This window comes from Sphingomonas silueang (assembly GCF_040049155.1).
Classification (GTDB): Bacteria; Pseudomonadota; Alphaproteobacteria; order Sphingomonadales; family Sphingomonadaceae; genus Sphingomonas; species Sphingomonas silueang.
In genome coordinates this window covers 282,351-339,097 of record NZ_JBDZDK010000003.1, presented here as the reverse complement: position 1 = coordinate 339,097, position 56,747 = coordinate 282,351, and the positions used below count along the sequence as shown (strand labels likewise).

The 56,747-nt window shown below is 68.7% G+C and carries 50 protein-coding genes and 3 tRNA genes (2 of these 53 cut by a window edge); 20 read left to right on the top strand and 33 right to left on the bottom strand.

Annotation, left to right across the window (positions count from 1 at the left end; translation table 11 throughout):
• Positions 1-333: the 3' end of an ABC1 kinase family protein gene (locus ABLE43_RS05375; protein ID WP_348977447.1), read on the top strand. 1,002 nt of this gene lie to the left of the window's left edge; the window shows 333 of its 1,335 coding nt (coding positions 1,003-1,335); its start codon lies off the left edge, out of view; the stop codon is at positions 331-333.
• Positions 333-1,178 (top strand): type 1 glutamine amidotransferase, encoded by an 846-nt coding sequence (locus tag ABLE43_RS05370; protein ID WP_348977446.1) that lies wholly within the window; start codon positions 333-335, stop codon positions 1,176-1,178. The genes ABLE43_RS05375 and ABLE43_RS05370 overlap by 1 nt, the downstream gene beginning before the upstream one ends.
• A 10-nt stretch (positions 1,179-1,188) precedes the next feature.
• Here ABLE43_RS05370 and ABLE43_RS05365 read toward each other — a convergent pair whose 3' ends face one another.
• The 5 genes from ABLE43_RS05365 to ABLE43_RS05345 form a co-directional block, all read right to left on the bottom strand.
• Entirely contained in the window at positions 1,189-1,560 is a 372-nt protein-coding gene (locus tag ABLE43_RS05365; protein ID WP_348977445.1) for a hypothetical protein, read from the bottom strand.
• Positions 1,560-4,991, bottom strand: coding sequence for a S8 family serine peptidase (locus ABLE43_RS05360; protein ID WP_348977444.1), 3,432 nt, complete (start codon positions 4,989-4,991; stop codon positions 1,560-1,562). The genes ABLE43_RS05365 and ABLE43_RS05360 overlap by 1 nt, the downstream gene beginning before the upstream one ends.
• 193 nt (positions 4,992-5,184) lie before the next feature.
• Positions 5,185-5,952: an SDR family NAD(P)-dependent oxidoreductase gene (locus ABLE43_RS05355; protein WP_348977443.1), complete on the bottom strand. Its 768-nt coding sequence runs from the start codon at positions 5,950-5,952 to the stop codon at positions 5,185-5,187.
• Positions 5,949-7,148, bottom strand: coding sequence for a zinc-dependent alcohol dehydrogenase (locus ABLE43_RS05350; RefSeq protein WP_348977442.1), 1,200 nt, complete (start codon positions 7,146-7,148; stop codon positions 5,949-5,951). The genes ABLE43_RS05355 and ABLE43_RS05350 overlap by 4 nt, the downstream gene beginning before the upstream one ends.
• A 12-nt stretch (positions 7,149-7,160) precedes the next feature.
• Entirely contained in the window at positions 7,161-7,733 is a 573-nt protein-coding gene (locus ABLE43_RS05345) for an SRPBCC family protein (protein WP_348977441.1), read from the bottom strand.
• Positions 7,734-7,924: 191 nt separating this feature from the next.
• Here ABLE43_RS05345 and cysS point away from each other — a divergent pair, with 191 nt between their 5' ends.
• The 3 genes from cysS (at position 7,925) to ABLE43_RS05330 (ending at position 11,333) form a co-directional block, all read left to right on the top strand.
• The gene (cysS, locus tag ABLE43_RS05340) at positions 7,925-9,364 is read left to right on the top strand and encodes a cysteine--tRNA ligase (RefSeq protein ID WP_348977440.1); all 1,440 of its coding nucleotides are present in this window, start codon (positions 7,925-7,927) and stop codon (positions 9,362-9,364) included.
• A 70-nt stretch (positions 9,365-9,434) separates the two neighbouring features.
• Positions 9,435-9,875, top strand: a complete 441-nt coding sequence (locus ABLE43_RS05335) for a TM2 domain-containing protein (RefSeq protein ID WP_348977439.1) — start codon at positions 9,435-9,437, stop codon at positions 9,873-9,875.
• Between the two features lie 75 nt (positions 9,876-9,950).
• Complete coding sequence (locus ABLE43_RS05330) at positions 9,951-11,333, top strand: class II 3-deoxy-7-phosphoheptulonate synthase (protein ID WP_348977438.1); 1,383 nt, start codon at positions 9,951-9,953, stop codon at positions 11,331-11,333.
• A 274-nt stretch (positions 11,334-11,607) separates the two neighbouring features.
• Here ABLE43_RS05330 and paoC read toward each other — a convergent pair whose 3' ends face one another.
• The gene (paoC, locus tag ABLE43_RS05325) at positions 11,608-13,785 is read right to left on the bottom strand and encodes an aldehyde oxidoreductase molybdenum-binding subunit PaoC (protein WP_348977437.1); all 2,178 of its coding nucleotides are present in this window, start codon (positions 13,783-13,785) and stop codon (positions 11,608-11,610) included.
• 12 nt (positions 13,786-13,797) lie between these two features.
• Complete coding sequence (gene mutL / locus ABLE43_RS05320) at positions 13,798-15,558, bottom strand: DNA mismatch repair endonuclease MutL (protein ID WP_348977436.1); 1,761 nt, start codon at positions 15,556-15,558, stop codon at positions 13,798-13,800.
• 140 nt (positions 15,559-15,698) lie between these two features.
• Here mutL and ABLE43_RS05315 point away from each other — a divergent pair, with 140 nt between their 5' ends.
• From ABLE43_RS05315 to ABLE43_RS05285, 7 genes are all read left to right on the top strand, one after another.
• Positions 15,699-16,739, top strand: a complete 1,041-nt coding sequence (locus ABLE43_RS05315) for a rod shape-determining protein (RefSeq protein ID WP_348977435.1) — start codon at positions 15,699-15,701, stop codon at positions 16,737-16,739.
• A gap of 16 nt (positions 16,740-16,755) precedes the next feature.
• Positions 16,756-17,655, top strand: a complete 900-nt coding sequence (gene mreC, locus ABLE43_RS05310; protein ID WP_348977434.1) for a rod shape-determining protein MreC — start codon at positions 16,756-16,758, stop codon at positions 17,653-17,655.
• Positions 17,652-18,152: a rod shape-determining protein MreD gene (mreD, locus tag ABLE43_RS05305; RefSeq protein WP_348977433.1), complete on the top strand. Its 501-nt coding sequence runs from the start codon at positions 17,652-17,654 to the stop codon at positions 18,150-18,152. The genes mreC and mreD overlap by 4 nt, the downstream gene beginning before the upstream one ends.
• Positions 18,149-20,182 carry a penicillin-binding protein 2 gene (mrdA, locus tag ABLE43_RS05300; protein WP_348977432.1) on the top strand — a complete coding sequence of 678 codons (2,034 nt, stop codon included), beginning with the start codon at positions 18,149-18,151 and terminating at the stop codon, positions 20,180-20,182. The genes mreD and mrdA overlap by 4 nt, the downstream gene beginning before the upstream one ends.
• Positions 20,179-21,315 carry a rod shape-determining protein RodA gene (gene rodA / locus ABLE43_RS05295; protein ID WP_348977431.1) on the top strand — a complete coding sequence of 379 codons (1,137 nt, stop codon included), beginning with the start codon at positions 20,179-20,181 and terminating at the stop codon, positions 21,313-21,315. Before mrdA ends, rodA begins: the two co-directional genes overlap by 4 nt.
• A gap of 112 nt (positions 21,316-21,427) precedes the next feature.
• Positions 21,428-21,503, top strand: a tRNA-Lys gene (locus ABLE43_RS05290).
• A gap of 13 nt (positions 21,504-21,516) precedes the next feature.
• A tRNA-Lys gene (locus tag ABLE43_RS05285) sits at positions 21,517-21,592 on the top strand.
• A 446-nt stretch (positions 21,593-22,038) separates the two neighbouring features.
• On the opposite strand, the gene ABLE43_RS05280 is transcribed toward ABLE43_RS05285, so the two are convergent.
• The 13 genes from ABLE43_RS05280 to rpsB form a co-directional block, all read right to left on the bottom strand.
• Positions 22,039-22,368 (bottom strand): PilZ domain-containing protein, encoded by a 330-nt coding sequence (locus ABLE43_RS05280; protein ID WP_348977430.1) that lies wholly within the window; start codon positions 22,366-22,368, stop codon positions 22,039-22,041.
• An 86-nt stretch (positions 22,369-22,454) separates the two neighbouring features.
• On the bottom strand, positions 22,455-22,685 hold the full coding sequence (rpmE, locus tag ABLE43_RS05275) for a 50S ribosomal protein L31 (protein WP_348977429.1): 231 nt from the start codon (positions 22,683-22,685) through the stop codon (positions 22,455-22,457).
• A 95-nt stretch (positions 22,686-22,780) separates the two neighbouring features.
• Positions 22,781-23,230: a 3-hydroxyacyl-ACP dehydratase FabZ gene (gene fabZ, locus ABLE43_RS05270; RefSeq protein WP_348977428.1), complete on the bottom strand. Its 450-nt coding sequence runs from the start codon at positions 23,228-23,230 to the stop codon at positions 22,781-22,783.
• 23 nt (positions 23,231-23,253) lie between these two features.
• The gene (locus tag ABLE43_RS05265) at positions 23,254-23,874 is read right to left on the bottom strand and encodes an OmpH/Skp family outer membrane protein (protein WP_348977427.1); all 621 of its coding nucleotides are present in this window, start codon (positions 23,872-23,874) and stop codon (positions 23,254-23,256) included.
• Positions 23,874-26,645 (bottom strand): outer membrane protein assembly factor BamA, encoded by a 2,772-nt coding sequence (gene bamA / locus ABLE43_RS05260; RefSeq protein ID WP_348977426.1) that lies wholly within the window; start codon positions 26,643-26,645, stop codon positions 23,874-23,876. The genes ABLE43_RS05265 and bamA overlap by 1 nt, the downstream gene beginning before the upstream one ends.
• A gap of 52 nt (positions 26,646-26,697) precedes the next feature.
• The gene (locus ABLE43_RS05255; RefSeq protein WP_348977425.1) at positions 26,698-27,831 is read right to left on the bottom strand and encodes a M50 family metallopeptidase; all 1,134 of its coding nucleotides are present in this window, start codon (positions 27,829-27,831) and stop codon (positions 26,698-26,700) included.
• Entirely contained in the window at positions 27,828-28,985 is a 1,158-nt protein-coding gene (locus ABLE43_RS05250; RefSeq protein WP_348977424.1) for a 1-deoxy-D-xylulose-5-phosphate reductoisomerase, read from the bottom strand. The genes ABLE43_RS05255 and ABLE43_RS05250 overlap by 4 nt, the downstream gene beginning before the upstream one ends.
• The gene (locus ABLE43_RS05245; protein WP_348977423.1) at positions 28,982-29,782 is read right to left on the bottom strand and encodes a phosphatidate cytidylyltransferase; all 801 of its coding nucleotides are present in this window, start codon (positions 29,780-29,782) and stop codon (positions 28,982-28,984) included. The genes ABLE43_RS05250 and ABLE43_RS05245 overlap by 4 nt, the downstream gene beginning before the upstream one ends.
• Positions 29,779-30,528 (bottom strand): isoprenyl transferase, encoded by a 750-nt coding sequence (locus ABLE43_RS05240; protein ID WP_348977422.1) that lies wholly within the window; start codon positions 30,526-30,528, stop codon positions 29,779-29,781. The genes ABLE43_RS05245 and ABLE43_RS05240 overlap by 4 nt, the downstream gene beginning before the upstream one ends.
• Positions 30,525-31,082: a ribosome recycling factor gene (gene frr / locus ABLE43_RS05235; protein WP_348977421.1), complete on the bottom strand. Its 558-nt coding sequence runs from the start codon at positions 31,080-31,082 to the stop codon at positions 30,525-30,527. The genes ABLE43_RS05240 and frr overlap by 4 nt, the downstream gene beginning before the upstream one ends.
• 18 nt (positions 31,083-31,100) lie before the next feature.
• A complete protein-coding gene (pyrH, locus tag ABLE43_RS05230) occupies positions 31,101-31,823 on the bottom strand; it encodes a UMP kinase (protein ID WP_348977420.1) in 723 nt (240 codons plus the stop codon).
• Positions 31,824-31,966: 143 nt separating this feature from the next.
• Positions 31,967-32,902, bottom strand: a complete 936-nt coding sequence (tsf, locus tag ABLE43_RS05225) for a translation elongation factor Ts (protein ID WP_348977419.1) — start codon at positions 32,900-32,902, stop codon at positions 31,967-31,969.
• 90 nt (positions 32,903-32,992) lie between these two features.
• Positions 32,993-33,817 carry a 30S ribosomal protein S2 gene (gene rpsB / locus ABLE43_RS05220; RefSeq protein ID WP_348977418.1) on the bottom strand — a complete coding sequence of 275 codons (825 nt, stop codon included), beginning with the start codon at positions 33,815-33,817 and terminating at the stop codon, positions 32,993-32,995.
• Positions 33,818-34,076: 259 nt separating this feature from the next.
• On the opposite strand from rpsB, the gene ABLE43_RS05215 reads away from it, so the two are divergent.
• Positions 34,077-34,301 (top strand): hypothetical protein, encoded by a 225-nt coding sequence (locus ABLE43_RS05215; protein WP_348977417.1) that lies wholly within the window; start codon positions 34,077-34,079, stop codon positions 34,299-34,301.
• Here the strand turns inward: ABLE43_RS05215 and ABLE43_RS05210 are convergent.
• A complete protein-coding gene (locus ABLE43_RS05210; RefSeq protein ID WP_348977416.1) occupies positions 34,264-35,031 on the bottom strand; it encodes a CDP-alcohol phosphatidyltransferase family protein in 768 nt (255 codons plus the stop codon). The two genes, ABLE43_RS05215 and ABLE43_RS05210, sit on opposite strands and share 38 nt — an antisense overlap.
• Entirely contained in the window at positions 35,032-35,763 is a 732-nt protein-coding gene (locus tag ABLE43_RS05205) for a phosphatidylserine decarboxylase (RefSeq protein ID WP_348977415.1), read from the bottom strand.
• A 119-nt stretch (positions 35,764-35,882) separates the two neighbouring features.
• Here ABLE43_RS05205 and ABLE43_RS05200 point away from each other — a divergent pair, with 119 nt between their 5' ends.
• A complete protein-coding gene (locus ABLE43_RS05200; RefSeq protein ID WP_348977414.1) occupies positions 35,883-37,103 on the top strand; it encodes an NADP-dependent isocitrate dehydrogenase in 1,221 nt (406 codons plus the stop codon).
• Between the two features lie 107 nt (positions 37,104-37,210).
• The gene (locus ABLE43_RS05195; RefSeq protein WP_348977413.1) at positions 37,211-38,986 is read left to right on the top strand and encodes a cation:proton antiporter domain-containing protein; all 1,776 of its coding nucleotides are present in this window, start codon (positions 37,211-37,213) and stop codon (positions 38,984-38,986) included.
• 476 nt (positions 38,987-39,462) lie between these two features.
• On the opposite strand, the gene alaS is transcribed toward ABLE43_RS05195, so the two are convergent.
• Complete coding sequence (alaS, locus tag ABLE43_RS05190) at positions 39,463-42,111, bottom strand: alanine--tRNA ligase (RefSeq protein ID WP_348977412.1); 2,649 nt, start codon at positions 42,109-42,111, stop codon at positions 39,463-39,465.
• Positions 42,112-42,214: 103 nt separating this feature from the next.
• Here alaS and ABLE43_RS05185 point away from each other — a divergent pair, with 103 nt between their 5' ends.
• Genes ABLE43_RS05185 through ABLE43_RS05170 form a run of 4 tightly spaced genes read left to right on the top strand, consistent with a single transcriptional unit; the run spans position 42,215 to position 45,866 of the window.
• Positions 42,215-43,546, top strand: coding sequence for a dicarboxylate/amino acid:cation symporter (locus tag ABLE43_RS05185; protein WP_348977411.1), 1,332 nt, complete (start codon positions 42,215-42,217; stop codon positions 43,544-43,546).
• On the top strand, positions 43,546-44,370 hold the full coding sequence (locus ABLE43_RS05180; RefSeq protein ID WP_348977410.1) for a tryptophan 2,3-dioxygenase: 825 nt from the start codon (positions 43,546-43,548) through the stop codon (positions 44,368-44,370). Before ABLE43_RS05185 ends, ABLE43_RS05180 begins: the two co-directional genes overlap by 1 nt.
• On the top strand, positions 44,370-45,593 hold the full coding sequence (gene kynU, locus ABLE43_RS05175) for a kynureninase (protein WP_348977466.1): 1,224 nt from the start codon (positions 44,370-44,372) through the stop codon (positions 45,591-45,593). The genes ABLE43_RS05180 and kynU overlap by 1 nt, the downstream gene beginning before the upstream one ends.
• 51 nt (positions 45,594-45,644) lie before the next feature.
• Complete coding sequence (locus tag ABLE43_RS05170; protein ID WP_348977409.1) at positions 45,645-45,866, top strand: DUF3072 domain-containing protein; 222 nt, start codon at positions 45,645-45,647, stop codon at positions 45,864-45,866.
• Positions 45,867-45,932: 66 nt separating this feature from the next.
• Here ABLE43_RS05170 and ABLE43_RS05165 read toward each other — a convergent pair whose 3' ends face one another.
• From ABLE43_RS05165 to ABLE43_RS05130, 8 genes are all read right to left on the bottom strand, one after another.
• Positions 45,933-46,628: a tetratricopeptide repeat protein gene (locus ABLE43_RS05165; protein ID WP_348977408.1), complete on the bottom strand. Its 696-nt coding sequence runs from the start codon at positions 46,626-46,628 to the stop codon at positions 45,933-45,935.
• The gene (locus ABLE43_RS05160) at positions 46,592-46,993 is read right to left on the bottom strand and encodes a cytochrome c-type biogenesis protein (RefSeq protein WP_348977407.1); all 402 of its coding nucleotides are present in this window, start codon (positions 46,991-46,993) and stop codon (positions 46,592-46,594) included. Before ABLE43_RS05160 ends, ABLE43_RS05165 begins: the two co-directional genes overlap by 37 nt.
• Positions 46,990-47,514: a redoxin family protein gene (locus ABLE43_RS05155; protein ID WP_348977406.1), complete on the bottom strand. Its 525-nt coding sequence runs from the start codon at positions 47,512-47,514 to the stop codon at positions 46,990-46,992. Before ABLE43_RS05155 ends, ABLE43_RS05160 begins: the two co-directional genes overlap by 4 nt.
• Positions 47,511-49,427, bottom strand: a complete 1,917-nt coding sequence (locus ABLE43_RS05150) for a heme lyase CcmF/NrfE family subunit (protein ID WP_348977405.1) — start codon at positions 49,425-49,427, stop codon at positions 47,511-47,513. The genes ABLE43_RS05155 and ABLE43_RS05150 overlap by 4 nt, the downstream gene beginning before the upstream one ends.
• The gene (ccmE, locus tag ABLE43_RS05145) at positions 49,424-49,849 is read right to left on the bottom strand and encodes a cytochrome c maturation protein CcmE (RefSeq protein ID WP_348977404.1); all 426 of its coding nucleotides are present in this window, start codon (positions 49,847-49,849) and stop codon (positions 49,424-49,426) included. Before ccmE ends, ABLE43_RS05150 begins: the two co-directional genes overlap by 4 nt.
• 100 nt (positions 49,850-49,949) lie before the next feature.
• On the bottom strand, positions 49,950-50,678 hold the full coding sequence (gene ccmC / locus ABLE43_RS05140; protein WP_348977403.1) for a heme ABC transporter permease CcmC: 729 nt from the start codon (positions 50,676-50,678) through the stop codon (positions 49,950-49,952).
• Positions 50,679-50,932: 254 nt separating this feature from the next.
• Positions 50,933-51,982 carry a Glu/Leu/Phe/Val family dehydrogenase gene (locus ABLE43_RS05135; RefSeq protein ID WP_348977402.1) on the bottom strand — a complete coding sequence of 350 codons (1,050 nt, stop codon included), beginning with the start codon at positions 51,980-51,982 and terminating at the stop codon, positions 50,933-50,935.
• 24 nt (positions 51,983-52,006) lie between these two features.
• Positions 52,007-52,083, bottom strand: a tRNA-His gene (locus ABLE43_RS05130).
• Positions 52,084-52,164: 81 nt separating this feature from the next.
• Here ABLE43_RS05130 and ABLE43_RS05125 point away from each other — a divergent pair.
• Positions 52,165-52,830: a prolyl hydroxylase family protein gene (locus ABLE43_RS05125; protein WP_348977401.1), complete on the top strand. Its 666-nt coding sequence runs from the start codon at positions 52,165-52,167 to the stop codon at positions 52,828-52,830.
• Positions 52,831-53,165: 335 nt separating this feature from the next.
• On the opposite strand, the gene ABLE43_RS05120 is transcribed toward ABLE43_RS05125, so the two are convergent.
• Together ABLE43_RS05120 and ABLE43_RS05115 are read right to left on the bottom strand one after the other, a co-directional pair.
• Positions 53,166-56,000 (bottom strand): TonB-dependent receptor domain-containing protein, encoded by a 2,835-nt coding sequence (locus ABLE43_RS05120; RefSeq protein WP_348977400.1) that lies wholly within the window; start codon positions 55,998-56,000, stop codon positions 53,166-53,168.
• A 105-nt stretch (positions 56,001-56,105) separates the two neighbouring features.
• Positions 56,106-56,747, bottom strand: partial view of a hypothetical protein gene (locus ABLE43_RS05115; protein WP_348977399.1) — the end only. The gene runs 972 nt beyond the window's last position; the window shows 642 of its 1,614 coding nt (coding positions 973-1,614); its start codon lies beyond the right edge, outside the window; the stop codon is at positions 56,106-56,108.

The window sequence follows — 56,747 nt, the reverse complement described above, 5'->3', positions numbered from 1 at the left end:
GACCGCGACCGCATCCGCGAGACGGCGATCGCCACCGGCTTCCTCGGTGCCGCCGCCGTCGCGGCGCATCGCCCGGCGGTCGACCGGATCATCGCCGCGATCGACGATACGATGCGTCGGCCCGGCCCGTTCGACTTCGGCGACCGTGCCTTCGCGCCGGTGGTGCGCGACGAAGCCCGCGCACTGGTCGCCGATCGCGCGACGTGGCACGTGCCCGATGTCGAAACGCTGTTCGTGCAACGCAAGGTCAGCGGTACCGCGCTGCTCGGCGCACGGCTGAAGGCGCGGGTCGATATCCGCGCGCTGGCCGCCGCCGCGATCGGCCCTCGCTGATGGCGCATTTCCTCGTGGCGGAGAGCGAGACCGCCGACGAACGCGCCACCCGCCGCGACCGCGCGGGCAAGAGCTCGGGCGAAAGCTATGCCGCGACGCTCGAACAGATGGTGCCAGGCTGCGCGGTCAGCCGCGTCGCCCCCGCCGATGCCGATGCGACGCTTTTCAGCCCCGACGACCTTGCCGGGTTCGACGCGGTGTTCGTCACCGGATCGCCGCTGCACGTCTATGACGACACGCCCGAGGTCGCGCGGCAGCTTGGCTTCATGCGCGCGGTGTTCCGCTCCGGCACGCCGTCGTTCGGATCGTGCGCCGGGCTGCAACTGGCGGTCGCGGCGGCGGGGGGCACGGTGCGCAAGATGCCGCGCCGGATCGAGGCGGGGATTGCCCGACGCATCATCGCCACGCCCGAGGGGCGCGACCATCCGCTGCTGGCCGGGCGACCCTGTTGCTGGGATGCCCCCGCGATCCATGGCGACGAGGTGGAGGCATTGCCCGAAGGCGCGTTGCTGCTGGCGGGCAACGGGGTCACGCGGGTGCAGGCCGCCGAGATCCGGCACGACGGCGGCGTCTTCTGGGGCGTGCAATATCACCCGGAGCTGGCCCCCGGCGAGATCGCCGTCGCGCTGGAGCGGCAGGCGGACGACCTGGTGGAATCCGGGCTGGCCGACGACCGCGCGCAGGTGCTCGAGCGTGCCGCGCTGCTGACGCAGATCCACCGGACGCCCGACCGGCTCGCCCCGCGCTGGCTGCTCGGCGTCGACGACCAGTTCACCGACGAGAATTGCCGCCGCACCGAATTGCGCAACTTCATCGCGCACGTCGCGGCGCTGCGCGGCGGATAGGGAACCGACTTCAGCGGCGGAGCAGGTCCGCCGCCCCCGCCGTCACGCGCATGCCATAGGCGGGTCGCCGCGCCCCGACGAGGTCCCGCAGCACCGCCGCGCGTCGCGACGCGGGCAGTTTCGCGAGCCGCGCCCGGTCCCGCCCGGTCAGGCGGTAATAGCGCCATCCCCGCGCGGCCATGCAACCGTCCTCCGACGACAGCACCGGCTCGGTCGCGCCGATCGGCGGGGTGAGCGCCCGCCCCTCCACCGTCGGTCCGGTGGCGATCGCGCGGCAGCGTTGCAGTTCGCGCGCGACCAGCGCCGCGTCGGCACCGGGCCGGTTGTGGAAACCGGCGGGAACGGCCTGCATCGCCAGCAGCACCGCCCCCGCCGCCCACATCAGAAGCGCACCTTCACGCCCGCGCGATACGACTGGTTGCGCACGTCGTCGCGCCCGACCGAGGCATCCGCCGCGATCGAGAATTCGACCCGTTCGTTGCCATAGGCGAGGCCCGCGCCGATCTCGCCCCAGTTGCGGTCCTGGCCGGCGACCGCGAAGGGCGCGACGATGCCGGTCCCGCCGACCAGCCCCGCCTGGAACACGCCCGGGCGTTCCTCGAAGTCGTGGACGAAATAGGCCGAACCGAACGGTCGCAGCCCGTTGGCTTCACCGTCGAAGTGCAGCCCCGCGCGGCCCTGGAGGCTCAGGAACTTGTCCTCGGCGGTCAGCAGCGCCGGGCCGGTCCCGCGCTCGGCGATGGGCGTGAAGTCGATCCGGCTCGCCCGCATCGCGACGCGGGGGGCGATGCGCAGCGCCGCGCTGCCCAGCGCATAGCTCGCGCCGATCTCGGTCGACAGTGCCAGCGCATCGTCGCGCCCGGTCAGGTCGTACAGGCCCGCGGCGAACTGGCCGGTGCGGCGCGTGGTCGACTGGAACACGCCTGCGCTGAACTGCGCATCGATCGCCGCCCCGGTGGTGTCGCCGACCTTGCCGTAGAGCGTGCCCTGGATCAGGTCGCCGGTCGCGACCTGCCCGAAGCGCCGTTCGCCATCGATGTCGCTGTACGACAGGCCGAAGCCCAGCATCGCGCTGTCGCTCACCCGCGCCTCGATGCCGCCCGCGATGTAATAGCCGTCGAACGGATCGCGTCCGCCCTGCGGCACCGCGCCCGGCATCGCCGCGCCCGATCCCTTCAGATAGCCGCCCGCCAGATAGGCGGAGACGTTTTCCGGCAGCACATTCTCGCGCACCGTCGCGACCGGCGTGTCGCCGACGCTCATCGCCTGCCCCGGTGCGACCACCGCGGTCGCGGCGAACTGCAACGGCTTGCCGATCATCGCCAGCGACCCGCCGGTGAAGTCCGCCGGGCGCATCGCCGCCGTGCGATCGCGGTAGAAGCGCGCCATATTGTCGAGCGCGACGGTGCCGATCGCCCGCCGCGCGCTCTCCGCGCGCGGCGCCAGCGCTTCCAGCGAGCCGCGGATCGTGCCGACGCTCTGGAGGTCGAGCGCGTCATAGGTATCGCGCAGATTGGCATAGGCCGCGCGGTTGCCGTCGAGCAGCCGGGCATAGGCGGTCTGTACCGGCGTGTTCGCGACCACCCCGGCATAGGGACGCGCCGCCACGGTCGCGCTGACCGCAGTGCCGGAATAGCGCAGCTCGGGGAACAGGATCGCGCTGAACGCGGTCGCAGCGGCGAAGCTGCCGCTCAGGCCGCCGCCCGCCGTCAGCACCGTATAGCTGTCGCCGAAGCGCGGCAGCCGATCGACGGGGCGCAGCGTCAGCGTACCACCCAGCGTCGCGCTGCCGGTGGTGGCCAGCCGGTCCGACGTGCCGCTGGCGCCGATGTCGATCAGCAACTGGCTGCCCGCCGCCAGCACGGTCGTGCCGCTGACGTTCAGCGTGCCGAACGCATTGCTGCCGCCCGGCGCGACGGTGCCGCCCGCCGCCGCGGTGAGCGACGCCAGCGTGCCGGTGCCGCCGATCGTGCCGCCCCCCGCGGCGGTCAGCGCCGAACGGGTCAGCTGCCCGTCGACGGTCAGCCGCCCTTCCTCGACCCGCGTCGGGCCGCTGTAGCTGCTGACCCCGGTCAGGATCAGCTCGCCGCCGCCGCGCTTGGTCAGGCCGCCGATGTCGTTGCCGAACCCGGCCAGCACTTCGGCCGAATAGCGGTCCCGCGCATCGGTGATGCCGTTGGTCCAGATATCGACGGTGCCCGCCGCCACCGTCACCTCGCGCGTCTGGCGCAGCGCGGTCGGCCCGCCGAGCGCGACGCCCATCTGCGGCACGCCCCAGCCCGAGCGCAGGTCGACGCCCGGCGTATCGAGATCCTTCGAGCTGGACACGAGGATGTCGGCGATCAGCCCGGTGTTATATTCGGGAAAGGCCTGCATCAGCAGCGCGGCGAAGCCCGACACGTTGGGCGCGGCCATCGACGTGCCGGTCAGCGACGCATAGCCCGGACCGCTGTAGCGGATGAACTGCTGCAACTCGGTGGTGATGAGCGTGTTCGCCTGCACCAGCACCGCCGCCGAGAAGTCGCGCCCGAGGATCGCGACATTGCCCGGCGTGGTCAGGATGTTGGCGAGCGTGCTGGTATAGCCGTCGGGATCGCCGCCGACGAAGCGCGCGCCATAGGCGAGCGAGATGCCCACCGCCTGCTGCGCGGCGAGCGTCCGCTCGGCAGCCTCGTCGAACGGGCGACCCGCGGCCTGTGCCGCGGCGCGGCGGTTCAGATAGCCGTTGAGCACCCCCAGCCAGGCGTTGGTCGCGGCATTCTGCAACGCGGCCAGCGTCGCCGCCGAATAGATGCCGGGATACATGGCGCGGGTATATTTCGCCTGGATCGCGGCGGTATCGACGACATAGCTGTTGGCGGCGGAGATGACCGCGCTGCCCGGACCCGCCACGCACCATGTCGCGGTCTGGCCGCAGAAGCTGGTGCTGGGCGCGGCAGTGCCGCTGGCGGTATAGTTGGCGACCGACAGCCAGTTCGAGCGCAGCCGCATGTCGTTGAGCGGCGTCACCGCATCGATGCTGGCATGCACCCCGCCGCCGTTGCCCGCCGAGAACACGACGAGCACGTCGTTCTTCAGCACCGGATCGTAGAAGCCGTTCAGCGTCTGGCGGAACTGCGCCTGCGCCTGTGCCAGCGTCAGGTTGAACGGCGCGGAGGTACCCGATCCCCAGCTGTTGTTGATGATCCGCACCTTGCCGCTGCCGGCGAGGTCGACGATGTTGTCACGCGGCGTCGATACCAGCGTGCCGTCGAGGATCTGGTCCTTCCACCACAGGAAATCGCCTGCGGAAAAGTTGATCGTCGCCGCGACGATGTTCGCGCCGTAGGCGTTGCCGAACATCCGTTGCCCTGCGATCCGCGCGCCCGCCGCCGTGCCGGCGACATGGGTGCCGTGGATTTCCCACGGACGGCGCGGATTGACCCGGCCGTCGTTGCCGTAGCCCGCAGGCGCGACCGTGCGGAACCCGGTGATCTTGCCCGCGCCGCCGAACAGCGGATGATCGAACAGCACGCCGGAATCATTGATACCGATCGTCTGGCCCGCGCCGTTCAGCCCGAGGACATAGGCATATTCGAGGCCCAGGTTCGCCTTGGTATAGTCCACCGCGAACTGCGCGTCCTTGCGCCACGAATCGAGCGCGGCGGCATAGTCGGTCGTGCGCTTGCCGTCGGCCATGTAATAGCCGCCCACAGGCGGCGGCGGGGCGGGCAGGTTCGATTGCGCCGCCGCCGGGGTGGCGACAAGCGCCGAGGTCGCGAGCAGCAACGCCGACAGCGCCGCCCCCATGTACGAACGCTTTGATACTGCCATACCCCACCCCTTACATATCGCTATCCGGTAAAGAATACGCGAAATGCTAGGAAGCGGGGTCGGCCATGTCCATCAGATGCCACGAGGAAACCGAAGTTTCCCGCAAAGTGCGACATTTCGGTTACGTTTGATACCGGTTGCGAAACAAGCTGTGCGGGTGACGGGATCGGCGGGGACGGGCCCGCCGTCCCGGTCATTCGCCGTCGGGTTTCGCCATGTTGGTATGCATCTTCGCCAGCACGCGGTCGGGGGTGACGTGGCTCAGCGCGGCCTGCACCTTGTTCTTCGCGCCGGATACGACATGCGCCGATCCGGCCATGACCGCATCCCAGCCGTTGCGCGCGGTCTTCGCCGGGTCTTCCTTCCCGTCGTCGCGTCCGACCGGCGTGTCGAGCATGCCCGCGCGCGCGAAGAACGGCGTGTCGGTCGGCCCCGGCATCAGCACGGTGATCGTCACGCCGCTGTCCTTCAGTTCCTCGCGCAACGCATAGGCGAAGCTGTCGAGATAGGCCTTGGTCGCGTTGTACACCGCCTGATAGCTGCCGGGGATCAGTCCGGCGATCGATCCGGTGATGAGGATGCGCCCCTGCCCCCGCGCCGCCATCGCCCGCGCGACCTGCTGGAGCAGGTAGGTCGTGCCGGTGACGTTGGTATCGATCACCCGCCGCCAGTCGGCGACGTCCTGCTCGATAAAGGCATGACCGAGGCCGCGCCCTGCGTTCGCGATCAGCAGGTCGATCGGGCGATCGCCGACCGCCGCCAGCAGCATGTCGTTGCCCTCGAAGGTCGACAGGTCGGCCTGTACCGCGCTCGCCGCCACGTCGCGCGCCGCGATCTCGATCTGCGGTTCGTCGGCGGCGACGATCAGGTCATAGCCTTCGCCACAGGCGATCTTCGCCAGTTCATAGCCGATGCCGGTCGAGGCGCCGGTGATGACCGCAAGCGGTTTCGACGCGCTCATGCCAGTACCCCGCTGCCCTTGGCCCAGTCGGGCTTCAGCACCACCTTGGTGCAGACGTTCTGCTCGTCGTGGAACTTCTTGTAGCCGGTCGGCGCATCCTCCAGCGACATGCGGTCGGAGATCAGGAAGGTCGTATCGATCTTGTCCTCCATGATCGCGGTCAGCAGCCCCGGCAGATAGCGTTGCACATGCGTCTGACCGGTCTTGAGCGTCAGCCCCTTCTCCATCAGCGCGCCGAAGGGGAATTTGTCGATCATCCCGCCGTACACGCCGGGCACCGACACGCGCCCCCCCTTGCGGCACGCGACGATCGCCTGGCGCAGCGCGTGCGGGCGATCGGTGCCGAGGAAGGTCGATGCCTTGATCTGGTCGACGATGTTGTCGACGAACAACCCGTGGCTCTCCAGCCCGACACTGTCGATCACCGCATCGGGACCGATGCCCCCGGTCATCGTCATCAGCGCGTCGTAGATGTCGGTTTCCTCGAAATTGAGCACTTCCGCGCCCAGTCCCTTGGCCAGCGTCAGCCGGTGCGGGAAATGATCGATCGCGATCACCCGGTGCGCACCCATCAGCAGCGCCGACTGGATCGCGAACAGCCCGACCGGACCGCAGCCCCACACCGCGACGATATCGCCCTGCTCGATGTCGGCATTCTCCGCCGCCATCCATCCGGTGGGCAGGATGTCGGACAGGAACAGCACCTTCTCGTCCTCCACGCCGTCGGGGATGACGATCGGCCCCACGTCGCTGAACGGCACGCGGACATATTCCGCCTGACCGCCGGGATAGCCGCCGGTCATGTGGCTGTAGCCGAACAGGCCGGGGGCGACCTGCCCCCACAGTTCCTGCGCGATATCCTGATTGTCCGCCGGATTGCCGTTGTCGCAGCCCGAATATTGCTGCTTGGAGCAATGATAGCAGCTGCCGCACGCGATCACGAAGGGCACGACGACGCGCTGCCCCTTCTTGAGCGTCGACTTGGGGCCGGTGTCGACCACCTCGCCCATGAACTCATGGCCGAGGATGTCGCCCGCCTGCATCGTCGGGATATAGCCGTCGTAGAGGTGCAGGTCCGACCCGCAGATCGCGGTCGAGGTGATCCTGATGATCGCATCGCGCGGATTGACGATCTCGGGATCGGGAACGCTGTCGACGCGGACGTCGTGCTTGCCGTGCCAGGTGAGTGCGCGCATGGGGCGGCTCCTTCAGGATTTGGGGGCGCGGTTGGGGGGCGTGGTCGTGGCGATCTCGCCCGTCTCCATCAGCTGCTTGAAGCGGCGCAGGTCGCGGCGCGCCTGGATCGCCGGTTCCGCCTGCGTCACCTTCGCCACCAGCTTGCCGAGGATTCCGGCCGGTGGATCATAGGCGATGGCGGCGGTCACGACCGTGCCGCGCCCCGGCGCCGCTTCGGTGAACGATACCCAGCCGCTGTTGGCGACGTCGGCGTTCTCCGCCTTCCAGCCGATGCGTTCGCCCTCGACATCCTCGGTGACGACCGCGTCCCATTCGTACGCGCCGTTCGGGCCGTTCACGACCCAGTGCGATCGGCTGCGGTCGAGCACGTCGATCCGCTCGATATTCAGCATGAAGGTCGCGAGGTTTCCGAAGTCGCGCCAATAGGCGTAGAGTTCGTGGCGGCTGCGGTTGATCGTCACCGCGACGCCCGACACCGACGATTCGCCGTTCGGTGCAGCCTCGCCGCGCTCGCCGCGATCCTTGGAGGTAAAGGCGGGGGCATCGTCGCGCACGATGTCGCCGGGGTTGTCGGGTTGGGCCATGGCCATGCTCTCCCGTTCGCCGGACATGCGCGCCCGGTCGGTTGATATGGATCAAGTTATTGATCGATCTGTATTTTTCGATCGTGCCAGGTCCAACCGTCCGCAGCGCCACCCGTTCCGGCGCATTCGCGATTTAGGCGACGGACGCCACGGATTTGCAGACGGGGCGCGCCGCGCTATGCGGCTGCCCCATGCACGGTGCCCCGCTCACGCTCCACAATTCGCTGACCCGCTCGGCTCAGCGCTTCCAGCCGCTCGACCCTGCCAGGGGGGTGCGCATGTATTCGTGCGGGCCGACGGTCTACAACTATGCCCATATCGGCAACCTGCGCGCCTATGTGTTCACCGACACCTTGAGCCGGGTGCTGCGGTGGAAGGGCTATCCGCTCACCCATGTCATCAACATCACCGACGTCGGCCATCTGACCTCGGACGCGGATGCCGGCGACGACAAGATGGAAGCGGCGGCCAAGGCGCGCGCCCAGTCGATCTGGGATATCGCCGCGCACTACACGGCGGCGTTCAAGGGCAATCTGCGCGATCTCAACATCGACGATCCCAGCCGCTGGTCGGTCGCGACCGATCACATCGCCGAGATGATCGCCTTTGCCGAGAAGATCGCGCCCGCGCATTGCTACGAGCTCGACAGCGGCCTGTATTTCGACAGTTCGACCGTCCCCGACTATGGCGCGCTCGCCGGGGGGCAGGACGATGCCGCCGAGGGGCGGATCGATCCGGTGGCGGGCAAGCGCCATCCGCAGGACTTCGCGATCTGGCGCAGGACCCCCCCGGGCGAGACGCGGCAGATGGAATGGGATTCGCCATGGGGCCGGGGTGCGCCGGGCTGGCACCTCGAATGCTCGGTCATGAGCATGAAATATCTGGGCGCCCCCTTCGACATCCACACCGGCGGGATCGACCACCGCGAGGTGCATCACCCCAACGAGATCGCACAGAACCAGGCGTGGTGCGGCTGCGGCGACAGCGGGGCGGCGTTCTGGCTGCACAACAACTTCCTCGTCGAACGCTCGGGCAAGATGTCCAAGTCGACGGGGCAGTTCACCACGCTCCGGACGCTGATCGACGGCGGGGTCCATCCGCTCGCCTATCGGCTGATGTGCCTGTCGGCGCAGTATCGCTCCGAGCTGGAGTTCTCGCCCGACAATCTGCTGGCGGCGCTGACCCGGCTGAAACGGCTGGTGATGACCGTCACCGCGCTCAAGGCCCGCGCGACCGGCGAGGGCGATGCGGGCAGGGCCGCGGCCTATCGCGAACGGCTCGACGCGGCGGTGTCGGACGATCTCAACACGCCGCGCGCGCTGCCGGTGCTCGACGAGATGCTGGCCGACAAGAAGCTGTCGCCTGCCGACCGCATCGCCGCGCTGGCGGATTTCGATGCGGTGCTCGGGCTGCGGCTGGGATCGCTGGCGCGCGCCGACCTGCGCGTGCGCCCCGCCGATGCGACGATCGACGCCGCTGCGGTCGATGCGCGGCTGACCGCCCGTCGCGACGCGCGCGCCGCGAGGGACTTTGCGGCAAGCGACGCGATCCGCGACGAACTGGCGGCGGCGGGGGTCGAGGTGATGGACGGCGATCCGCTCGGCTGGGACTGGCGGCCGACGCTGGCCTAGAGCCCGCCATTCCGCTTGCACGCCGCCCCGCTTCCCCTTCATATCGCTCCCCGAATCATCGGGGGACGATATGCGCGGGCAGGTACTGGGGGTCGATCGGGACGGACGCGAAGGGCGGATCGCGGGCGACGACGGCCAGCGTTACTGGTTCGAGCCCGACGACTGGAGCGATCGCATCGGCCCGTCGGTCGGCGCGCAGGTCGATTTCGAGGTATCGAACGGGCGCGCGCTGCGCATCTATCACGTGCCCGGCACCGTGGCGCCCCGCCCGGCGCAGGACATGCGCCGCCGCCGTCGCCCGAAGGAAAAGATCGCGGCGGTCCTGTTCGCCTTCTTCCTCGGCACGCTCGGCATCCATCGCTTCTATCTCGGGCGCACGATGTCGGGCATTTTGATGATGCTCATCAGCTTCACCGTGCTCGGCCTGTTCGTCACGGTGACATGGTCGCTGATCGACGCCATCCGCTATCTGGTCATGGACAACGAGGAATTTCAGGAACGCTACGGCTGACCTGCCCGGGGCAAACCTTTCCTTCATTGCGCGAACGGCCGGTTTCGCGCATGGGAATTGCCCGTTTCAGACTGCATGGAATTCGTCATGGCCAATTGGGCACCCGATAGCTGGACCACCGCCGAAGCGCGCCAGCTGCCCACCTATCCCGATCGCGCGGCGCTCGACGCCACCACGCGGCAGCTGGCGGCCTATCCGCCGCTGGTGTTCGCGGGCGAGGCGCGCAACCTGACCGCAGAGCTGGCGCAGGTGGCGGCGGGCAAGGCGTTCCTGCTCCAGGGCGGCGACTGCGCCGAGAGCTTCGCCGAATTCCATCCGAACAACATCCGCGACACCTTCCGCGTGATCCTCCAGATGGCGGTCGTGCTGACCTTCGCCTCCAAGCTGCCGACGGTGAAGGTCGGGCGGATGGCGGGACAGTTCGCCAAGCCGCGCTCGGCGGATACCGAGGTGGTCGGCGGCGTCGAGCTGCCGAGCTATCGCGGCGACAACATCAACGACATCGCCTTCACCCCCGAAGGGCGCATCCCCGATCCGCAGCGGATGATCCGCAGCTATTCGCAGGCGGCGGCGACGCTCAACCTGCTGCGCGCGTTTGCGACCGGCGGCTATGCGAACCTGCATCAGGTGCATCGCTGGACCCACGACTTCATGGGCCGGTCGCCTTGGGCAAAGAAGTACGCCGATGTCGCCGACCGGATCGGCGAGGCGCTCGACTTCATGGCGGCGTGCGGCATCGATGCCGACAGCGTGCCGCAGCTGAAGGCGACCAGCTTCTACACCAGCCATGAAGCGTTGCTGCTGCCGTACGAACAGGCGCTGACCCGGCAGGATTCGCTGACCGGCGACTGGTACGATACCTCGGCGCATTTCCTGTGGATCGGCGACCGGACGCGGTTCGAGGGGTCGGCGCATGTCGAGTTCCTGCGCGGCATCGGCAATCCGATCGGCATCAAGTGCGGCCCGACGCTGGAGCCGGACGCGCTGCTGCGGATGCTCGACACGCTGAACCCGAAGCGGGTGGCGGGGCGGATGACGCTCATCACCCGCTACGGCCATGACAAGATCGAGAGCGGCCTGCCGAAGCTGGTGCGCGCGGTACAGCGCGAGGGGCATCCGGTGGTGTGGTCGTGCGACCCGATGCACGGCAACACGATCAAGGCGACGACCGGCTACAAGACCCGTCCGTTCGACCGCATCCTCGCCGAAGTGCGCGGCTTCTTCGCGGTGCACCGCGCCGAGGGCAGCCATGCGGGCGGCATCCATGCCGAGATGACCGGGCAGAACGTCACCGAATGCACCGGCGGCGCGATCGCGGTGACGGAGCAGGCGCTGGCCGATCGCTACCACACCCACTGCGACCCGCGGTTGAACGCCGGGCAGAGCCTCGAACTGGCGTTCCTGCTGGCCGAGATGCTGAACGCGGAAATGGCGGAGCGGCGGAAGGTGGCGGCCTGACCTGACGTCATCCCGGCGCGGGCCGGAACGCACGCCGCAAGCTCGTCATCCCGGCGCAGGCCGGGATCGATGGACAGGCGACGTCGCACCTTTTGCGGGAGGGCCCGTATCCGTGGATTCCGGCTTCCGCCGGAATGACGGGGGTGGCCTGGCAGGGCAGCCATCATTGATCGTCATTCCCGCGCAGGCGGGAATCCATTGCCGCTAACGGTCGCACTGTATCGGCACCGTCGGCGCATATGGACTCCCGTCTGCGCGGGAGTGACGAGTAGGTTTACGCCTCCAGCCCCGCCAGCACCTTGTCCAGCGTGATCGGATAGTCGCGCACGCGCACCCCGGTGGCGTTATACACCGCATTGGCCACCGCAGCCCCCACGCCGCAGATGCCCAGCTCCCCCACCCCCTTCGCCTTCATCGGCGAGGAATAGGGGTCCTCCTCGTCGAGGAACACGACCTCCTGGTGCGGAATGTCGGCATGGGTCGGCACATGATACTCCGCCATGTCGTGGTTGATGAAGGCGCCGAGGCGCGGATCGACCACCAGTTCCTCGGTCAGCGCCGCGCCGACGCCCATGGTCATCGCGCCGATGATCTGGTTGCGCGCCGCCTTGGGGTTCAGGATGCGTCCGGCGGCGAACACCCCCGTCATCCGCCGCACCCGGATTTCGCACGTCTCGGCGTCGACGCCGACCTCGACGAAATGCGCGCCGAAGGTCGCCTGCGCATATTCCCTGGTCAGCTTGCCGAACTCGATCCGGTCCTCGACCTCGATCCCCTGCCCGCCGACCGCCTCGCCGAGCGGGATCGAGCGGTTGCCCGACCACACCCGCCCCTCGGCGAAGCGCGCGGTCGCGGCGTCATAGCCCGCCGCCTCGGCGATCCGGTCGCGCAGGCCGACGCACGCGGCATAGACCCCGGCGGTCGAGCTGTTCGCGCCGAACTGCCCGCCCGACCCCGCCGATACCGGAAAGCTCGATTCACCCAGCCGTACCGTCACCTGCGCCAGCTCCACGCCCAGCATCTCGGCGGCGGTCTGGGCGAGGATGGTGTAGCTGCCGGTGCCGATGTCGGTCATGTCGGTCGTCACCGTCACGCGGCCGTCCGGCCCGACGCCGACCCGCGCCGCCGATTGCAGGACGATGTTGCCGCGATACGCCGCCGCCATGCCCATGCCGATCCGCCAGCGCCCGTCGCGCACCTGCCCGGGCGTCGCCACCCGCCGATCCCAGCCGAAGCGCGCCGCCCCTTCGCGCAGGCACCCGATCAGGTCGCGGTGCGAGAATCGCCGCTCGGGCTTTTCCGGATCGACCTGCGTATCGTTCAGGATGCGCAGCTCGACCGGATCGATGCCGAGCTTTTCGGCCAGTTCGTCCATCGCCGCTTCCAGCGCCATCATCCCCACCGCCTCGCCCGGCGCGCGCATCGCGTTGCTCTCGGGCAGGTGCAGCTCGGCCAGCCGCTCGACCACCAGCCGGTTGGGCGCGGCATAGAGCGCGCGCGTCTGCGCCGCCGCCCCTTCCGGGCTGCCACCGGGCAGGTCGCCCGACCAGCTGTCATGCCCGATCGCGGTCAGCCTGCCCTGCGGCGTGGCGCCCAGCCGGATGCGCTGGATGGTGGAGGAGCGATGCGGCGTGTTGTTGAACAGCTGCGGTCGCGCCAGCACCACCTTGACCGGCCGCCCGATCGCTTTCGCCGCCACCGCCGCCAGCACCGCATCGGCGCGAACCCATAGCTTGCCGCCGAAGCCGCCGCCGACATGATGCGCGACGATCCGCACCTTGTCCTTGCGGATGCCCAGCACCTTGGCCATGTCGCGCGCCGCCCAGTCGACCATCTGGTTCGCGGTCCACAGCGTCAGCACGTCGCCGTCCCATGCGGCAATGGAGGCGTGCGGCTCCATCATCGCATGGGCATGATCGGGCGTCGTATAGGTCGCGTCGAGCGTGACCGGCGCCTCGGCGAAGGCGCGGTCGAAATCGCCGTGCGCCTTGGACGAATGCGGCTTGTCTCCATCGTCGCGCGCTTGCGCCAGGTCGAACCGGCCAGGCTCCGGCGCATAGTCGACCCGCACCAGTCGCGCCGCGGCGCGTGCCGCCTCGAACGTCCCGGCGACGACCAGCGCCACCGCCTGTCCGAACTGGTCGACCTGCGGACCCGCAAGCATCGGTGCCTTGTGATCGTCGCCCAGCGCCAGCTCGCCGGCGTTCTCGTAGGTGACGACATGGAGCACGCCCGGCGCGGCCAGCGCATCGGCAGTATCGATCGCGGTGATCGCCCCCCGCGCGATCGTCGCACCGACGACCACGCCATGAACATGGCCGGGCACGTCGAACTCGGCGGCATAGGTCGCGCGGCCCGTGACCTTCAGCGGCCCTTCGATCCGGTCGGTGGGCTTGCCGAGCACCCGCATCACATCGGTCGGGTTCGGGCCGGCCCTTTCGGTGAACTTCATGTCGGTGCCTTCCTATTTCCGTCCGAACAGCCGTTCGATATCGCCGTGCGCCAGCTTGATCCATGTCGGGCGGCCATGGTTGCACTGGCCCGAATGGGGGGTGACTTCCATCTCGCGCAGCAATGCGTTCATCTCCGCCACCGACAGGATGCGCCCGGCGCGCACCGATCCGTGGCAGGCCATCGTCGCGGCGACATGATCGATCCGTTCCTTCAGCGACAGCGCGGCATCGTGCGCGCGGATCTCGTCGGCGAGGTCGGTGACGAGGCCGATCACCTCGCTCTGCCCGAGCACCGCGGGCGTCGCGCGCACCAGCATCGCGCGCGGGCCGAAGCGTTCCAGCTCCAGCCCGAACTCCGCCAGTTCGGGCGCACGGTCCTCCAGCGCGTCGCACGCCACCTCGTCCAGCTCGACCACTTCGGGGATCAGCAACGCCTGGGCGTGCACCCCGCCCGCCGCCATCGCCGCCCGCATCCGCTCCAGCACCAGCCGTTCGTGCGCGGCATGCTGGTCGACCAGCACCAGCCCGTCCTCGGCCTCCGCGACGATATAGGTCCGCGCCACCTGCCCCCGCGCCGCGCCGAGCGGGAACTGCGTGGCGGCGGGCGGCGGCGCGGCGGCCACTTCGGCACGGGCTTGCGGCGGCGGCGTGAAGAAGGTCGGGCGCGCGTCGCGAAAGCCGAAGCTCGGCGCGGCCTCGGCCAGCGGCGGCAGCGGCGCGGGAGCGGCGGCAACCGGCGCGCTGGTCCATGCCGCCATCGCCTCCTCTGCCGGGCGCTGCACCGCGCGGAACCCGGCCTCGTCCAGCGCGCGGCGCAATCCGCCGACGATCAGCCCGCGCGCGGCGGCGGGATCGCGGAAGCGCACCTCGGTCTTTGCGGGATGCACGTTCACGTCGATCAGGTCGGGATCGACGTCGAGGAAGAGCGCCACCACCGCATGGCGATCGCGCGCCAGCATCTCGGCATAGGCGCCGCGCACCGCGCCCGACAGCAGCCGGTCCTTCACCGGGCGTCCGTTGACGAACAGATACTGGTGATCCGCCACGCCGCGATGAAAGGTCGGCAGCCCGGCGACGCCGCCCAGCCGCATGCCCTCGCGCGCCCAGTCCAGCCCCACCGAATTGGCCGCAAGCGCCCGGTCGGTCAGCGCCGCGACCCGCTCGGGCCGCGATTCGCCGCCCTGCACGCCCAGCACCCGCCGCCCGTCATGTTCGAGGGTGAAGGCGATGTCGGGCCGCGCCATCGCGAGGCGCCTCACCTGATCGACGCAGGCCCCGAACTCGGCGCGCGCCGAGCGCAGGAACTTGCGCCGGGCGGGCACCCGCGCGAACAGCCCCTCCACCCGGATGCGGGTGCCCGGCGGCACGGCGGCGGGGCGATCCTCGACGACTTCGCCATTGTCGACGGCGCGCAGCCAGCCCTCGGCCCCGACCGGGCGGCTCTCGATCGCGAGTCGCGCGACGCTGGCGATCGAGGGCAGCGCCTCGCCGCGAAATCCGAGCGTCGTGACCGCCTCGATCCGGTCGTCGGGCAGCTTGGAGGTGGCATGGCGTTCGAGCGCGAGGGCCATTTCGGGCGGGGTCATGCCGCACCCGTCGTCGCTAACCTCGATCAAATCGATACCGCCGCCCGCGATTTTGATTACGATGCGCGTGGAACCCGCGTCGATGGCGTTCTCCACCAGTTCTTTCAGCGCGGAAGCGGGGCGTTCCACCACTTCCCCCGCCGCGATGCGATTGACGAGATGCTCGGGGAGACGGCGTATTGACATGGGGGTCGCTCTAGCCCAAGCGGCGCCATCCCGCGACCCGATTACGCCCCTGGGCAACCGATCGAAGACTCGATCGGACGGGTCGAGGTACAAGCTGCGAACCGCCGCGCGGGGCTGCGCGGTCAAGGACGGAAGTATCGATGGCCTTCTCGCGTTTCTTCAAGTTCATGTCGCACGATATGGCGATCGATCTCGGCACCGCCAATACGGTGGTGTACCTGCGCGGTCGCGGCGTCGTGCTGAACGAACCGTCGGTGGTGGCGGTCGAGACGCTGAACGGTGTCAAGCGGGTCAAGGCGGTCGGCGACGACGCCAAGCTGATGATGGGCAAGACCCCCGGCTCGATCGAGGCGATCCGCCCGCTGCGCGACGGCGTGATCGCCGACATCGACGTCGCCGAACAGATGATCAAGCACTTCATCCAGAAGGTGCACGGCCAGCGCCGCTTCGTCCGCTGGCCGCAGATCGTGATCTGCGTGCCGTCGGGTTCGACCAGCGTCGAACGCCGCGCGATCCGCGACGCCGCGTCGAACGCGGGTGCTTCGCAGGTCTGGCTGATCGAGGAACCGATGGCCGCCGCGATCGGGGCCGACATGCCCGTCACCGAACCGATCGGGTCGATGGTCGTCGACATCGGCGGCGGCACCACCGAAGTCGCGGTGCTCTCGCTGCGCGGCCTCGCCTATTCCACCTCGGTCCGCGTCGGCGGCGACAAGATGGACGAGGCGATCGTCAGCTATGTCCGCCGCAACCACAACCTGCTGATCGGCGAGGCCACCGCCGAGCGGATCAAGCAGGAAGTCGGCACCGCCAAACCGCCTGCCGACGGCATCGGCACGCTGATCTACATCAAGGGCCGCGACCTGGTGAACGGGGTGCCCAAGGAGATCCAGATCAATCAGGGCCAGATCGCCGAGGCGCTGTCCGAACCCGTCGCCGCGATCGTCGAGGGCGTGCGCATCGCCCTCGAGAATACCGCCCCCGAACTGGCGGCGGACATCGTCGACCAGGGCATCGTGCTGACCGGCGGCGGCGCGCTGCTGCAGGGCATCGACGAGGTGCTGCGCGACGAGACCGGCCTGCCGGTGACGGTCGCCGAGGACCCGCTGACCTGCGTCGCGCTGGGCACCGGTCGCGCGCTGGAAGATCCGATCTACAAGGGCGTCCTGCTCGCCGTCTGATAAAGGGTTCGGGGGCATGGCGCCGCCACGCAATCTGCGACCGGGCTTTTCGCGGCGGGCGCAATATACCGTGTTCGCGGGCTATGTGCTGGCGGCCACGGGCGCGCTCGTCGGCGCGATCCTGCTCGTCATCTCGATCATCGATCCGCAGGCGTTCGCATCGCTGCGTGGTGCCGTGCGCGAGGCGACGACGCCGGTGTCGAGCGGGCTGGACAGCATGCGCGACGCGCTCGCCACCATCCCGCAGGGAATCGGCGACCATTTCGGCACCGTGTCCGAGAACCGCGAACTGCGTGCACGCGAGGCGGCGATGCGGCGCTATCTGTTGCAGGCGCGGCTGCTGAACCGCGAGAATGCGCGGCTGCGTACGCTGCTTGCCCTGCGGGATCGGGCGGCGGCCCCGGTCGTCACCGCGCGGCTGGTCAACAGCTCGGCGGGCAGCACGCGCCGCTATGCCACGCTCAACGCCGGTTCGGCACAGGGCGTCCGGCGCGGCCAGCCGGTGCGCGGTCCCGACGGGCTGATCGGGCGCGTGGTCGAAACCAGCCCCAATACCGCCAGCGTCCTGCTGGTGATCGATCCCGAAAGCGTGGTGCCGGCGCGCCGGACGCGCGACGGCCTGTCGTTCATCGTCGCAGGCCAGGGCAACGGCATGGTCGAGGTGCGCGCGGCGGGCATCGTCAACGTGCCGCTGCTGGCCGGGGACGTGTTCGTCACCTCGGGCACCGGCGGCATCTATCCCCCCGGCATTCCGGTGGCGCGGGTGGTGCGCAGCGGACGCGACATCGCGCCGGGCCGTGTGCTCGCCGATCCCGACGCGCTCGACTTCGCGCTGGTGGAGCGCGCCTATCTGCCGCCGCTGGTGCCCCGCCCGACGCCGACCGCCACCCCCAAGCCCGCCCCCGCCGCCGAATGAAGCTGCTCGGCCCGGTCGACGACAGCAACGACCGCATCCTCACGCGGCGGGCGGTGTTCAGCATTCTCCTGGGATCGCTGGTCACGCTGATCCCGGCGGTGGCGAAGGTGCCGTTCCTGCCGCCGTTCGGGCTGCTGATGCTGCTCGGCTGGCGGCTGCTGCGACCCCGGACGTTGCCGGTCTGGGCGGCGGCACCGCTCGGCTTGTTCGACGATCTGGTCAGCGGCCAGCCGCTGGGCAGCGCGACGCTGTTGTGGCAATGCTGTACGCTGATGCTCGACCTCGTCGATACCCGGATGCTGACGCGCGACTTCTGGCAGGACTGGCTGCTGGCGGGCGGCTGCATCGCGTTGAGTCTGATCGCCGGGCGACTGTTCGCGACCAGCCTGTCGGCGCATGTCGATACGGCGTTGCTGTTGCAGACCTTCGTATCGGTGGCGTTGTTTCCGCTCGCCACGCGGCTATGTACGGCGCTGGGCGGGCGCGAGGATGAATGAGCAGGATCGTCACCGAGGCGCAGCAGGCGTTCAGTTTTTCGCGGCGGGCGATGGTGCTCGGCGGCGCGCAGGCGGCGGTCGGTCTCGTGCTCGCCGGGCGCATGACCTGGCTCGCCGTCGCCGAGAACGAGCGCTATAACCTCCTTGCCGAGAGCAACCGCGTCAACCTGACGATGATCCCCCCGCGGCGCGGCTGGATCATCGACCGGCATGGCGCGCCGATCGCCAACAACCGCACCGATTTCCGCGTCGACCTGATCCCCGACCGTATCGAGGATCGCGACCGGGTGCTGGGCGAGTTGCGCAACCTGCTGGCGCTCACCCCGGAGGACATGGCGCGCATCCAGACCGATCTGGAACGTGCCCGCCGGTCGCAGCCGGTGCAGGTCGCGGAGAATCTCGACTGGGAACGCTTCGCGGCGGTCAGCGTCCGCCTGCCCGAACTGCCCGGCGTGCAGCCGACGCGCGGCTTTGCGCGCAACTATCCGCCGGGTGCCTCGGTCGCACACCTGACCGGCTATGTCGGCGCGGCGACCCGCGAACAATATAAGGAAACGCGCGACCCGCTGATGAACACGCCGGGGTTCAAGCTCGGCAAGGACGGGTTGGAGAAGGCGCTGGAATCGCAGTTGCGCGGCGTCGCCGGGGCCAAGCGGGTGGAAGTCACCGCGCGCGGTCAGGTCGTACGCGAACTGGAGACGCGCCCGGACAAGCAGGGGCAGAACGCCCGGTTGACGATCGACCTCGGGCTACAGGAATATGCCGCCCGCCGCCTCGGCCCCAATTCGGGGTCGGCGGTGGTGATGGATGCGATCACCGGCGACGTGCTGGCGATGGTGTCGATGCCCGCCTACGACCCCAACAGCTTCTCCGACGGGATCGGTCGGCTGGAATGGAAGATGCTGTCGGACGACGACCATATTCCGTTGATGAACAAGACGTTGCAGGGGCTCTATCCCCCCGGTTCCACGGTCAAGCCGATGCATGCGCTGGCGATCCTGCAATCCGGGATCAACCCGCATCGCCGGGTGAACTGTTCGGGCGTGTTGCAGGTCGGCACCGGGCGCTTCCACTGCCACAAGCGCGGCGGGCACGGTCCGCTCGACATGGTCGGCGCGGTCGCGCAAAGCTGCGACATCTATTTCTACACCATGGCGCGCGAACTCGGCTACGACACCTTCGCCCCCGTCGCCCGGGCGATGGGGCTGGGCCAGGAATTCCAGCTTCCCTTCCAGTCGCAACGCTATGGCACCGTGCCGGATAGTGCGTGGAAGCTACGGAAATACAAGCAGAAATGGACCGTGGCCGATTCGGTCAACGCATCGATCGGGCAGGGCTATGTCCTGACCAATCCGTTGCAGCTGGCGGTGATGGCAGCCCGGATCGCGCAGGGGCGCAAGGTCGTGCCCCGCCTGCTGCTCGACCGGCCGCACCAGCCCGCGCCGTCGATGGGGATCGATCCCGAGATGCTCGCGACCGTCCACAAGGCGACATGGGCGGTCATCAACGGCGGCGGCACCGGCGGGCGATCGCGGTTCCAGGGGCTGCCCGGCATCGAACTGGCGGGCAAGACGGGCACGGCGCAGGTCCGGCGGATCACGATGGCCGAACGGCGCACCGGCGTGCTGGGCGACGGCGCGCTGCCGTTCAAGATGCGCGACCACTCGCTGTTCATCGGCTATGCCCCCGCCGACCGCCCACGCTATGCCGTGTCCGTCGTGCTCGAACATTCGGGCCATATCTATACCGCCGCGCCGATCGCCAGCGACATATTGTCGTGGCTGTTCGACCGGGAAAAGGCGATGAAGCGGCTCGAACCGCTGGAACGCGAATGGGGCGGCGACGTGCAGACCCGGATGAACGCGCAGTGGCAGGCGTTCCAGGCGGCACAGGCGGCGCCGGTGCTGAGCGTCCCCGCCACCCCGGCCGATGTCGAGAGCGCCACGACCAACGTCGTCGACGTCGCGCAGAACCAGAGCCAGCCCGACACCGCCGTCGCCCAATCGAACGTGACCGAACGCACCGAATGAAACGCATCCACCAGACGACGTCGCACGGCCTCGGCTTCGTCCCCGCCCCGCTGGCGCAACTGCCGTGGCGTGTGCTGTTCCTGCTGCTGGCGATCAGCGGCTTCGGCGTGGTCGTGCTGTTCTCGGCGGCGGGCGGCAGCCCCTCGCCATGGGCGGAGCGGCAGGGTTTCGCCTTCCTCGTCTTCCTGTGCGGCGCGATCGCGCTGTCGCGGGTGCGGGTGTCGTTCTGGCAGAACCTCGCCCTGCCCGCCTATGCGGTCATCACCGTCAGCCTCGTGCTGGTCGAACTGCTGGGTGCGGTGAAGGGCGGGTCGCAGCGCTGGCTCGACCTCGGCTTCATCCGCGTGCAGCCGTCCGAATTCATGAAGCCCGTGATGGTGCTGGCGCTCGCCCGCTTCTACGACATGCTGCCCGCGGGCGAGATCCGCCGGTTCGGCGCGGTGTGGCCCGCCGCGATCATGCTGGGGCTGCCCGCCGGGCTGGTGATGCTGCAACCCGATCTCGGCACCGCGCTGATGATTACCGCGGGCGGGCTGACCGTGATGTTCCTTGCCGGGCTGCCGATCCGGCTGTTCGTCGGCGGCGCGCTGGCGGTCGCGATCGCCGCGCCGCTCGCCTATCAGTTCCTGCTCCACGACTATCAGCGCAACCGCGTGCTGATCTTCCTCGATCCCGAAAGCGACCCGCTCGGCACCGGCTATCACATCAGCCAGTCGAAGATCGCGATCGGTTCGGGCGGCATCTTCGGCAAGGGGTTCCTGAACGGCACCCAGAGCCATCTCGACTATCTGCCCGAGGGCCATACCGATTTCGTCTTCGCGACGATGGCGGAGGAATGGGGGTTGCTCGGCGGGGTGTTCCTGATCTGCGCCTTCATCCTGCTGGTCCGCTGGGGGGTGAACGTGGGGGTCCGCGCCGACAGCCGCTTCGCCAAGCTGGTCGCGGGCGGGCTGGCCACCACCATCTTCTTCTACGTCGCGATCAACCTGATGATGGTGATGGGGCTCGCCCCGGTCGTCGGCATCCCCCTGCCGCTGGTCAGCTATGGCGGATCGGCGCAGATGACGGTGCTCGGCTGCATCGGCATATTGATGGCGATCGACCGCGAAAACCGCGACCGGGTGCGCTTCTGAGATTATTTCCCCGTACCGCGAAATTGGGGTTTGCATGGGGCCAAAGGTTCGCTAAAGGCCGCGCTCCAACGGCGGAACGGCCCCGGTCGCCCCGCCCCATCGCCCAGGCGACGGACGCATAGCTCAGTTGGTAGAGCAGCTGACTCTTAATCAGCGGGTCCTTGGTTCGAGCCCAAGTGCGTCCACCACCTGTCCGCGCATGGACGCATAGCTCAGTTGGTAGAGCAGCTGACTCTTAATCAGCGGGTCCTTGGTTCGAGCCCAAGTGCGTCCGCCATTTCCCCTCAGCGACAAGATGGCATTTAGCCACCCATTGCGGGGTCGCTCTGTGTGGTCACCGGCGCGCTCTCAGCCACATTTCTACCGCGCTGCTCGCTCCTGCGCCTGGGAGCGCACCTCGGCGGTCCGACGCTCAGCCTCGGTCAGCCCGGCCATCATGCCGGCCGATGGTGTGTGCGTGCCGCCCTCGAACTCCAGCCACGCACTAGGAACGCGAACCCTCGACTGAACCAACCGACCAGTCCCCCGACCATGGTCATAGCGGCAACGATGAGGGTGGCCTGCGGCGCTGTGCTCTGGAGCATGACCGATGCTATCGCGCCCAGTGATGATTAGCGACCGTGCCCTTTGCTCGCTTTGAGGCAATACCTGTCATCGAACGGCCGCTCCTTGCGGAGCGCACGCCTGGGCTGAACTGGTAGCCAGCCAGGTGGTCGCTCGCCCTCAATGCCGCCGGGCGTTCAGTTCCAGCAGCCGCTCGAACTCGTCCATTTCCAGCGTCTCGATGAATTCGCAGCCCGCGTCGTAATCGCCCGCGCGTACCACCCGCACGGCACGCGGGCCGGGGATGCCGGGCAACGTGAGCCACAGCATCGCACCTTTGGCGAGCGCGGAATAGGTCTGGATGCGAACGCCGTGGACGGAGATGTCGACGACCTTGCACAAGGTCCGGTCGAGCCCGCCGCGCCCGAGATCGGCGTCCAGCGACACCGGAGCCCGGGGGCTGCGACGGCGCCCGTTGGGCTGGGCCGGTTCATATTCCGCGGCGAACATCGTTTCCCCACTCCTTCGTAGGGACAAAATCTAGCGCGCCGTGGTTAGCAAAGCCTTACGAACCACGGCGCACGAGCGTACCGATCTTACTTCTTGCCGAGCGTGAGCCCGCCGAAACGCTTGTTGAAGCGCGCGACCTGGCCGCCCGAATCCAGCATCTGGCCACGGCCACCGGTCCATGCCGGGTGCGCCAGCGGATCGATGTCGAGCTGCATCGTGTCGCCTTCCTTGCCCCAGGTCGAGCGGGTCTCGAACACGGTGCCGTCGGTCATCTGCACCTTGATGGTGTGATAGTCGGGGTGGGTATCTTTCTTCATGCGCTCTTCTCCGAAAACGGCTGGTTCCGACCAGCCCATAAGCGAAGGCGCGCCCGTACACGGACGCGCCCCCAATAGCAACATCGCGGTACCGCTCAGGCCTTGGGCGGATCGGCGATCATCGCGGTGAACTCGCATTCGGCGGCGAGCTCGCCGTCGATCCGCGCCTTGCCCGCAAATTTGCAGACGCGCGCACGCTTCTGCAGGAACTCGGCCTCCAGCGTCAGCAGGACGCCCGGCTCGACCGGCTTGCGGAACTTCACGCCGTCGATCGACATGAAGTACACCAGCTTGCCCGACCCGGCGAGGCCGAGGCTCTCGACCGCGAGGATGCCCGCCGCCTGCGCCAGCGCCTCGACGATCAGCACGCCGGGCATGATCGGACGACCGGGGAAATGCCCCTGGAAGAAGCCTTCGTTGATCGTCACCGCCTTGATCGCCGTGATCGACCGGTCGGGGATCAGCTCCGCGACGCGATCGACCAGCAGCATGGGGTAGCGATGCGGGATCGCCGCCATCACCCGCGTGACGTCGAGCGGCCCCATCGCGGTCGCCTCCCCTGCCACGATCAGCGGCCCGTCGGTGCCGGACGGGTGCCGGCGGCGGGCGCCGGGGTGGCGGCGGCCGGGGCGGCCTGTGCCGGGGCGGTGACGCTGACGCTCGGCAGCGCGGCGTTGAGTGCGGTCAGCACCGCATCGGTGATCTCGACGGCGGGGGCGTTGTAGAAGGTGCTGCCCTTGGCGACGGCGATCGTGGCACCGCGCTGCGCCGCGACGGTCTGGATCACCTGCACCAGCCGCTGGCCGATCTGCTGCTGGACGTACTGCGCGTTGCGCTCGAGCTGCTGCTGCTGCGGCGCGAGCTGCTGCTGGATCGTCTGCTGGCGCTGCTGGAAATTGCGGATGCGGGTCTGGAGCGCGGCGTCCGGGTTGCCGTTGGCGGCCTGAAGCGCGGTCTGGAGCGCGGTCTGCTCGGTCTGGAGCGGCTGGAACTGGCTGCGTGCCTGGGTTTCCAGCGCGGTCTGCTGTGCCTGAAGCTGGGTGTTGGCGGCGCGGCACGCGGTGCAGTCGCGCAGGATCCGGTCCGAATCGACGACCGCGATCTTCGCGTCGGGCAGCGCCTGCGCAAAGGCGGGGGCAGCGGCGGTGAGGGCGAGTGCGGCAACCGCCGCCTGGGTGAGCGTACGCATCAGAATTGAGTCCCTACGTTGAAGGTAATGAGCTTCTTGTCGTCGCCGGGCTGGCTCAGCAAGGCGCGCGCCAGATCGATCCGGAGCGGCCCGAACGGCGAGTTCCAGTTCACGCCGACACCGATCGACAGGCGCGGTCGGGCCGAATCGCCGAGGAAGCGTTCGAGGAACGGATCGGTCGTGGTGGTGGCGATGGTGTTGGTCTCGCCGCCGACGCAGGTGCCGCCGATCGTCGAGGAATAGCCGGTGGCGCAGGTCGTCTGGCGGAAGTTGGTGGCCCCGCTCGCGTCGGTGAACTGGTTGTTGTAGACCTGAAGGCCGTCGGTCGTCTTGGTCAGCGTCGTCTGCGGCAGCAGCGACGGCGAACCGTCCTGGTTGAAGCGCAGCGACCCGTCGGCGTTCTTCGCCTGCTCGAACGCGATCGTCGGCAGCGGGCGGGTGACGCCGAACAGTGCACCGGCCTGGATGAAGATCGAAGGGCGCAGCCCCAGTTCGGCGATGCCCGACCCCAGCGGCGGCTCGAGTTCGAGCTTGCCGAGATAATAGGCCTTGCCGCCCAGCGGATCGTCGATCAGCTGCTGGCGATCGGTGATGACCGCCTGGTCGCCGCCCGCGACCGACCCGGTGTAGCGCTGACGCTGCACGCGCGGGCCGACGCCGCGGATGTCGAAGCCGCGGAACTGCGGCTCGCCGAGCTGGAAGCGATCGACGATCCGCACCGCGTCGATCCCCTCGCCGGGGCTCTTTTGCAGCGCGTGGATATAGCCGCCCTCGATCCCGGCCGAGAGCACGAAGCCGCCGAGGTTCCAGTATTTGTCGAAGTCGCCGCGCGCGCGGACATAGCGCACGTCGCCGCCCAGACCCGCGAAGTCGACGCCGGACACCAGCCGCTGCCCGCGCGACGGCCGGATGCGGTTGTTGAGATTGTCGAAGATCAGGTTCAGCCCGACCATGCTGGTCAACCGGTTGCCGATCGCCTCGCACAGATAGCGCCCGGCACGCACCGGATCGCAGACCCCGTTGGTGAAGAACTGCGATTCGTCCAGCCCGATATCGTCCTGGCTCAGCTGGTAGCGGCCCGACAGCGTCCAATATTCGGTCAGCGGCACGCTGGCGACGATCTGCCCGCCGGTCGACACGTTGGTATAGGTCGTGTTGCGGTTGCTGTTGACGAAGTTGAACGAGTTGAAGTCGCGCCGGAACAGCGTGCCGCCGAGCGCGACGTTCTTGTCGAACAGATAGGGTTCGGTGAAGCCAAGCTCGATCGACTTCTGATAGGTCGAATAGTTGACCGACGCCTGAAGATCCTGCCCCTTGCCGCGGAAGTTGCGCTGGCGGATCGATGCCTGGACGATGAAGCGTTCGAGGCTGGAGAAGCCCGCCGACAGCGTCAGTTCGCCGGTCGACTTCTCCTCGACGTTCGCGGCCAGCACGATGCGGTCGGGCGAGGAGCCTTCCTTGCGCTCGATCTCGAACTTGTCCTGGAAATAGCCGAGCGAGTTGATCCGGTCCTGCGACCGCTTGATGAGGAAGGCGTTGAACGCATCCCCCTCCGCCACGCGGAACTCGCGGCGGATCACGCGGTCCTGCGTCTGGGTATTGCCGGTGATGTCGATCTTCTCGACATACGTACGGTTGGCTTCGTTGAGGAAGAAGCCGATCGTCATGGTCAGGTTTTCACGATCCGGCGTGAATTCCGGCCGCACGTCGGTGAAGGCATAGCCGAACAGCCCGGCATATTCGCTCAGCTGGTCGATCGAATCCTCGACCTGCTTGGCGTTGTACCAGTCGCCCTTCTTCATCGGCAGCGTCTTGGCGAGTGCCGGACCGTCGAAGTCGCGGATCGCGCTCTCGACCGTCACGTCGCCGAACTTGTAGCGCTTACCTTCCTCCACCACATAGGTGATGATGAAGTCTTCCTTGTCCGGCGTCAGTTCGGCGACCGCCGAGATAACGCGGAAATCGGCATAGCCGTTGGTCAGGTAGAACTGCCGCAGCTTCTGCTGGTCCGCCGCAAGGCGATCCTGGTCATAGCTGGTCGCCGAGCTGAAGATGCGCCACGGCCGCGACTGCTTGGTGTACATCTCGCTGCGCAGCGTCGAATCGTCGAACACCTCGTTGCCGAGGATGTTGATCTGGCGGACCTTGGACTTGGCGCCCTCCTGGATCTCGAAGATCACGTCGACGCGGTTCTGGTCGAGCATGACCATCTTCGGCTCGACGTTCGCGGCGAAGCGGCCCTGGCGGCGATACAGCTCGATGATCCGCGCCACGTCGGCGCGCACCGCGGTGCGGGTGAAGATCTGCCGCGGGGCGAGCTTGATCTCCTTGGTGATCTTGTCGTCCTTCAGCCGCTTGTTGCCCTCCAGCACCACGCGGTTGATGATCGGATTCTCCCGGACGCGGACGACGATGTCGCTCGTCTCCGCCCCCTCGATCGATACGTCGGCGAGCAGGTCGGACGCATACAGGTCCTTGATCGCCTGATCGAGCGTCTCGGCGGTATAGGGCGCGCCGACCCGCAGCTTGGTATAGGACAGCACCGTATCCGGCTCGATCCGCTGCGCGCCCTCGACCCTCAGCGAGCGGATGGTCCGCACCGGGGCGGCCGGAGTGGCGGCGACCGCGGGCGCGGGCGTCGCGACACGCGGCGCGGGCACCGGCTGACGCGCCTGCGCAAGGGCGGCGGTGCCCGACAGCATCGTGCCCGCCAGCAGCGCGACACCGCATCCGCCATGAATAGAAAACTTGCTTGCGCTCACCAAACCCATCCCAACCGGAGGAACTTTTTATCAGGACCGATTGCGCCCTGCCCCAACGCGGTCAACCGATCAAGCCGGCCAGCCCCCGCCACACGCCGAATGCCCCCAGATCGTTCATCGTCACGAAGATCATCAGCGCCAGCAGCAGCGCCAGCCCGCCGCGAAATGCCCATTCCATCGTCTGCGCGCTCACCGGGCTGCGCTTCACCGCCTCGATCGCATAGAACATCAGATGCCCGCCATCCAGCATCGGAACTGGCAACAGGTTGATGAATCCCAGATTAATGGAAACGAACGCGATGAACGTGACCAGCGCGGGCCAGCCGAGCGACAATTGCTCGCCCGATGTCTTGGCGATGCGCAGCGGACCGCCCATTTCCTCGACCGAGCGGCGGCCGGTGATGATCTGACCCAGCCCGTCCACGGTGCCGCGCAGGATCGCGCCGACCATGCGCACGCCCTCCGCCGGAGCCTGCCACAGCGGGACCGGGGCATAGACCGGCGGACCGCGCTCGACGCCGAACCGGCCGATGCGCGCGCTGTTGCCGAAGCGGTCGCGCTGCTGCACCGCGCCGATCACCGCGTCGGTCGTGCGTTCGGCGCCGTCCCGCAGATAGGCGATCCGGGCGGCCTCGCCCGGACGCAGCGAGACGTAGAAGGACAGGTCGCCGAAGGTATCGATCGCGCGCCCGTCGATCGCGACGATCCGGTCCCCGGCGCGCAGCCCGGCGGCGGCGGCGGCGCTGCCCTCCACCACCCGCCCGATCGTCGCCGGGGTGCGGTCGACGCCATAAGCCGCGGCGAACCCGCCGAGGATCGCGACGGCGATCGCCAGGTTCACGAACGGCCCGGCGGCGACGATGATCGCGCGCTGCCACACCGGCTTCGCCTGGAACGTGCGGGCACGCTCCTGCGGCGGCAGTTGCAGCCATGCCGCATCGGGTTGCGATGCCGGGTTCATGTCGCCCGCGAAGCGGACATAGCCGCCCAGCGGCAGCCAGCCGAACTTCCAGCGGGTACCATGCCGGTCGGTGAAGCCCGCGACCTCCCGCCCGAAGCCGATCGAGAACGCTTCCACGCCGACCCCGAACCAGCGTCCGGCGAGATAATGGCCAAGCTCGTGCAGGAAGACCAGCGGCCCCAGCACCAGCAGGAACGCAGCCACGGTAAGCAGCACACCGGGAGTTTCGATCAAGCCGCGCAATCCTTCACCCGCTGCCGCGCCAGGGCGCGCGCTTCGGCATCGATCGCCAGTACGGCGTCGAGCGTCTGCGGACCCGGCGGGTCGTAGCGTGTCAGGACATCCGCGACGATTGCGGCAATTTCGAGGAAGCCGATGCGGCGTTCCAGAAACGCCGCGACCGCGACTTCGTTGGCGGCATTCAGGATCGCCGGACGCCCGCCGCCCGCCGACAGTGCGGAGCGCGCCAGCGCCAGCGCGGGAAACCGAACCATATCAGGCGCTTCAAAGTCCAACCTGCCGACGCTTGCGAGGTCGAGCGGGGTACAGGGCGTCGCCATCCGGTCCGGCCATGCCAGCGCATGGGCGATCGGCACGCGCATGTCGGGCGATCCGAGCTGTGCCAGCGTCGACCCGTCGACATATTCGACCATCGAATGGATGACCGACTGGCAATGGACCAGCACCTCGAGCTGCTCGACCGCCACCGGGAACAGGTGGAACGCCTCGATCAGTTCGAGGCCCTTGTTCATCATCGTCGCCGAATCGACCGAGATCTTGGCGCCCATCGACCAGTTGGGATGCGCGACGGCCTGTTCGGGCGTGATGCCCTGCATCTCGTCCAGCGTACGGGTGCGGAACGGGCCGCCGCTCGCGGTCAGGATGATGCGGCGGATGCGCTCGGGCGGGATGTCGTCGAGGCACTGGAAGATCGCATTATGCTCGCTGTCCACCGGCAGCAGCGTCGTGCCCGCCTGGCGCGCGGCGGCCATCATGACCTCGCCCGCCGACACCAGCGCCTCCTTGTTGGCCAGCGCCACCGCGCCGCCGCGTGCCAGCGCCGCCATCACCGGCTTCAGTCCCGCCGTGCCGACGATCGCCGCCATGGTCCAGTCGACCGGGCGCGCGGCGGCATCCGCCACCGCCTGCGCGCCGCCCGCCGCCTCAATCCCGCTCCCCGACAGCGCGTCGCGCAGCACGGGCAGGCAGGCCTCGTCGCCGACCGCCGCCAGCTTCGCGCCGACCCGCTTCGCCGCCGCCGCCAGCTTCGCAACGTCGCGATGCGCGGTCAGCGCCTCGACCGCGAACGCATCGGGGTTGCGCTCGATCAGGTCGAGCGTCGAACTGCCCACCGATCCGGTCGCACCGAGGATGGTGATCCGCTTCATCCGTAATATCCGATCAGCAACACGATCAGCGCGGCGGCGGGCGCGACCGGCACCAGCCCGTCCAGCCGGTCCATCACCCCGCCGTGGCCGGGCAGGATGTTGCCCGAATCCTTAACCCCGGCCGCACGCTTCATCTGGCTTTCGTACAGGTCGCCCATCTGCGCCAGCACGGCCAGCACCGGCGTGAACGCCGCCAGATGGAACGGCAGGCCGAATTCATGGAGCACGCCGCCGAACAACCCCGATGCCGCGACCCCGCCGATCAGTCCGGCCCAGGTCTTGTTCGGGCTGATCGTCGGTGCCAGCTTCGGCCCGCCGATCGAGCGTCCGGCGAAATAGGCGCCGATGTCGCAGGTCCACACCAGCGCCATCGCCCAGAACGCCAGCAGCAATCCGCCGTCGAGCGCACGCAACAGCACGATCGACAGCGCGGGCAACCCGCAATAGACGATCCCGCGCGCGAGCGGCACCGACCGGGTGGTGATGACGATGAAGAACGCCGCACCCGCGATCAGGCCCAGCGTCAGGAACCCCGGCCCCGCCGCCCATGGCGACAGGATCGCCAGCGGCACCATCAGCGCGAACTGCGCCAGTCGCTTGTGCTCGCGCGACACCTTCTGCAGATCGGCCCATTCGGCCATCATGAAGAGGGTGCCGACGGTCGCCAGCAGCCAGAAGGCGAACTGTCCGACCCACAGCGCCGCCGCCGCGACCGCGATCATCCCCATGCTGGCCACGGTCCGGACCGCAAGGTCCGACTTGCGACGCTGGACGGGATCGGTGCCCGGCGGCGTCACAGGCCCCCGAACCGGCGCTGCCGCCGCCCGAACGCCGCGACCGCATCCGCCAGCGCGGCATCGTCGAAATCGGGCCACAGCGTGTCGACGAACAGCAGCTCGGCATAGGCCGCCTGCCACAACAGGAAATTGGACAGCCGCTGCTCGCCCGAGGTGCGGATCATCAGGTCGAGCGGGGGCAGGTCGTGCGTGTCCAGCTCGCGCTCGATCGCCGCCTCGTCGATCGCTCCCACCGGCATGCCCGCCGCGACCTTCTCGGCCAGCCGCCGCGCCGCCGCCGCCAGCTCCGCCTGCGCGCCATAGTTGAGCGCGATCGCGAGGATCGGCCCCGTATTGGTAGCGGTGCGCGCGATCGCATCGTCGAGCAGCGCGACCAGATCGCCCGACAGCGCGCGCCAGTTGCCGAGGATGCGCAGCCGCACCCCCTCCTCCACTAGTTCCGCCAGTTCGTTGCGCAGGAAGTGGCGCAGCAACCCCATCAGGTCGCCGATCTCCTCTTCCGGACGCCGCCAGTTCTCGGAGGAGAAGGCATAGAGCGTCAGCGCCTCGATCCCCATCGCGCGCGCGGCGCGGGTGATGCGGCGCACCGCCTCCACGCCCTGACGATGCCCGGCGATGCGCGGCAGGTGCCGCGCCTTCGCCCAGCGCCCGTTGCCGTCCATGATGATCGCGACATGGCGGGGAATCGGCAGCCCCTGCTCCGGGCGCGCCGCCGGAGCCGATGCGCGCGCGGCGAACGGCCTCACTTGCCGAGGATTTCCTTTTCCTTCGCGCTGGCCGCCGCATCCAGTTCGGCGATCGTCGCGTCGGTCATCTTCTGCACTTCGGTTTCGAGCCGCTTGCGCTCGTCTTCCGAATAGACGCCCTTCTTCTCGTCGGTCTTCAGGCTTTCCATGCCGTCGCGCCGCACGTTGCGCACCGCGATGCGTGCCTGCTCGGCATATTTGCCCGCCAGCTTGGCCAGTTCCTTGCGGCGTTCCTCGGTCAGGTCGGGGATCGGCAGGCGCAGCGTCTGTCCGTCGACGATCGGGTTGAGGCCGAGGCCCGCCGAGCGGATCGCCTTGTCGGTCGGGCCGACGTTCGACTTGTCCCACACCTGCACCGACAGCATCCGCGGCTCGGGCGCGGAGACGGTCGCCACCGATACCAGCGGCATGTGCGAGCCATAGACCTCGACGGTCACCGGATCGAGCAGCGACACCGACGCGCGGCCGGTCCGCAGGCCCGCCAGATCGCCCTTCAGCGATTCGACGGCACCGGCCATGCGGCGCTCCAGATCGGCCTTGTTATAGGCGGCCATAACGGTGTTCCTTATCTATCAAGCGTTGTTCTGGACGATCGTCGAGGTGCCCTCGCCCGCCAGCACGGCGGCGAGATTGCCTTCGTCGCGGATGTTGAAGACGACGATCGGGATATTGTTGTCGCGGCACAGCGCCACCGCCGATGCGTCCATGACCTTCAGGTCGTCGGCCAGCACCTGCCCGAAGCCCAGCGTGTCGTAGCGCTTGGCGGTCGGCACCTTCTTGGGATCGGCGTCGTACACGCCGTCGACGCTGGTGCCCTTGAACAGCGCCTCGCAGTTCATCTCGGCGGCGCGGAGCGCGGCGGTGGTGTCGGTGGTGAAGAACGGGCTGCCGGTACCGGCGGCGAAGATCACGACGCGGCCCTTCTCCATGTGGCGCACGGCGCGGCGGCGGATATAGGGTTCGCACACCGATGCCATCGGGATCGCCGACTGCACCCGCGTCGCGACGCCGATCTGTTCCAGCGCATTCTGCATCGCCAGCGCGTTCATGACGGTGGCCAGCATGCCCATGTAGTCGGCGCTCGCGCGCTCGAACCCCTGCGCCGCACCCGCCACGCCGCGGAAGATGTTGCCGCCGCCGACGACGATGCAGACCTCATGCCCCTCGCCCTGCGCCGCCTGGATCTCGCGCGCGACGCGGTCGCACATCGCCGGATCGATGCCGAACTGGCGCGATCCCATCAGGACCTCGCCGGACAGTTTCAGGAGGATGCGGTTGAAGCGGGGACGGGTCATGGAACCTGCGAAAATGGCTGAGCGGGAGCGCGGCGGACCCTAGACGCGGGCGCGGCCAAAGCCAAGCGACGTTATGCCAATACAAAACGGGCCGCAGGAACCAACGTCCCTGCGGCCCGCAACGCATCGGACGGCCGGTGACCTTACTTGGTCAGGCCCGCCGTCGCGGCGACTTCGGCGGCGAAGTCGCTCTCTTCCTTCTCGATGCCTTCGCCCAGCTGGAAGCGGACATAGTCCTTGAGCACGATCGTCGTGCCGGCGTCCTTGGCGGCGCTGGCGACCACGTCGCCGACCGGGGTCTTGCCGTCCATGACGAACGCCTGGGTCAGCAGCGCGTTCTCCTTCTTGAACTTCTCGATCGGGCCGTTGAGGATCTTCTCGGCGACCTCGGGCGACTTGCCGACGATCTTCTCCGCGTTCTTCTCGCGCAGGATCGTCGCTTCACGCTCGACGACTTCCGGATCGAGCTGGTCGACCGACAGCGCCAGCGGGAAGGCGGCGGCGATGTGCATCGCGATCTGCTTGCCGAGCGGCTCGAGCACGTCGACGCCAGCATCCGATTCCAGCGCGACCAGCACGCCGATCTTGCCGAGGCCCGGCGCGGCGGCGTTGTGGACGTACGGGATCACCGCGCCCTGCGCCACTTCGACCGCCTTCGCGCGACGCAGCACCTGATTCTCGCCGATGGTCGAGATGTTGGCGACCAGCGCGTCCTCGACGGTGCCGCCGTTCGGCATCGCCTGGGTCTTCAGCGCCTCGATGTCGTCGCCCTTCTCCAGCGCGATCGCGACCACGTCGCGCACGAAGCTCTGGAACTGGTCGTTCTTGGCCACGAAGTCGGTCTGGCTGTTCACCTCGATCGCGACGCCCTTGGTCCCCGCAACGGCGACGCCGACGAGACCCTCGGCGGCGGTGCGGCTCGACTTCTTGGCGACGGCGGCAAGGCCCTTGGTGCGCAGCCAGTCGACGGCGGCTTCCATGTCGCCGCCGGTTTCGGACAGCGCCTTCTTGCAGTCCATCATGCCCGCGCCCGAGCGCTCACGCAGTTCCTTGACGGCGGCGGCGGTAACTTCTGCCATGGCTTGGCTCCTGATAGGGTTTGAATATGGTTGCGGGCGAGGCAGCGCGTGTTGCGCCCTGCCCCGCCCGCACGTCAGTTCCGTGACAGGTCAGGCGTCGATCTGACGCTCGCCCTCGTGCGCGGTTTCCGGGGTGGTCGCGGCGGCGGGATGCTCCGGCTCGGCGGTCAGCGCTTCCTCGGCGGGCGGCTCGTCCATCGCACCCAGATCGCGGCCCGAATAGGCCATCGCCTGCTGCCCGCCGCGGGTCGCGGCGATCGCCACGGCTTCGCAGTACAGGCGGATCGCGCGGCTCGCGTCGTCGTTCGCGGGCACCGGGAAGGCGATGCCGTCCGGCGAGACGTTCGAGTCGAGGATCGCGACGACCGGGATGCCGAGCGTGTTGGCTTCCTTGATCGCCAGCTCTTCCTTGTTCGCGTCGATCACGAACATGATGTCCGGGATGCCGCCCAGGTCGCGGATGCCGCCGAGCGACAGTTCGAGCTTGTCGCGCTCGCGGGTCAGGTTCAGCACTTCCTTCTTGGTCAGGCCGTGCGTGTCGCCCGACAGCTGCTCCTCGAGCGCCTTCAGGCGCTTGATCGAGTTGCTGATCGTCTTCCAGTTGGTGAGCATGCCGCCCAGCCAGCGGTGGTTGACGAAATGCTGGCCCGACTTGCGCGCGGCCTCGGCGATCGGCTCCTGCGCCTGACGCTTGGTGCCGACGAACAGCACCTTGCCGCCCGACGCGACGGTCGACGACACGAATTCGAGCGCGCGCGCGAACAGCGGCACGGTCTGCGACAGGTCGAGGATGTGGACGCCGTTGCGGTCGCCGAAGATATAGGGCTTCATCTTCGGGTTCCAGCGGTGGGTCTGGTGGCCGAAGTGCGCGCCCGATTCGAGCAGGGCCTGCATGGTGACGACGGGTGCCGCCATAGGATCATTCCTTCCGGTTAAAGCCTCTGGGAAGCAGGAACCCTTGTCGAGCCGAAGGCTCGGGCACCGGTATGTGCGCTTCCCATGTGGGGTTGAGACGCGCCCCTTAGCGCACGCCAGCGTACCGTTCAAGCCTTGACGGGCGGAACGATTTGAGAACATAAAGCGATCGGAAGCGGATTGTGGAACCGGGTCGGAACCGGTCGGTTCATTCCGCCGCGAGCATGGACAGCCGGCTCGCACATCGGGGAGTTACGAGATGGCCCTGTTTGCTAGTGCTTTGTTCGCGTTCGCTTTCCTCATCGCCGTCGCCACGATCGTCGGCACGCTGCTGCCCGCCCGCGAACGCATCGCCCGGTTGCTGCGGAGCGGACCGGAGACGACCCTCGAACCGCTGCCGCCGGTGCGCCTGACCTCCCGGCGCGGGGTGATTCGCCAGCGCGGATTCAGCCCCGAGGCAGCGCCGCTTCGCGTTGCCGCCTGACCTTCGCATAGCTCCGGATGCTGAGCGGCAAGGTCGCCAGATAGGCGAGGCAGACGACGGTCAGCGTTTCCCAGGGTGCCGAAACCAGCGCGGCGGCAACCGCCACCACTGCGACGATCGCCTCGAACCGGGCGTTGCGCCGCAGCTTGAGCGATGACCAGCTGTAGGTGGCGAGGCTCGACACCATCAGGAACGCGACGAACGCGACCCAGGGTGCGACCAGCCATGGCGAGCGAAACAGTTCCTCCCCGCTCCAGATCCAGATGTAGAGCGGCAGCATGGCCAGCCCCGCGCCTGCCGGTGCCGGGATTCCGGTGAGGAACCCCGCGGACTTGTGCGGCTGTTCCGCTATGTCGATCCGGGCGTTGAACCGGGCGAGGCGCAGCGCGGTGAACACCGCATAGACGAGGCACACGATCCAGCCGACGCGCGGCTCGGCCAGCAGCGCCCACAGATAGATGATGAGCGCGGGCGACACCCCGAACGAGATCGCGTCGGAGAGCGAATCGAGCTCCGCCCCGAATTTGCTCTCGCCGCGAACGAGGCGCGCGACCCGTCCGTCGAGCCCGTCGAGCACGCCCGCGATCAGCACCATCAGCACCGCGCGTTCCCATTCGCCGCCGATGGCGAAGCGGATGCCGGTCAGCCCCGAACACAGCGCCAGCGCGGTGACGGCATTGGGCGCGATGGCGCGCAGCGGGATGCCCCGTCCGGGCAGCGGCGGGCGCACTTACTGGGCGATGCCGGTGGCGGCGGCGATGCCCGGGCGACCCAGCACCGTCTCGCCCGCCACGCTGCGCTGGCCGAGTGCCACCTGTGGCTCGATCCCGTCGGGCAGATACACGTCGACCCGGCTGCCGAAGCGGATCAGGCCGATGCGCTGGCCAACCGCGACGATATCGCCCGGCTTGACGAACGGCACGATGCGCCGCGCGACCAGCCCGGCGATCTGGGTGAAGCCGATGCGGCGACCGTCCAGCCCCTCGACCACGATATGCTGGCGCTCGTTCTCGTCGCTCGCCTTGTCGAGGTCGGCGTTCAGGAACTTGCCCGAGATATAGATGACCTGACGGATGGTGCCCGCGATCGGCGTGCGGTTGATGTGCACGTCGAACACCGACATGAAGATCGACACCCGCACCAGCGGCGCGTCGCCGAGGCCGTTCACGCCGCGCAGCTCGGACGGAAGCTCGACGCGCTGGATCATGGTGACGAGCCCGTCGGCGGGCGCGACGATCAGCCCCTCACCCTGCGGCGTGGTGCGCACCGGATCGCGGAAGAACGACGCGACCCACAGGGTGACGAGCCCCATCGGCCACGCCAGCGTCTCCCACGCCATGAACGCGAAGAAGGCGGTGACGACCGCGGCGATGATGACGTATTTATGCCCTTCGGGATGAACCGAAGGCCAGCGCCACTTGACGGTCGTGGTGCCGACCGCGGGCTTTTCGAGCGATGCCATGAAACGTGGTGTACCCAAGGCGAACCGTGCTGACAACCGCCCCATGGTGCGATGCGGTTGATCGCACCGCGGCTACCGCTTAAGGCCCGTCCAACTCCAACGATATCGAGAGCAGCTATATGGCGAAGATCAAGGTCAAGACCCCCGTCGTGGAGATCGACGGCGACGAGATGACCCGCATCATCTGGGCATGGATCCGCGAGCGGCTGATCCAGCCCTATCTCGAGATCGACCTCGACTATTACGACCTCGGCATCGAGAAGCGCGACGAGACCGACGACAGGATCACCGTCGACAGCGCCAAGGCGATCCAGAAGTACGGCGTGGGCGTGAAGTGCGCCACCATCACCCCCGACGAGCAGCGCGTCGAGGAATTCGGCCTGAAGAAGATGTGGCGCTCGCCCAACGGCACGATCCGCAACATCCTCGGCGGCGTGGTGTTCCGCGAGCCGATCGTGATCTCCAACGTGCCGCGCCTGATCCCGGGCTGGACCAAGCCGATCGTCGTCGGCCGCCATGCGTTCGGCGACCAGTACAAGGCGACCGACTTCAAGGTGCCCGGCGCGGGCAAGCTGACCATGAAGTGGGAGGGCACCGACGGGCAGGTGATCGAGGAGGAAGTGTTCGACTTCCCCGCCGCGGGCGTCGCCATGGGCATGTACAACCTCGACGAATCGATCCGCGACTTCGCGCGCGCGTCGATGAACTATGGCCTCGGCCGCGGCTGGCCGGTGTATCTGTCGACCAAGAACACCATCCTCAAGGCCTATGACGGGCGCTTCAAGGACATCTTCGAGGAAGTGTTCGCGACCGAGTTCAAGGACCAGTTCCAGGCAGCGGGCATCGAGTACCAGCACCGCCTGATCGACGACATGGTCGCATCGGCGCTCAAGTGGCACGGCGAGTTCGTCTGGGCCTGCAAGAACTATGACGGCGACGTACAGTCGGACCAGGTGGCACAGGGCTTCGGCTCGCTCGGCCTCATGACTTCGGTGCTGATGTCGCCGGACGGCAAGACGATCGAGGCGGAAGCGGCGCACGGGACCGTCACCCGCCACTATCGCCAGCACCAGCAGGGCAAGGCGACCTCGACCAACCCGATCGCGTCGATCTTCGCATGGACCGGCGGCCTGAAGTATCGCGGCAAGTTCGACGACACGCCCGAAGTCACCAGGTTCGCCGAAACGCTGGAGAAGGTCTGCATCGAGACGGTCGAGGCGGGCCACATGACCAAGGATCTCGCGATCCTGATCGGCCCGGACCAGCCGTGGATGACGACCGAGCAGTTCTTCGAACAGGTTCGCGTCAACCTCGAGGCGGCGATGGGCGCGCAAGGCTAAGCCCCGCGTTCCGATCGGCGAAATGGCGGCGTCCGTTCCACAGGAACGGGCGCCGTCGTTGCGTTAGGCGGTTGCCCCCGACGTGTCGGGTCCGCAACAATAGGTCTATGCCGCTTCCTATCGATTCCACGCCGTTCAGCGATTCGCTGGTCATCCTGGGGGCCGCGGGCCTCGTCATCCCCGCCTTCGCCCGCTTCCGCGTCAACCCGGTGATCGGGTTCATCCTCGTCGGCGTGGCCGTCGGCCCGTTCGGGCTGGGTGCGCTGGTGCCACGCCTGCCGTGGCTGTACCACGTCACCATCACCGATCGCCATTCGATCGAGCCGTTCGCCGAGTTCGGCATCATCCTGCTGCTGTTCTCGATCGGGCTGGAGCTGTCGTTCAAGCGATTGATCGCGATGCGGCGGCTGGTGTTCGGTCTGGGTGCCGCCGAACTTATCGGATCGGGACTGCTGATCGGCATCGCGCTGATGCTGATGGGTCAGGGGACGGCGGGGGCGATCGGCCTCGGCCTTGCGCTCGCACTCTCGTCGACCGCGCTGGTGCTGCCGATGGCGGGGACGACCGGGCCGGTCGGGCGCACCGCCTTCGCCATGCTGCTGTTCGAGGATCTGGCGCTCGTCCCGATCATCTTCGCGCTGGGCGCGCTCGCCCCCACCGCCAGCGACGACGGCTGGACCAACCTCGCCACCACCGCGATGTGGGGCGGCCTGAGTGTCGTCGGCCTCTATATCGCCGGGCGGCTGATCCTCCCCAAGCTGTTCGCGCAGGCGGCGCGGACCAAGAGCCCCGAGCTGTTCCTGTCGGCCAGCCTGCTGGTGGTGATCGTCGCCAGCCTCGTCACGACGGCGGCGGGGCTGTCGCCGATCGTCGGGGCGCTGCTCGCCGGGCTGCTGATCGCCGAGACGGAATATCACAACGAGGTCGAGGTCATCACCGCGCCGTTCAAGGGGCTGGCGCTCGGCGTGTTCCTCATCACCATCGGCATGAGCCTCGACATCGCGACCATCATCGAGAACTGGGGTTCGCTGCTGGGCGCGATCGCGGGCGTGGTGGTGGTCAAGGCGCTGGTGACGAGCGGGCTGCTGTGGCTGAACGGGGTGCGGCCGGGCACGGCGACCGAGACGGGGCTGCTGATGGCCAGCCCATCCGAAACCACGCTGATCGTGCTGGGTGCCGCCACGCAGGCGCAGCTGATCCTGCCGTCGACCGCCGCCTTCTGGCAGACGGTCACCGCGATCGGGCTGACCATCACCCCGCTGCTGGCGATGCTCGGCAAGCGGGCGTCGCGGCGGATCGAGCGGCGCACCGGCAGCGAGGAGCCGCCCGCGCCGACGCCGGAGGGGGCGGGCGTGGTCATCATCGGCTTCGGCCGGGTCGGGCGGCTGGTGGCGGAGATGCTCCAGACCCACGGCAAGCGCTACATCGCGGTCGATTCGGATATCGACAATGTCGCGCAGGCGCGGGCGGAGGGGCATCCGGTGCTGTTCGGCGACGTGTCGCGATCCGAACTGGTCGACCGGCTCGATCTGGGCCGGGCGACCGCGCTGGTGCTGACGATGGACGATCCGGTGCTGACGGTGCGCCTCACCCGGCGCGTGCGCGGCTGGGTGCCGAACCTGACGATCCTCGCCCGCGCACGCGATGCGGCGCATGCGGCGGAGCTGTACGCCGCCGGGGTCAGCGACGCGGTGCCCGAGACGCTCGAATCGTCGCTGCAACTCTCCGAGGCGGTGCTGGTCGATCTGGGCGTGGCGATGGGCCCGGTGATCGCGTCGATCCACGAGAAGCGCGACGAACTCCGCCAGTCGATCCGCGAACAGGCCAGCCTCGAGCGCGAGCCGCGCATCCGGCGGCTGCGGCGCGTGGGCGAGACGGGCTGAAGCCGAAGTTTACAAAGTTTACACTAACGCGCCGTGTTTTGGCACCTTTTCGAGGCTGCGGTACGGTCTGCATGCGGAAACCCCGGCGGACAGACTAGCTGCGCCGGGCGGGTGTAGGAAAATGGTTTCGAGCCTGATGCATTGCGGCAGCGCCGTTCGTGCCGGGCAGGGACGGAGCAAAGCTGAAGTCCGGTATCGAAGCGCTTGGCCCAAGCGGTCCCTCGATACGCCGCTTCGGCTTCGCGCAGCGGCTGCTCAGGACGAACGGTTCCGACCAATCCCGCCGACGTCCAGGGCCGATCGACATTCCGTTCGCTGAACCGGGAAAACCGCTCCATCTTCCTGTCGTCACTCCCGCGCAGGCGGGAGTCCATATGCGCCGGCGTCGCGAAACCGATCGAAACGTCAGCGGCTATGGATTCCCGCCTGCGCGGGAATGACGAAAGTGCAGGCGTATCGCCGAGTGTCGATCGCGCCTAGCGCGCCGCCAGCAGCGCGCGGATCGCCACGATCGCCTCGTCCGCCTTCGATCCGTCCGGCCCGCCGCCTTGCGCCATGTCCGCGCGGCCGCCGCCGCCCTGCCCGCCCAAGGCCGCCACCGCCGCCTTGACCAGATCGACCGCGCTGATGCGGCCCGTCAGGTCGCTCGACACGCCGACGCCGACCGAGGCGCGACCGTCGTTGACCGCCACCAGCGCGACCACGCCCGAGGGCACGCGGGCGCGCGCCTCGTCGATCGTGCCGCGCAATGCCTTGGCATCGAGGCCGTCGATGACCTGCCCCAGAAAGGCGATGTCGCCGACCTGTTCGGGACCGGCGGGGGCCGCCCCTGCCCCGCCGCCCATCGCAAGGGCCTTCTTCGCATCGGCCAGCTCGCGCTCCAACCGGCGGCGGTCCTCGACCAGCTGCGCCACGCGGGCGGGCACCTCGTCAGGGGTCGCCTTCAGCGCGGCAGCGGCTTCGCGCAGCTTGGCGTCGCGCGATCCCAGCCACTGGCGCGCGGCCTCGCCGGTCAGCGCCTCCACGCGGCGCACGCCCGAGGATACCGCGCCCTCGGACACGATCTTGAACACGCCGATCTCGCCCAGCGCCTTCACATGGGTGCCGCCGCACAGTTCGATCGAATAGGTGCCTTCGGCATCCTCGCCCATCGAGACGACGCGGACCTCGTCGCCGTATTTCTCGCCGAACAGCGCCATCGCGCCCATCGCGATCGCATCGTCGGGGGTCATCAGCCGGGTGGTGACGCCGCCGTTGCCGCGCACCTGCGCGTTCACGTCGGCCTCGACCAGCGCGAGCGCGTCCGCCGCGATCGGCGATGGCTGCGAGAAGTCGAAGCGCAGGCGTTCGGGTGCGACCATCGATCCCTTCTGCGCGACATGGGTGCCCAGCCGCTGGCGCAGCGCCTCGTGCAGCAGGTGCGTCGCCGAATGGTTGGCGCGGATCGCGCCGCGCCGTGCGGTGTCGATCGTCAGCGCCACGCTGTCGCCGACCCTGAGCGTGCCCGAATCGATCGTGGTGACATGGGCGTGGAGCTTGCCGAGCTGCTTGGCGGTGTCGGTCACGGTCGCGGCCAGCCCGGCCTCGGTGGTCATCGTGCCCGCGTCGCCGACCTGCCCGCCGCTTTCGGCATAGAAGGGCGTCTGGTTGGTCAGCACCAGCACTTCGTCGCCCGCCTGCGCGCTGTCGACCCGCGCGCCGTCCTTCACGATCGCGACGACCTGCCCCTCGCCCGCCTCGACCGAATAGCCGATGAACTCGGTCGGCCCCGCCGTCTCCAGCACGTCGAACCACACGTCGTCGGACGCCTTGGCCCCCGAACCCTTCCATGCGGCGCGTGCCGCCCGCTTCTGCTCGGCCATGGCGGTGTCGAAACCGGCACGGTCGACGCCGAACCCTTGCGCCCGCAGCGCATCCTCGGTCAGGTCATAGGGGAAGCCATAGGTGTCGTAGAGCTTGAACGCGGTCTCGCCCGGCAGCGTGGCCCCGGCATCCATGCCCGCGGTCGCCTCGTCGAGCAGCTTCAGCCCCTTGTCGAGGGTACGACGGAACTGCGTCTCCTCCTGTTGCAGCGTCGCCTCGATCAGCGGCTGCGCCCGCACCAGCTCGGGGTATGCCGCGCCCATTTCCGACACCAGCGACCCGACGAGGCGGTGCATCAGCGGGTCCTTCGCGCCCAGCAGATGCGCATGACGCATCGCGCGACGCATGATCCGGCGCAGCACATAGCCGCGCCCTTCGTTCGCGGGCAGCACCCCGTCGGCGACGAGGAAGCCCGAGGCCCGCAGGTGATCGGCGATGACGCGGTGGCTGGCCTGGGTCGGCCCTTCGGCGCGGGTGCCGGTCAGCTCGCACGACGCGGCGATCAGCGCCTTGAACGTGTCGGTATCGTAATTGTCCGAGACGCCCTGCATCACGGCGGCGATCCGTTCCAGCCCCATGCCGGTGTCGATCGACTTCTTCGGCAGTTCGCCGACGATCTCGTTGGCGTCCTGCTCGAACTGCATGAACACGAGGTTCCAGATCTCGACGAAGCGGTCGCCGTCCTCGTCCGGGCTGCCGGGAGGGCCGCCGGGGATATGGTCGCCGTGGTCGTAGAAGATTTCGGAGCAGGGACCGCACGGGCCGCTGTCGCCCATCGCCCAGAAATTATCCTTGGTCGGGATGCGGATGATCTTGTGATCCGGCAGCCCCGCGATCTTCTTCCACAGGGCGAACGCTTCGTCGTCGGTGTGATAGACGGTCGCGGTCAGCTTCTCCGCCGGAAGCCCCCAGTCGCGGGTCAGCAGCGTCCAGGCGTTTAGGATCGCCTGTTCCTTGAAATAGTCACCGAACGAGAAATTGCCGAGCATCTCGAAGAAGGTGTGGTGCCGCGCGGTATAGCCGACATTGTCGAGGTCGTTGTGCTTGCCGCCCGCGCGCACGCATTTCTGCGACGAGGTGGCGGTGACGTACGGCCGCGTCTCGAGGCCGGTGAACACGTTCTTGAACGGCACCATGCCCGCATTCACGAACATCAGGGTCGGATCGTTCTGCGGCACCAGCGGCGCCGAGGGCACGCGGGCGTGGCCTTCCCCAGCGAAGAAGTCGAGGAACGAGCGGCGTACATCGTTGGTCGAGGTCATGGCCGCTCGATACGCAGCGACGGGCGACTTGCCAAGCGGGGGTTGACCCGGGCGGCACAATCCCGTCCCTTTGCGCGCGCAATCGACCCGGGAATGTTTCTGAATGGCCAAGCGGCTCACGACCTATATCCTCATCGCGCTGGTGGCGGGCCTCGTGCTCGGCTGGGCGCTGAACGCGGGGATCGACGACGGCGGCGGTGCGGGCACCGCGCGGCTGAAGGAGATCGCGGGCTATTTCTCGATCCTGACGTCGCTGTTCCTGCGGCTCATCAAGATGATCATCGCGCCGCTGGTGTTCTCGACGCTGGTCGTCGGGATCGCGCACATGGGCGACAGTTCGGCGCTGGGCCGGGTCGGCCTGCGCTCGCTGGCGTGGTTCGTCGGCGCCAGCCTCGTGTCGCTGACGCTGGGGCTGCTGCTGGTCAACCTGTTGCAGCCGGGCGTCGGCCTCGGGCTGCCGCTGCCGCCGGTCGCGGCGGATGCGGGGCTGGCGAAGGCGTCGTTCAATCTCAAGGACTTCGTGACGCATCTTGTGCCCGCGTCGAGCTTCGAGGCGATGGCCACCAACGAGATCCTCCAGATCGTCGTCTTCTCGGTCTTCGTCGGCGTCGCGCTGACGGCGGTGGGCGAGAAGGGCGCGCCGCTGGTCCGCGCGCTCGAGGGGCTGGTCGCGGTGATGCTCCAGATCACCGACTATGTGATGCGGCTTGCCCCGATCGCGGTGTTCGCGGCGGTGGCGGGCACGCTGGCGGAGCGGGGGCCGGGGGTCATCGGCGACCTCGCCTATTTCATGGGCAGCTTCTACCTCGGCCTTGCCGTGCTGTGGGGCGTGCTGATCGGCGTCGCCTTCCTCGTCATCGGGCCGCGCGTCGGCATGCTGCTGCGCTATCTGCGCGATCCGATCCTGCTCGGCTTCTCGACCGCGTCGTCGGAAGCCGCCTATCCGCGCACGCTGGAGGCGCTCGACCGCTTCGGGGTGCCGCCGCGCATCGCCAGCTTCGTGCTGCCGCTCGGCTATTCGTTCAACCTCGACGGGTCGATGATGTACATGACCTTCGCGTCGATCTTCATCGCGCAGGCCTACGGCATCGACCTCGACTGGGGGCAGATGATCACCATGCTGCTGGTGCTGATGGTCACGTCGAAGGGGATCGCGGGCGTGCCGCGTGCCAGCCTGGTGGTGATCGCCGCCACGCTCGGCATGTTCAAGATTCCGGAGGCCGGGCTGCTGCTGATCCTCGCGGTCGATCACTTCCTCGACATGGGGCGCACCGCGACCAACGTGATCGGCAACGCCATCGCCGCATCGGTGGTGGCGAAGTGGGAGGGCGGGTTCGACCGGCCCGAACCGGCGGTGATCGAGCCGCTGCCGACGCCGTCGGGCCATCCGCGCGACGACGTGCCCGACAGCTTCCGCGACTTCGGCAAGCACTGATGGAAACGCGCGAGGCCGACCGCCCCGCCCCGCCGCGCGACGGCCCGACCTATTCGAGCTATCTGCGGCTCGACCGGGTGCTGGGCGCGCAGGAGCCGCTGTCGGACACGCATGACGAACTGCTGTTCATCGTCATCCACCAGGCGTCCGAGCTGTGGATCAAGCTGTGCCTGCACGAGCTGGCGGCGGCGCGCGCGGCGTTGATCGGGGATCGGCTGGGCGCGGCGTTCAAGATGATGGCGCGGGTGGCGCGGGTGCAGCAGCAGCTGATCCAGAGCTGGGAGGTGCTGGCGACGATCACCCCGGCGGATTATTCGGCGATGCGCGGGCGGCTGGGCGGCAGTTCGGGGTTCCAGTCGGTGCAGTACCGGCTGCTCGAATATATGCTCGGCGCGAAGAATGCCGCGATGCTGGCGGCGCATGACGGCGACGATGCGGCGCAGGCCGTGCTGCGCGCGGCGCTGGCCGAGACGAGCCTGTATGACGAGGCGCTGCGGCTCCTCGCGCGACGGGGGTTCGCGATTCCGGCCGACCGGCTGGAGCGTGACTTTACCCGGCGCTATGTCGCGTCCCCGGCGGTCGAGGCCGCGTGGCGGCAGGTGTATGAGCAGCCCGATCGCCATTGGGACCTGTACGAGCTGGCGGAGAAGCTGGTCGACCTCGATTACCGCGTGCAGCTGTGGCGGTTCGGACATCTCAAGACGATCGAGCGGATCATCGGCTTCAAGCGCGGCACCGGCGGCACGGCGGGCGTGCCCTATCTGGCCAGGGTGCTGGACGAAGGCTTCTTTCCCGAATTGCTGAGCGTACGGGTGGCATTGTGATCGACCTCGAAACCGCGACGGCGCGCGATGCCGCCGATCCGCTGCGCCCGATGCGCGCGAAGTTCGCGCTGCCCGAGGGGCTCGTGTATCTGAACGGCAATTCGCTGGGCGCGCTGCCGAGCGCCACGCCCGACCATGTGCAGGCGGTGGTAACGCGCGAATGGGGCGAGGGGCTGATCCGCAGCTGGAACCGGCATGACTGGATCGGCGCGGCCGCGCGGGTCGGCGGGCGGATCGCGCCGCTGATCGGAGCGAAGGCCCATGAGGTGCTGGTGACCGATTCGACCTCGGCCAATCTCTACAAGCTGCTGGTCGCGGCGCTGAAGGCGCAAGGCGGGCGGCGGACGATCCTGTCGGAGCCGGGCAATTTCCCGACCGACCTGTACATGGCCGACGGTGCCGCATGGAGCGTGGGCGACGCGCAGGTGCGGACGGTGCCTGCCGGGCAGATCGTCGCGGCGATCGACGACGATACGGCGGTCGTGCTGCTGACCCATGTCCATTACCGGACCGGGGCGATGCTCGACATGGCCGCCATCACCGCCGCCGCGCAGGCGAAGGGCGCGCTGGTGCTGTGGGACCTGAGCCACAGCGTCGGCGGGGTGCCGGTGGACCTGAACGGCTGCAACGCCGATCTCGCGGTCGGGTGCGGGTACAAATATCTCAACGGCGGCCCCGGCGCGCCCGCGTTCCTCTATGTCGCGGAACGGCATCAGGCGGCGCTGCGCTCGCCGCTGTCGGGGTGGATGGGCCATGCCCGGCCGTTCGCGTTCGGCGACGACTATGCCCCCGCCCCCGGCATCGCCCGGTTCCAGTGCGGGACGCCGCCGATCCTCGGCATCGCCGCGCTTGAGAGCGGGGTCGCGCTGTTCGAGCAGGTCGATTTCGCCGAGGTGGTGGCGAAGTCGCGGGCGCTGGGCGACCTGTGCATCGAACTGGTCGCCGAACGATGCGGCGAACTGGAACTGGTGTCGCCGCGCGATGCGACGCTGCGCGGAAGCCATGTGTCGTTTCGTCACCCGGAGGCCTATGGCATCGCGCAGGCGCTAATCGAACGCGACGTGATCGTCGATTTCCGCGCGCCCGACGTGATCCGGCTGGGGTTCGCACCGCTCTACAACAGCCATGCCGATCTGTGGCGGGCGGTCGAGGTGCTTGCCGGGATCATGGCCGATCGCAGCTGGGACGACCCGCGTTTTCGGGTGCGCAACGCCGTCACCTGACGGAACGAAAATGGAACATGGCGGTTGGTCGCGGCGAAAGGAATTCGTCCCATGACCGACGCGCACAATCCCAAGAGCGAACCCTTCTCCAATGCCGAGAAGGACCCCGACGACTGGACCACCGGCGACGAGCCGATGACCGGCGCGCAGGCGTCCTATCTCAAGACGCTGAGCGAGGAAGCGGGCGAGCCGTTGGACGATTCGCTGACCAAGGCCGATGCGTCGAAGCGGATCGATGCGTTGCAGGAAAAGACCGGACGCGGGGCGGGCTGACCGGGGGGGCTTGCGATTCGACCGCTCCCCTCCCTGGAAGGGAGGGGAGGAACATCGAAACCCCCGTTACCGATGCGGGACCGTGCCCCGCCCCGACCGACCCCGCTCCATCGCGATCAGCCGGTCGAGCAGCACGAGCCGCATCGCCAGATCCTCGCGATATCCCGCATCGCGCCGGGTGCGGCGCAGTGCCGCCAGCCACGCCTGCTTCGCGCCGGCCAGATCGCCGGTCTGCACCAGCGCCATGCCATAGTAGAAATACGGCCCCGGATGATCGGGCGCGAGGGCGATGCCGCGCCCGAACGCGATCCGCGCGGCGGGCGAGAGCACCTGCCCCCCGTCATGTGCGAGGATCGCGGTGCCGAGCCGGGTCCACAGCCGTCCGCTCTGCGGCGCGCCCTGCAACCCGCCGAGCACCGCCCTCGCCGCCGCTTCGGTGGCGCCTGCGCGCGCCAGGCCATCGGCGGCGACGGCATAGGCATAGTCGTAGGTGAAGCGCCCCCAGATCGCATCGCGCAGCTCGTCGGCGGCAAGGTCGTCGGGCAGGCGCACCCGCTCCGCCCCGCGCGGCTGCCCGGTGAGGCCGGGGCGGCCCTGCCACGCATAGCCCGCCGCCGCCAGCATCAGCGCCGCGCCGACGAAGCTCCACAGCGGACGCGCGACCCGCATCGCCAGCAGCAGCGCGAACGCCGCGCCGCCGAGCAGCAACAGCCACAGCCACCCGCTCATCGCCGCCTCCGCAAGGTCCGCGACGCGATCCATCCGCCGACCCCGAGCAACAGGATCGGGGCCAGCCACAACGGCCCGGTCGCCGCCGACAGCGGCGGATCGTAGCTGACGTAATCGCCGTAGCGCTCGATCAGCCAGTCGCGCACCGCCGGTGGCCGGTCGCCCGCCGCGATGCGGCTGCGGACCAGCGCGCGCATGTCGGCGGCCATGTCGGCATCGCTGTCGGCGATCGACTGCCCCTGACAGACGAGGCAGCGCAGCGTCTCCATCAGCGCCTTCGCCTCCGCCTCGCGCTTGGGGTCTGGCAGTTGCGTGTCGGCCAGCGCCGGGGGCGGCACGCGCGACTGGGCGGCGGCGGGGGCGGCGAGCAGCAGCGCCGGGGCGGCAAGCCACTTCATCGCGCCTGCTCCAGTTGCGCCAGCAGCACGGCCACATCCTCGTCGCGGATCGCGCCGATATGCTGCCATGCGATGCGACCCTGCCGGTCGATCACGAACGTTTCGGGCACGCCCGACGATCCGAGCGCCAGTTGCACCGCGCTCGCCCGGTCGTCGCCGATCGCGGCATAGGGATCGCCATAGTCGGACAGGAACCGGGCGATGTCAGCGGGGGTATCGCGGATGGCGATGGCGTCGATCCGCGCGCCCGCCGCCTTCAGCCGGGCGAGTTGCGGGGCCTCGGCGGCGCAGGGCACGCACCAGCTGCCGAACACGTTGAGCAGGCGCGGCGCGCCCCGGAAATCGGTGCTGGCGAGGCCGGGCTTGGTCGGCAGCGCGGGGGCGAGCGCGAAGGTCGGCAGCGCCCGCCCGATCAGCCGCGAGCGCACCTGCTGCTCCTGCCCGTGCGGCAGGCCCCAGGCGAACAGCACGGCGAGGAGGACGAAGGCGGCCAGCGGCGCCCAGAGCAGACCGCGCCTCATGCCCGCCGCCGCCGGCGCCACACGCGCCCGATGAGCGACAGCAAGCCGCCTGCCGCGATCAGTCCGCCGCCCGCCCAGATCAGCGTGACGAACGGCTTCCACCACAGCCGAAGCTGCCGCCGCCCCGCGCCGTCGTCGCGACCGAGCACGACATAGAGTTGCCCGTCGACGAAGCTGGTGATCGCCGCCTCGCTCGTCTCGGTCGGCGGGCTGCTGAAGAAGCGTTGCTCGGGCAGCACGGTGAACGGTGCGCCCTGCCCCCGCCTGACGGTCAGCCGCCCCTGCACCGCCGACCAGTTGGGGCCGACGACCGGCTTGATCCCGTCGAACCGCACCGCGAACGGGCCGATCGCGGTGGTGGTGCCGGGCGCGGCGGCGACGAGGCGTTCGGCGGTGAAGGCGCTGTCCGCCGCCATGCCCGCCATGCTCACCGCGACGCCCAGATGCGCGACGACCATCCCCCAGGTGAACAGCGGGGTGCGCCACGGCACCCGCTGGGTCAGCGGCAGGACGCTCGCCACCGCCAGCCCGGCCGCGAACGACAGGCCGAGCACCGGCAGCATCCCCGCATCGCTCGCCACCGCCAGCACCAGCGCCGTCAGCAGCGTCGCCCCGATCGGCAGCGCCATGCGCCGCAGCACCGACGCGCCCTTGTCCCGCCGCCAGCGCAGGCTCGGCCCCAATGCGGTCGCGGCGACGAGCGCCAGCGCGACCGGCCCCGCCGCCTTGTTGAAGAAGGGCGGGCCGACCGACAACTGCACCCCGAACGCCTGTGCCACCAGCGGATAGAGCGTGCCGATCAGCACGATGCCGAGGATGACCGACAGCAGCAGGTTGTTGAGCACCAGCGCGCCCTCGCGGCTGACCGGATCGAACAGCGCGCCCTGCCGCACCGTCCCGATCCGCCACGCGAACAATGCCAGCGCGCCGCCGATATAGAGCACCAGCAGCGCGAGGATGAAGCTCCCCCGGCCGGGATCGACCGCGAAGGCATGGACGCTGGTGAGGATACCCGATCGCACGAGGAAGGTGCCGACCATCGACATCGAGAAGGCGACGACCGCCAGCATCACCGTCCATGCGCGCAGCGCGTCGCGGCTCGCCAGCACCGTCACCGAATGGAGGAGGGCGGTGGCCGCCAGCCACGGCATCAGCGAGGCATTCTCCACCGGGTCCCAGAACCACCAGCCGCCCCAGCCGAGTTCGTAATAGGCCCAGTAGCTGCCCGCGGTGATCCCGATCGTCAGGAACACCCATGCCGCCAGCACCCATGGCCGCATCGCGCGGGCGAAATCGCGCCCCACGTCGCGCGTCACCAGCGCGCCGATCGCGAACGAGAAGGCGACCGACAGCCCGACATAGCCGAGATACAGCGTCGGCGGATGGAAGGCGAGGCCGGGGTCCTGCAACAACGGGTTCAGCCCCAGCCCGTCCCGGGGCGCGGGCGACAGCCGGGCGAACGGGTTGGAGGCGATCAGCAGGAACGCATAGAAGCCGAGCGCGATCGCCGCCTGCCCGGCCAGCGTCGCGACATGGGTGCGCGGCCCCAGCACCCGCTCGAACAGCGCGATGCCGCCGCCTGCCAGCGCCAGCACCGTCACCCACAGCAGCATCGACCCTTCGTGATTGCCCCAGGTCGCGGCGACCTTGTACAGCATCGGCTTGGCGCTGTGGCTGTTCTCGGCCACCAGCAGCACCGACAGATCGGTGCGCGCGAACACCGCGAGCAGCGCGGCGAAGGCCCCCGCCGCCAGCAGCGCCTGCACGATCGCGACCGGGCGGACGGCGGCGAGCAACTGCCCGGCGATCGGCGCATCGGGCCGGGCGCGCAGGCCGATCGCCGCCATCGCCAGTTGCAGCAGCGCCATCGCCGCCGCCAGCCACAGCGCGGCCAGCCCCGCTTCCGCGATCATCGCTTCAGGCTTTCGCTCTGGTGCATGCTGCCCGCGGCCTGCGGCGGCATATAGCGTTCGTCATGCTTGGCGAGCAGATTGTCGGCGACGAAGCCCTGGCCCACGAACCGTCCTTCGGCGACGACGCCGGAGTTCTCGCGGAACAGGTCGGGGACGATTCCGGCGAAGCGCACGGGGACGCTCGCCTTGCCGTCGGTGACGGTGAAGTCGATGGTGACGCCGTCCGCCGCGCGGCGGACCGATCCGGGCGCGACCATGCCGCCCAGCCGCACGGCCTTGTCGCGGGGAGCCCCGGCGGCATCGGCGGGGGCGTAGAAGAAGGCGGCGGAATCGCCCAGCGCCGACATGGCGAGCAGCACCGCGCCGACCAGCGCGGCGAGGCCGAGCAGGATCAGCGTCAGCCGCTGGTTCTTCGGGCTCACGGCCGCTCCGCCCGGCGCATCGCGATCCAGGCGGCGATCGTCAGCGCCAATGGCGCGCCGATGCCGACCGCATAGGCGGCGGCGATGAAGGGCCAGTGGTTCACGGGCGCGCCGCCCGTCGCCGCAGCCGCGCCTCGGCCTTGATCCGCGCCAGTTCGGCGCGCATCCGCATCAGCACGATGCCGCCGAACAACAGGCTCGCCCCCCCGGCGGTGAAGCCCAGCGGCCACAGGATCGCCGGGTCGATGCTCGATTTGGTCAGCGTGATGCTCGGCCCCTGGTGCAGCGTCTGCCACCACAGCACCGAATAGCGGATCACCGGCAGCAGCGCGCTGCCCGCGATGCCGAACAGCGCGGGGATGCGCCCGTCGCCGTCACGCTCCGCATCGGCGCGGGCGAGCGCCAGATAGGCGAGATAGACGAAGAACAGCAGCAGCATCGAGGTCAGCCGCCCGTCCCACTGCCACCACGTCCCCCAGGTGGGCCGCCCCCAGATCGATCCGGTGACGAGGCAGACCGCGGCGAACACCGCGCCGGGCAGCGCCACCGCCCGCGCCGCGACCCCGGCGAGCGGATGCCGCCACACCAGCTGCGCGATGCTGGCGACGGCGAGCGCCGACCATCCGCCCATCCCCAGCCAAGCGGCGGGGACGTGGATATAGAGGATGCGGACGCTCTCGCCCTGCAGATAGTCGGGCGGGGTCTGCGTCAGCCCCGCCCAGCAGCCGAAGCCGAACAGCAGCAGCCCGCCCCACACCAGCAGCGGTGTCAGCGGTCGCGCGATCGACAGGAAGCGCCGGGGATTGGCGAGGGTGTGCAGATTGGCCACGGTTGCCGCCTGTCTAGGGCGCGGGGGCGTGGAGGGCAATGGGATGTGGGGGCGAGTTCCGGTCCTCCGCCCGCGCGGGGGTACGGCAGATGGCTGCCTTATCCACCCCGAATCCCCACCCCGTTCGCTTCGAGTAGGGATCGAGCCTGTCGAGAGCCCGTATCGAGAAGTCCGTGCCCGGGGAGCCGACTTCTCGATACGCCGTATCGACCGGCCCGACGGCTACTCGAAGCGAACGGGGGACTTCGTGACGCTCAGCCCCGCCCGATCAGCCGCTTCGCGATGCTGTCGGCAACTTCCGCATGGCTGCGCCCGGTGGCGGCGGCTTCGTCCCATACCTGTTCGAGGCGTTCGGGGACGCGGGCGATGCGCGCCTCGACCTCGGCACGGTCGCCTTGTCCCAGATATTCGAGCGCGACGTTGATGATGCCGCCCGCGTTGATGACGTAATCGGGGGCATAGAGGATGCCGCGATCCTGCAACCGCGCGCCGTCCGCCGCGGTCGCGAGCTGGTTGTTGGCGCCGCCCGCCACCGCCTTTGCCCGCAGCGAATCGATCGTCGCCGCATCGAGCACCGCGCCCAGCGCATTGGGGCTGACGATATCGGCGTCCATCGTCAGCACGCTCGCCGGATCGGCGGTCGCCGCACCCAGTTCGCTCGCCAGCGCCTCGGCCTTCGCCTCGTTCACGTCGGCCAGCGTCAGCACCGCGCCGTCCTTCGCCAGCAGCCGGGCGAGCCCGCCGCCGACCGAGCCGACACCCTGGATCGCGACCCGCACGCCGCGCATGTCGCCACTGCCCAGCGCCCGCTTCGCCGCCGCGCGCACGCCGAGATAGACGCCCATCGCGGTGAACGGCCCCGGATCGCCGCCGGCATTGCCAGCCGCGACCGGCAGGCCCGAGACGTACTTCGTGGCGCCGGAGATGGTGATCATGTCGGCTTCGGACATGCCGACATCCTCGGCGGTGACATAGCGCCCGCCGAGCGATTCGACGGCGCGGCCGAAGGCGGCGAGCAGTTCGGGGGTCTTCACCCCGCCCTCCGGCGCCAGCACCACGCCCTTGCCGCCGCCCATCGGCAGACCGGCCATCGCGTTCTTGAAGCTCATGCCGCGCGACAGGCGCAGCGCATCGGTGACGGCCGCGCGGCTGTCGGCATAGCGCCAGAAGCGCACCCCGCCCGCCGCCGGTCCGAGCGCGGTCGAGTGCACCGCGATCACGCAGCGCAGGCCGGTCGCATGGTCGGAGAACAGGTGGACGCCCTCGTGGTCGTCGAAGTCGGGATAGCCCCAATCGGTCTGCACGATGGCTCCAGCGCTGAGAAAGGATGGGGCGACCGACGGGACTTGAACCCGCAACTTCCGGCATCACAAGCCGGCGCTCTAACCAATTGAACTACGGTCGCCGTGGAAGGGCGCGCTTAGCGGGGCGGAACGCGGCGGTCAAGCCGTAGCGTGCGCGCATGCGATCTGGCAGGGATCGCGGTATGAACGATGCTCCTTCGCGCCCCGTGCTGGGCTCCGGCTATCCCGCGCGGGCCGTGGTCGACCATATCCTGGCGCAGGGCGGCGTACAGCGGGTGCCGAGCGCCAAGCTGTCGCTGTTCATCCGCCGCGCGGCGGTGCCCGCCGACCTGTGCGCCGCGCTGATCGAGCGAATCGATGCGAAGCGCCGCCCCTCGACCATCGCCGATGCGAACGGCGACCCGACGTTCCGCACCAGCGAGACGTGCGACCTCGATCCCGCCGATCCGGTGGTCGCGGCAGTCGAATCACTGATCCTCGACTTCTGCGGGCTGGACCCCGCGCATGGCGAGCCGCTGCAAGGGCAACGCTATGCGGTGGGGCGGGAGTTCAAGGCGCACACCGATTATTTCGATCCGCAGGGGCGCGACTTCGCCCGTTTCTGCTCGGTCGCGGGGCAGCGGACGTGGACCGTGATGCTCTATCTCAACGAACCGGCCGCGGGCGGCGCGACGCGGTTCAAGGCGATCGACAAGATCGTGCAGCCGGAGACGGGCAAGCTGCTGGCGTGGAACGACCTGCGCGAGGACGGGACGCCCAATCCGGCGACGATCCACCACGGGATGAAGGTGCGCGAGGGCACCAAATACGTGCTGACGAAGTGGTTTCGCGAGCGGGTGTGGGGGTAGTCGGTCGCAGGAAATCTGATTTTCGCGCGAAGGCGCGAAGACGCGAAGAAGAAGAAAGTTCGTTTCGCGCAGAGGCGCAGAGGCGCGGAGAGGTTTCGCTCCGGGATGGCGTCCCGCCGCGCAAGCGGCCTTGCATCAGGGAACAGCCGGACGACAGTCTCCCGTTCGCGAGCCGTTCACCAAAGACGCAACCTCTCTGCGCCTCTGCGCCTCTGCGCGAAATCTACTCTTCGTCGCGCCTTCGCGCCTTCGCGTGAACCCGATCCACCGCGCCGTAACAGGAAAGGCCGGACGCACCGCCGCGCCCGGACCCTCCCTTGATCCGCAACCGAAGATCAGAACGACGCGGTGAGCCCCAGCGAGAACACCCGGCCCAGATCGTAGCGGTTGATGTAGACCGTGTTGCCGCCCGCGAACGTCTGGCGCTCGTTGAAGCGGGTGCCGGTCAGGTTGCGCGCTTCCGCCTTCAGCTCGAAACGGGCGCCGCCCAGCTCGAAGCCCTGACGGCCCACCACGTCCAGCCGGATGCCCGGACGCTCGACGATGTCGGGCTGGAACCCCTGCCCCGACAGGTTCGACGGGCCGCGGTTGGTCACGCGGTCGCTGGCGTAGTTGAACAGCAGCGTCAGCTGCGAGAGCGTCGCCGTGTCCTCGAGGCCCAGCTGCACGTTGACCAGATGGTCCGACTGGCCGGTCAGCGGCGCGCCGTCGCGGAACTGGAGCGCGGCGGGGCCGAAGCCGGTCGGGCAGCCGCCCAGCGTCTGGCTGAGCACGTTGGGCACGCAGCTGTCGTCGGCGGTGATCTGCGATTTGGTATAGGTGTAGTTGACCAGCACCAGCGCGCGGCGCGTGGAGAAGAAGTCGCCGCCGAGGAAATCGAGCGGGAGATATTTCTGCACCTCGAACTCGCCGCCGTACAGCGTCGCCTTCGGCAGGTTGGTGAAGCCGGTCTGCAACCGGTCGTCCGATCCGGTGTAGAAGCCGACCTGCTCGATCGGATTGTCGATCCGCTTGTAGAAGCCCGCCAGCGTCAGGCGCTGGTCGCGCCCGAAGAACCATTCGTAGCGCGCTTCGCCGTTGTACAGCTGCGTATCGGTCAGGAACGGGTTGCCGAAGAACAGCCGGTCGCTGTCGGGATCGCGGAACTGCTGCGGGGCCAGCTCACGGAACTGCGGGCGCGAGATGGTCTTGGACCCGCTCAGGCGCAGCTGCATGTTATTGGTGAAGTTGTAGGTCAGCGTGACCGCGGGCAGCCAGTAATCATTGTCCAGCGTGGTCGTGGCGGTGCCGATCGGCGTCACCTCCTCCTTCGCGGTTTCATAGCGCACGCCGACGACGCCGCGCAGCCCGTCGGCGATCTCCGCCTCGCCCTGCACATAGCCCGCATGGATCGCGAGCGAAGCGTCATAGGCATAGGCACCGAGCGGGGTGTTGAACTGCAACTCGATCGTGCACGCCCCCTGCCCCTGCAACGGGCACGCATTGTAGAGCGAGTCGGGTCCGAGCAGATAGTCGGGGCGCAGCAGGTTGTTGGGGAAGCCCGGCGCAGTGCCCGCACCGTTGCTGGTCTGATAGTTGAACTGGAGCCGGCGCGAGGTGCGGTCGGTGTCCGAATAGAAATAGCCGGTCGACAGCGTGATCGGGCGGTCGGTCGGCAGCTTGACCGACAGATCGGCCTGGCCGGTGAACAGATCCTCGTTCAGGTCGCTGAACACCACGCTGGCAAAGGGCGAGAAGCGCTGCGTGACCTGATACGCCCCGGCGCAGTTGAACCCCTGCGACACCGGCGCGCCGCTGACCTCGATCGACAGGCCGTTGGTGGTGCGGTTCGAGCAGAGATAGTCGAACTGCCGCTCGTACGGTGCGTTGCGCCTGGAATTGGCATAGGCGCCGCGTGCGTCGAACTTGATCGCGTCGGTCAGCTTGAACTCGCCGACCAGCTGGCTCTCGATCAGCTGGCGCTCGAACCAGTTGGTGTTCTGTTGCAGGCGCAGGCCGCTGGGGTTGTTATACTGTTCGGCGGCGGACAGGCGACCCTGCTTCAGCGTGTCGTGGATATAGACGTTGGTCCAGCGGATCGTGTTGCGGTCGATCTCATACCCCACGCCGACCAGCGCGTTGGCGACGATGCGGTTGTCGGTCAGGACGGTGCGGAAATCGTTGCGGATGTTGCCGTTGTCGCTGACCGAATCCTGCTGGATCGCATCGCGGGTGCGGAAGGTGTTCGACAACCCGACCGACCCGACCAGGCCGAGCCGCCCGCCGCCCACATCATAGACCGAGCCGCCCGAGATCTCGCCCGAGAAATTGGCGGGCAGCTGGTTGTTGACCTGGAGCAGCGTGGTGCGCGCGTTCGACAGGCGGGCGACCTGATCGACCGGGATGATGCCGCTGCCCTTGTCGGCGTTGCGGATGAAGTCCGGCACGCCGCGCGTCCCGTCGTCATAGCCGGTCCAGTCGGCCTTGCCCCCGGCATAGACATAGCCGAGTTCGCTGGTCGTCACCGTATCGGCGCTGACCGTGCCGCCGATCGACACGAAATTCCTGGTCGGGATCGCCTTGGACGTCAGGTTGATGACGCCGCCGCCGAATTCGCCGGGGAAGTTGACCGAATAGGTCTTCTGCACCAGCGCCGAGCCGACGATCGAGGTCGGGAAGATGTCGAGCGGGACCGAGCGGCGCAGCGGTTCGGGGCTGGGCAGCGGCGATCCGTTGAGCAGCGACGACGAATAGCGATCGCCAAGGCCGCGGACATAGACGAAGCCGCCCCCGACGACCGACAGGCCGGTCACGCGGGTCAGCGCGCCCGCGATGTCGCCGTCGCCGGTGCGGGCGATGTCGGCTTCCGACAGAACCGAGACGACCTGCGGCGTGGCGCGGACGACATTGGGGATGTTGCGGCCGACGACGACGATCTCCTCCGCCGTGTCCTGATCGAAGCCGGGCGAGGATACCTCGACGCCTTCCTGCACGCCGGTCGCCGGATCGGCGGCGGGCGTTTCGACTGCGGGCTGGTTCGGATCGGGCCGGGTGCCGGTCTGCACGACGGGTGGCGTGGGCGCGGCGGGCGACGGCGCGGCGGGCGATGCGGCGGTCTGGGCCAGCACGGCGGGCGCGACCAGCTGCGACGTCAGGAGAAGAAGAGTAGCATAGGCGCGACGGTGCTGCATGACCGGGGCTCCCCCTTGGATAGCGTAAAGAGCGAATGCCGGGGCGGGCGTATCGGCCCGCCCCGGCATCGGCGTGTCATCGCTGGATCAGCGATCGGCCGCGGATCAGCGGCCCTGGCAGCTGAAATAGACCGAACGGAACACCGGCGGGCCGGCGTCCTGCTTGGTCGAGTCCGCCGCGCGGATCGTCGAGCGATCGGTCGCACCGGTCTCGCCCGCGATCAGGTTGATGCAGGGGACACCCGCCGGGGTCTTCACGATGCCGTTGACGTAGCGCATGTCCGAACCGCCGCGCTGGCGGATCGCCGCCGGGGCCGCCGCCGTCTGCACGAAGGTGAAGTTGGCATAGGTGCTGTAGGTGCGCGGCAGCAGGTCCTCGGCGTTGTTCGAGTCGATCTCGGTCGAGAAGGAGTCGGCGGTCGCGCCGATCACGCGCTGCGCCGCGATCATGAACTGCATGAAGCCACGATAGCCGTTGTCGATGTCGAACCCGTCGTCGTCGGCGCCGGTGATCGCGATATACTTCAGGTTGGTGGTGCCGCCGAAGATCTCGATGCCGTCATCGGCCGAATTGTGGCTCTGGACGTGATCGATGATCGTCCCCGAACCGGTGCCGCCGAGGGTCAGGCCCTGCAACTCGTTGCCGTCGCTGATCGCGATGCCCGAGTAGCGGATCTGGACGTACGACATCTGGCCCGAGCTGTCGGCGGCGTTCGGCCCGCCGTAGAAGCGGCCGGTCACGCCCTC

What these genes read in the sequence shown, in the direction of transcription:
- ABLE43_RS05370 (WP_348977446.1), top strand. Translation starts at nt 333, where the DNA reads ATGGCGCATTTCCTCGTGGCGGAGAGCGAGACCGCCGACGAACGCGCC.
- ABLE43_RS05365 (WP_348977445.1), bottom strand. Translation starts at nt 1,560, where the DNA reads ATGTGGGCGGCGGGGGCGGTGCTGCTGGCGATGCAGGCCGTTCCCGCC.
- ABLE43_RS05360 (WP_348977444.1), bottom strand. Translation starts at nt 4,991, where the DNA reads ATGGCAGTATCAAAGCGTTCGTACATGGGGGCGGCGCTGTCGGCGTTG.
- ABLE43_RS05355 (WP_348977443.1), bottom strand. Translation starts at nt 5,952, where the DNA reads ATGAGCGCGTCGAAACCGCTTGCGGTCATCACCGGCGCCTCGACCGGC.
- ABLE43_RS05350 (WP_348977442.1), bottom strand. Translation starts at nt 7,148, where the DNA reads ATGCGCGCACTCACCTGGCACGGCAAGCACGACGTCCGCGTCGACAGC.
- ABLE43_RS05345 (WP_348977441.1), bottom strand. Translation starts at nt 7,733, where the DNA reads ATGGCCCAACCCGACAACCCCGGCGACATCGTGCGCGACGATGCCCCC.
- cysS (WP_348977440.1), top strand. Translation starts at nt 7,925, where the DNA reads ATGCACGGTGCCCCGCTCACGCTCCACAATTCGCTGACCCGCTCGGCT.
- ABLE43_RS05335 (WP_348977439.1), top strand. Translation starts at nt 9,435, where the DNA reads ATGCGCGGGCAGGTACTGGGGGTCGATCGGGACGGACGCGAAGGGCGG.
- ABLE43_RS05330 (WP_348977438.1), top strand. Translation starts at nt 9,951, where the DNA reads ATGGAATTCGTCATGGCCAATTGGGCACCCGATAGCTGGACCACCGCC.
- paoC (WP_348977437.1), bottom strand. Translation starts at nt 13,785, where the DNA reads ATGAAGTTCACCGAAAGGGCCGGCCCGAACCCGACCGATGTGATGCGG.
- mutL (WP_348977436.1), bottom strand. Translation starts at nt 15,558, where the DNA reads ATGTCAATACGCCGTCTCCCCGAGCATCTCGTCAATCGCATCGCGGCG.
- ABLE43_RS05315 (WP_348977435.1), top strand. Translation starts at nt 15,699, where the DNA reads ATGGCCTTCTCGCGTTTCTTCAAGTTCATGTCGCACGATATGGCGATC.
- mreC (WP_348977434.1), top strand. Translation starts at nt 16,756, where the DNA reads ATGGCGCCGCCACGCAATCTGCGACCGGGCTTTTCGCGGCGGGCGCAA.
- mreD (WP_348977433.1), top strand. Translation starts at nt 17,652, where the DNA reads ATGAAGCTGCTCGGCCCGGTCGACGACAGCAACGACCGCATCCTCACG.
- mrdA (WP_348977432.1), top strand. Translation starts at nt 18,149, where the DNA reads ATGAGCAGGATCGTCACCGAGGCGCAGCAGGCGTTCAGTTTTTCGCGG.
- rodA (WP_348977431.1), top strand. Translation starts at nt 20,179, where the DNA reads ATGAAACGCATCCACCAGACGACGTCGCACGGCCTCGGCTTCGTCCCC.
- ABLE43_RS05280 (WP_348977430.1), bottom strand. Translation starts at nt 22,368, where the DNA reads ATGTTCGCCGCGGAATATGAACCGGCCCAGCCCAACGGGCGCCGTCGC.
- rpmE (WP_348977429.1), bottom strand. Translation starts at nt 22,685, where the DNA reads ATGAAGAAAGATACCCACCCCGACTATCACACCATCAAGGTGCAGATG.
- fabZ (WP_348977428.1), bottom strand. Translation starts at nt 23,230, where the DNA reads ATGGGGCCGCTCGACGTCACGCGGGTGATGGCGGCGATCCCGCATCGC.
- ABLE43_RS05265 (WP_348977427.1), bottom strand. Translation starts at nt 23,874, where the DNA reads ATGCGTACGCTCACCCAGGCGGCGGTTGCCGCACTCGCCCTCACCGCC.
- bamA (WP_348977426.1), bottom strand. Translation starts at nt 26,645, where the DNA reads ATGGGTTTGGTGAGCGCAAGCAAGTTTTCTATTCATGGCGGATGCGGT.
- ABLE43_RS05250 (WP_348977424.1), bottom strand. Translation starts at nt 28,985, where the DNA reads ATGAAGCGGATCACCATCCTCGGTGCGACCGGATCGGTGGGCAGTTCG.
- frr (WP_348977421.1), bottom strand. Translation starts at nt 31,082, where the DNA reads ATGGCCGCCTATAACAAGGCCGATCTGGAGCGCCGCATGGCCGGTGCC.
- pyrH (WP_348977420.1), bottom strand. Translation starts at nt 31,823, where the DNA reads ATGACCCGTCCCCGCTTCAACCGCATCCTCCTGAAACTGTCCGGCGAG.
- tsf (WP_348977419.1), bottom strand. Translation starts at nt 32,902, where the DNA reads ATGGCAGAAGTTACCGCCGCCGCCGTCAAGGAACTGCGTGAGCGCTCG.
- rpsB (WP_348977418.1), bottom strand. Translation starts at nt 33,817, where the DNA reads ATGGCGGCACCCGTCGTCACCATGCAGGCCCTGCTCGAATCGGGCGCG.
- ABLE43_RS05215 (WP_348977417.1), top strand. Translation starts at nt 34,077, where the DNA reads ATGGCCCTGTTTGCTAGTGCTTTGTTCGCGTTCGCTTTCCTCATCGCC.
- ABLE43_RS05205 (WP_348977415.1), bottom strand. Translation starts at nt 35,763, where the DNA reads ATGGCATCGCTCGAAAAGCCCGCGGTCGGCACCACGACCGTCAAGTGG.
- ABLE43_RS05200 (WP_348977414.1), top strand. Translation starts at nt 35,883, where the DNA reads ATGGCGAAGATCAAGGTCAAGACCCCCGTCGTGGAGATCGACGGCGAC.
- ABLE43_RS05195 (WP_348977413.1), top strand. Translation starts at nt 37,211, where the DNA reads ATGCCGCTTCCTATCGATTCCACGCCGTTCAGCGATTCGCTGGTCATC.
- alaS (WP_348977412.1), bottom strand. Translation starts at nt 42,111, where the DNA reads ATGACCTCGACCAACGATGTACGCCGCTCGTTCCTCGACTTCTTCGCT.
- ABLE43_RS05185 (WP_348977411.1), top strand. Translation starts at nt 42,215, where the DNA reads ATGGCCAAGCGGCTCACGACCTATATCCTCATCGCGCTGGTGGCGGGC.
- ABLE43_RS05180 (WP_348977410.1), top strand. Translation starts at nt 43,546, where the DNA reads ATGGAAACGCGCGAGGCCGACCGCCCCGCCCCGCCGCGCGACGGCCCG.
- ABLE43_RS05170 (WP_348977409.1), top strand. Translation starts at nt 45,645, where the DNA reads ATGACCGACGCGCACAATCCCAAGAGCGAACCCTTCTCCAATGCCGAG.
- ABLE43_RS05165 (WP_348977408.1), bottom strand. Translation starts at nt 46,628, where the DNA reads ATGGATCGCGTCGCGGACCTTGCGGAGGCGGCGATGAGCGGGTGGCTG.
- ABLE43_RS05160 (WP_348977407.1), bottom strand. Translation starts at nt 46,993, where the DNA reads ATGAAGTGGCTTGCCGCCCCGGCGCTGCTGCTCGCCGCCCCCGCCGCC.
- ABLE43_RS05155 (WP_348977406.1), bottom strand. Translation starts at nt 47,514, where the DNA reads ATGAGGCGCGGTCTGCTCTGGGCGCCGCTGGCCGCCTTCGTCCTCCTC.
- ABLE43_RS05150 (WP_348977405.1), bottom strand. Translation starts at nt 49,427, where the DNA reads ATGATCGCGGAAGCGGGGCTGGCCGCGCTGTGGCTGGCGGCGGCGATG.
- ABLE43_RS05125 (WP_348977401.1), top strand. Translation starts at nt 52,165, where the DNA reads ATGAACGATGCTCCTTCGCGCCCCGTGCTGGGCTCCGGCTATCCCGCG.
- ABLE43_RS05120 (WP_348977400.1), bottom strand. Translation starts at nt 56,000, where the DNA reads ATGCAGCACCGTCGCGCCTATGCTACTCTTCTTCTCCTGACGTCGCAG.